The sequence below is a fragment of the Okeania sp. SIO2B3 genome, from assembly GCF_010672525.1.
Lineage (GTDB): Bacteria > Cyanobacteriota > Cyanobacteriia > Cyanobacteriales > Microcoleaceae > Okeania.
On record NZ_JAAHGH010000052.1, the window covers coordinates 1 to 47,747 of the forward strand.

Annotated in this window: 55 protein-coding genes and 1 tRNA gene; 27 read left to right on the top strand and 29 right to left on the bottom strand. The window is 39.3% G+C overall.

Going from position 1 to position 47,747, the window contains the following annotated elements:
* Positions 1–532: hypothetical protein (locus tag F6K15_RS24695; protein ID WP_293065670.1), on the top strand; the 532-nt coding region annotated here is incomplete at its 5' end.
* A gap of 819 nt (positions 533–1,351) precedes the next feature.
* Here the strand turns inward: F6K15_RS24695 and F6K15_RS24700 are convergent.
* From F6K15_RS24700 to F6K15_RS24710, 3 genes are all read right to left on the bottom strand, one after another.
* Positions 1,352–4,258 carry a cadherin-like domain-containing protein gene (locus F6K15_RS24700; RefSeq protein WP_293065673.1) on the bottom strand — a complete coding sequence of 969 codons (2,907 nt, stop codon included), beginning with the start codon at positions 4,256–4,258 and terminating at the stop codon, positions 1,352–1,354.
* Between the two features lie 308 nt (positions 4,259–4,566).
* Positions 4,567–8,454 (bottom strand): Ig-like domain-containing protein, encoded by a 3,888-nt coding sequence (locus tag F6K15_RS24705; RefSeq protein WP_293065676.1) that lies wholly within the window; start codon positions 8,452–8,454, stop codon positions 4,567–4,569.
* Positions 8,455–8,605: 151 nt separating this feature from the next.
* Positions 8,606–10,876 carry a recombinase family protein gene (locus F6K15_RS24710; protein WP_293065679.1) on the bottom strand — a complete coding sequence of 757 codons (2,271 nt, stop codon included), beginning with the start codon at positions 10,874–10,876 and terminating at the stop codon, positions 8,606–8,608.
* A 476-nt stretch (positions 10,877–11,352) separates the two neighbouring features.
* On the opposite strand from F6K15_RS24710, the gene F6K15_RS24715 reads away from it, so the two are divergent.
* From F6K15_RS24715 to F6K15_RS24745, 7 genes are all read left to right on the top strand, one after another.
* Positions 11,353–12,597 (top strand): transposase, encoded by a 1,245-nt coding sequence (locus F6K15_RS24715; protein WP_293065681.1) that lies wholly within the window; start codon positions 11,353–11,355, stop codon positions 12,595–12,597.
* Positions 12,598–12,757: 160 nt separating this feature from the next.
* Positions 12,758–13,093 (top strand): hypothetical protein, encoded by a 336-nt coding sequence (locus tag F6K15_RS24720; RefSeq protein ID WP_293065684.1) that lies wholly within the window; start codon positions 12,758–12,760, stop codon positions 13,091–13,093.
* A 71-nt stretch (positions 13,094–13,164) separates the two neighbouring features.
* On the top strand, positions 13,165–13,839 hold the full coding sequence (locus tag F6K15_RS24725) for a hypothetical protein (RefSeq protein ID WP_293065686.1): 675 nt from the start codon (positions 13,165–13,167) through the stop codon (positions 13,837–13,839).
* Positions 13,840–13,849: 10 nt separating this feature from the next.
* Positions 13,850–14,119, top strand: coding sequence for a hypothetical protein (locus F6K15_RS24730; RefSeq protein WP_293065689.1), 270 nt, complete (start codon positions 13,850–13,852; stop codon positions 14,117–14,119).
* Positions 14,120–14,183: 64 nt separating this feature from the next.
* A complete protein-coding gene (locus F6K15_RS24735; RefSeq protein WP_293065692.1) occupies positions 14,184–14,462 on the top strand; it encodes a hypothetical protein in 279 nt (92 codons plus the stop codon).
* A gap of 652 nt (positions 14,463–15,114) precedes the next feature.
* The gene (locus F6K15_RS24740; protein ID WP_293065695.1) at positions 15,115–15,453 is read left to right on the top strand and encodes a hypothetical protein; all 339 of its coding nucleotides are present in this window, start codon (positions 15,115–15,117) and stop codon (positions 15,451–15,453) included.
* Between the two features lie 76 nt (positions 15,454–15,529).
* On the top strand, positions 15,530–16,042 hold the full coding sequence (locus tag F6K15_RS24745; protein ID WP_293065697.1) for a L,D-transpeptidase family protein: 513 nt from the start codon (positions 15,530–15,532) through the stop codon (positions 16,040–16,042).
* 239 nt (positions 16,043–16,281) lie between these two features.
* On the opposite strand, the gene F6K15_RS24750 is transcribed toward F6K15_RS24745, so the two are convergent.
* From F6K15_RS24750 to F6K15_RS24845, 20 genes are all read right to left on the bottom strand, one after another.
* On the bottom strand, positions 16,282–16,839 hold the full coding sequence (locus F6K15_RS24750; RefSeq protein WP_293065698.1) for a hypothetical protein: 558 nt from the start codon (positions 16,837–16,839) through the stop codon (positions 16,282–16,284).
* Between the two features lie 78 nt (positions 16,840–16,917).
* Positions 16,918–17,355, bottom strand: coding sequence for a DUF5131 family protein (locus F6K15_RS24755; protein WP_293065701.1), 438 nt, complete (start codon positions 17,353–17,355; stop codon positions 16,918–16,920).
* 6 nt (positions 17,356–17,361) lie between these two features.
* Positions 17,362–17,877 (bottom strand): hypothetical protein, encoded by a 516-nt coding sequence (locus F6K15_RS24760; protein ID WP_293065704.1) that lies wholly within the window; start codon positions 17,875–17,877, stop codon positions 17,362–17,364.
* A 12-nt stretch (positions 17,878–17,889) separates the two neighbouring features.
* Entirely contained in the window at positions 17,890–19,353 is a 1,464-nt protein-coding gene (locus F6K15_RS24765) for a hypothetical protein (protein WP_293065707.1), read from the bottom strand.
* Positions 19,332–19,613 carry a hypothetical protein gene (locus F6K15_RS24770; RefSeq protein WP_293065709.1) on the bottom strand — a complete coding sequence of 94 codons (282 nt, stop codon included), beginning with the start codon at positions 19,611–19,613 and terminating at the stop codon, positions 19,332–19,334. The genes F6K15_RS24765 and F6K15_RS24770 overlap by 22 nt, the downstream gene beginning before the upstream one ends.
* Positions 19,614–19,680: 67 nt before the next feature.
* Positions 19,681–20,256 carry a hypothetical protein gene (locus F6K15_RS24775; RefSeq protein WP_293065712.1) on the bottom strand — a complete coding sequence of 192 codons (576 nt, stop codon included), beginning with the start codon at positions 20,254–20,256 and terminating at the stop codon, positions 19,681–19,683.
* A 14-nt stretch (positions 20,257–20,270) separates the two neighbouring features.
* Positions 20,271–20,423, bottom strand: coding sequence for a hypothetical protein (locus tag F6K15_RS24780; RefSeq protein WP_293065715.1), 153 nt, complete (start codon positions 20,421–20,423; stop codon positions 20,271–20,273).
* Positions 20,404–20,571, bottom strand: coding sequence for a hypothetical protein (locus F6K15_RS24785; RefSeq protein WP_293065718.1), 168 nt, complete (start codon positions 20,569–20,571; stop codon positions 20,404–20,406). The genes F6K15_RS24780 and F6K15_RS24785 overlap by 20 nt, the downstream gene beginning before the upstream one ends.
* A 2-nt stretch (positions 20,572–20,573) precedes the next feature.
* Complete coding sequence (locus F6K15_RS24790) at positions 20,574–20,810, bottom strand: hypothetical protein (protein ID WP_293065720.1); 237 nt, start codon at positions 20,808–20,810, stop codon at positions 20,574–20,576.
* Complete coding sequence (locus F6K15_RS24795) at positions 20,811–21,824, bottom strand: ParM/StbA family protein (protein ID WP_293065723.1); 1,014 nt, start codon at positions 21,822–21,824, stop codon at positions 20,811–20,813.
* A gap of 207 nt (positions 21,825–22,031) precedes the next feature.
* Entirely contained in the window at positions 22,032–22,241 is a 210-nt protein-coding gene (locus tag F6K15_RS24800) for a DNA-binding transcriptional regulator (protein WP_293065726.1), read from the bottom strand.
* 5 nt (positions 22,242–22,246) lie between these two features.
* On the bottom strand, positions 22,247–23,104 hold the full coding sequence (locus F6K15_RS24805; protein ID WP_293065729.1) for a hypothetical protein: 858 nt from the start codon (positions 23,102–23,104) through the stop codon (positions 22,247–22,249).
* A 5-nt stretch (positions 23,105–23,109) separates the two neighbouring features.
* On the bottom strand, positions 23,110–24,357 hold the full coding sequence (locus tag F6K15_RS24810) for a hypothetical protein (protein ID WP_293065731.1): 1,248 nt from the start codon (positions 24,355–24,357) through the stop codon (positions 23,110–23,112).
* A 224-nt stretch (positions 24,358–24,581) separates the two neighbouring features.
* On the bottom strand, positions 24,582–24,773 hold the full coding sequence (locus tag F6K15_RS24815; protein ID WP_293065734.1) for a hypothetical protein: 192 nt from the start codon (positions 24,771–24,773) through the stop codon (positions 24,582–24,584).
* Between the two features lie 114 nt (positions 24,774–24,887).
* Positions 24,888–25,349: a hypothetical protein gene (locus F6K15_RS24820; RefSeq protein WP_293065736.1), complete on the bottom strand. Its 462-nt coding sequence runs from the start codon at positions 25,347–25,349 to the stop codon at positions 24,888–24,890.
* A 150-nt stretch (positions 25,350–25,499) separates the two neighbouring features.
* Positions 25,500–25,724: a hypothetical protein gene (locus F6K15_RS24825; protein ID WP_293065739.1), complete on the bottom strand. Its 225-nt coding sequence runs from the start codon at positions 25,722–25,724 to the stop codon at positions 25,500–25,502.
* Between the two features lie 80 nt (positions 25,725–25,804).
* Positions 25,805–26,197, bottom strand: coding sequence for a hypothetical protein (locus tag F6K15_RS24830; RefSeq protein WP_293065741.1), 393 nt, complete (start codon positions 26,195–26,197; stop codon positions 25,805–25,807).
* 209 nt (positions 26,198–26,406) lie between these two features.
* A complete protein-coding gene (locus F6K15_RS24835) occupies positions 26,407–26,589 on the bottom strand; it encodes a hypothetical protein (protein WP_293065743.1) in 183 nt (60 codons plus the stop codon).
* A gap of 38 nt (positions 26,590–26,627) precedes the next feature.
* Positions 26,628–27,434 carry a hypothetical protein gene (locus tag F6K15_RS24840; RefSeq protein WP_293065746.1) on the bottom strand — a complete coding sequence of 269 codons (807 nt, stop codon included), beginning with the start codon at positions 27,432–27,434 and terminating at the stop codon, positions 26,628–26,630.
* 395 nt (positions 27,435–27,829) lie between these two features.
* A complete protein-coding gene (locus F6K15_RS24845) occupies positions 27,830–28,093 on the bottom strand; it encodes a hypothetical protein (protein WP_293065749.1) in 264 nt (87 codons plus the stop codon).
* Between the two features lie 361 nt (positions 28,094–28,454).
* On the opposite strand from F6K15_RS24845, the gene F6K15_RS24850 reads away from it, so the two are divergent.
* The 9 genes from F6K15_RS24850 (at position 28,455) to F6K15_RS24890 (ending at position 33,136) form a co-directional block, all read left to right on the top strand.
* Entirely contained in the window at positions 28,455–28,958 is a 504-nt protein-coding gene (locus tag F6K15_RS24850) for a hypothetical protein (RefSeq protein WP_293065752.1), read from the top strand.
* Between the two features lie 333 nt (positions 28,959–29,291).
* Complete coding sequence (locus F6K15_RS24855) at positions 29,292–29,735, top strand: hypothetical protein (protein ID WP_293065755.1); 444 nt, start codon at positions 29,292–29,294, stop codon at positions 29,733–29,735.
* A gap of 80 nt (positions 29,736–29,815) precedes the next feature.
* Positions 29,816–30,214, top strand: a complete 399-nt coding sequence (locus tag F6K15_RS24860) for a hypothetical protein (RefSeq protein ID WP_293065757.1) — start codon at positions 29,816–29,818, stop codon at positions 30,212–30,214.
* A 365-nt stretch (positions 30,215–30,579) separates the two neighbouring features.
* Entirely contained in the window at positions 30,580–30,945 is a 366-nt protein-coding gene (locus tag F6K15_RS24865) for a hypothetical protein (protein ID WP_293065760.1), read from the top strand.
* A gap of 29 nt (positions 30,946–30,974) precedes the next feature.
* Positions 30,975–31,505 carry a hypothetical protein gene (locus F6K15_RS24870; RefSeq protein WP_293065763.1) on the top strand — a complete coding sequence of 177 codons (531 nt, stop codon included), beginning with the start codon at positions 30,975–30,977 and terminating at the stop codon, positions 31,503–31,505.
* 76 nt (positions 31,506–31,581) lie between these two features.
* Positions 31,582–31,734, top strand: coding sequence for a hypothetical protein (locus tag F6K15_RS24875; RefSeq protein WP_293065766.1), 153 nt, complete (start codon positions 31,582–31,584; stop codon positions 31,732–31,734).
* Positions 31,735–31,760: 26 nt separating this feature from the next.
* On the top strand, positions 31,761–32,186 hold the full coding sequence (locus tag F6K15_RS24880) for an ASCH domain-containing protein (RefSeq protein WP_293065768.1): 426 nt from the start codon (positions 31,761–31,763) through the stop codon (positions 32,184–32,186).
* A 257-nt stretch (positions 32,187–32,443) separates the two neighbouring features.
* Positions 32,444–32,881 (top strand): hypothetical protein, encoded by a 438-nt coding sequence (locus F6K15_RS24885; protein WP_293065771.1) that lies wholly within the window; start codon positions 32,444–32,446, stop codon positions 32,879–32,881.
* A gap of 6 nt (positions 32,882–32,887) precedes the next feature.
* On the top strand, positions 32,888–33,136 hold the full coding sequence (locus F6K15_RS24890) for a hypothetical protein (RefSeq protein ID WP_293065774.1): 249 nt from the start codon (positions 32,888–32,890) through the stop codon (positions 33,134–33,136).
* A 593-nt stretch (positions 33,137–33,729) separates the two neighbouring features.
* Here F6K15_RS24890 and F6K15_RS24895 read toward each other — a convergent pair.
* Positions 33,730–34,305 carry a hypothetical protein gene (locus F6K15_RS24895; RefSeq protein WP_293065776.1) on the bottom strand — a complete coding sequence of 192 codons (576 nt, stop codon included), beginning with the start codon at positions 34,303–34,305 and terminating at the stop codon, positions 33,730–33,732.
* Between the two features lie 163 nt (positions 34,306–34,468).
* Here F6K15_RS24895 and F6K15_RS24900 point away from each other — a divergent pair, with 163 nt between their 5' ends.
* The gene (locus F6K15_RS24900; protein WP_293065778.1) at positions 34,469–37,993 is read left to right on the top strand and encodes a plasmid replication protein, CyRepA1 family; all 3,525 of its coding nucleotides are present in this window, start codon (positions 34,469–34,471) and stop codon (positions 37,991–37,993) included.
* Positions 37,994–38,215: 222 nt separating this feature from the next.
* Here F6K15_RS24900 and F6K15_RS24905 read toward each other — a convergent pair.
* Positions 38,216–38,302 (bottom strand) — tRNA-Leu (locus F6K15_RS24905).
* Positions 38,303–38,932: 630 nt separating this feature from the next.
* Between F6K15_RS24905 and ndhL the strand changes: the two genes are divergently transcribed.
* The 7 genes from ndhL (at position 38,933) to F6K15_RS24940 (ending at position 43,647) form a co-directional block, all read left to right on the top strand.
* A complete protein-coding gene (gene ndhL / locus F6K15_RS24910) occupies positions 38,933–39,169 on the top strand; it encodes an NAD(P)H-quinone oxidoreductase subunit L (protein WP_293065780.1) in 237 nt (78 codons plus the stop codon).
* Positions 39,169–39,489, top strand: coding sequence for a DUF3007 family protein (locus tag F6K15_RS24915; RefSeq protein WP_293065783.1), 321 nt, complete (start codon positions 39,169–39,171; stop codon positions 39,487–39,489). The genes ndhL and F6K15_RS24915 overlap by 1 nt, the downstream gene beginning before the upstream one ends.
* Positions 39,490–39,691: 202 nt before the next feature.
* Positions 39,692–40,495, top strand: coding sequence for a tryptophan synthase subunit alpha (gene trpA / locus F6K15_RS24920; protein WP_293065786.1), 804 nt, complete (start codon positions 39,692–39,694; stop codon positions 40,493–40,495).
* A gap of 856 nt (positions 40,496–41,351) precedes the next feature.
* Positions 41,352–42,287, top strand: coding sequence for a phosphoribulokinase (locus tag F6K15_RS24925; RefSeq protein ID WP_293065789.1), 936 nt, complete (start codon positions 41,352–41,354; stop codon positions 42,285–42,287).
* A 100-nt stretch (positions 42,288–42,387) separates the two neighbouring features.
* Positions 42,388–42,975 carry a class I SAM-dependent methyltransferase gene (locus F6K15_RS24930; RefSeq protein WP_293065792.1) on the top strand — a complete coding sequence of 196 codons (588 nt, stop codon included), beginning with the start codon at positions 42,388–42,390 and terminating at the stop codon, positions 42,973–42,975.
* Positions 42,976–43,066: 91 nt separating this feature from the next.
* Complete coding sequence (locus tag F6K15_RS24935) at positions 43,067–43,306, top strand: class I SAM-dependent methyltransferase (protein WP_293065795.1); 240 nt, start codon at positions 43,067–43,069, stop codon at positions 43,304–43,306.
* Between the two features lie 95 nt (positions 43,307–43,401).
* A complete protein-coding gene (locus tag F6K15_RS24940) occupies positions 43,402–43,647 on the top strand; it encodes a hypothetical protein (protein WP_293065797.1) in 246 nt (81 codons plus the stop codon).
* A gap of 81 nt (positions 43,648–43,728) precedes the next feature.
* Here F6K15_RS24940 and F6K15_RS38585 read toward each other — a convergent pair whose 3' ends face one another.
* From F6K15_RS38585 to F6K15_RS24955, 4 genes are all read right to left on the bottom strand, one after another.
* A complete protein-coding gene (locus F6K15_RS38585; RefSeq protein WP_363268650.1) occupies positions 43,729–44,103 on the bottom strand; it encodes a hypothetical protein in 375 nt (124 codons plus the stop codon).
* Positions 44,078–44,266: a helix-turn-helix domain-containing protein gene (locus F6K15_RS38590; protein WP_363268652.1), complete on the bottom strand. Its 189-nt coding sequence runs from the start codon at positions 44,264–44,266 to the stop codon at positions 44,078–44,080. The genes F6K15_RS38585 and F6K15_RS38590 overlap by 26 nt, the downstream gene beginning before the upstream one ends.
* A gap of 32 nt (positions 44,267–44,298) precedes the next feature.
* Complete coding sequence (locus tag F6K15_RS24950) at positions 44,299–44,454, bottom strand: hypothetical protein (RefSeq protein WP_293065800.1); 156 nt, start codon at positions 44,452–44,454, stop codon at positions 44,299–44,301.
* 169 nt (positions 44,455–44,623) lie between these two features.
* On the bottom strand, positions 44,624–45,604 hold the full coding sequence (locus F6K15_RS24955; protein ID WP_293065803.1) for an RluA family pseudouridine synthase: 981 nt from the start codon (positions 45,602–45,604) through the stop codon (positions 44,624–44,626).
* Between the two features lie 298 nt (positions 45,605–45,902).
* On the opposite strand from F6K15_RS24955, the gene ilvN reads away from it, so the two are divergent.
* Both ilvN and F6K15_RS24965 read left to right on the top strand, forming a co-directional pair.
* A complete protein-coding gene (ilvN, locus tag F6K15_RS24960) occupies positions 45,903–46,427 on the top strand; it encodes an acetolactate synthase small subunit (protein WP_293065806.1) in 525 nt (174 codons plus the stop codon).
* 659 nt (positions 46,428–47,086) lie between these two features.
* The coding region (locus F6K15_RS24965) for a CAP domain-containing protein (RefSeq protein WP_293065809.1) at positions 47,087–47,747 on the top strand (661 nt) is incomplete at its 3' end.

A 47,747-nucleotide genomic window follows, 5' to 3' on the forward strand; every position in this document is an offset into this window, starting at 1 on the left:
TTCTATTTCTACTATTTCTCTATTTGCTTGGTCTACACTTTTTCCCTTATCTATTCTATTTGGTGCTGGCGTTGGTGCTGGTGTTGGTGCTGGTGTTGGTGCTGGTGTTGGTGCTGGTGTTGGTGCTGGTGTTGGTGCTGGTGTTGGTGCTGGTGTTGGTGCTGGTGTTGGTGCTGGTGTTGGTGCTGGCGTTGGTGCTGGCGTTGGTGCTGGCGTTGGTGCTGGTGTTGGCGCTGGTGTTGGTGCTGGCGTTGGTGCTGGCGTTGGTGCTGGTGTTGGTGCTGGTGTTGGTGCTGGCGTTGGTGCTGGTGTTGGTGCTGGTGTTGGTGCTGGTGTTGGTGCTGGTGTTGGTGCTGGCGTTGGTGCTGGTGTTGGCGCTGGCGTTGGTGCTGGTGTTGGCGCTGGCGTTGGTGCTGGTGTTGGCGCTGGTGTTGGGGATGCTGTCGGTATTGGTTGTAATGGTACAAACTCACCAAAATCATCAATGAAACCTCTGATAGGAAAGCCATTGATTATCCTTGTAATTATTTGAGCACCGAAATTTGACGAACCCATTTTTATACCTCTTAAATAATAGATAATTTACATTAGCTAATATGAGACAAGCTCGATATTTTTTTGTCGTTTTAGTTCTTGATTATGTATTATTATTGTTGACTTTAATAAGCCATAATATTGCGATTTTCACAGGCAATTAATATTTTGAAAACATAACTATTTTAATTGACAGAAAATATATTAATTAGAGACTTTTCAAATTATAAAAAATCAACTATAATTAATTAGTTTTAACCATACATTTAAGAATTTTTTTGAAACTTTTTCATATTAACAATTTTTTTGTATTTTTGACAATCAGTGTTATATCATGTCCGGTAGAAAAGTTATAAATAAATGATGGAGTCCTCAGGAGTCAGTCCTCAGGAGTCAGTCCTCAGGAGTCAGGAGGAGAAAGAATTACAAAGATGAGCGTAGTTATGACGATTGAAGAATTTTTTTATGTCCAATTAAACGGATTTGATATTATTCAGTATTAAAGATAAATAATACCAATTTGAAAAAAGAATGTTACAAATAGTTTCAAACTTTAGATGTCGAATAATTTGCTGAAATTACTGAAGCATCAAAGTTTTGAGCTATAAAATCATAATGCATGACTGTCAGATGTGCGTCTTACATTCTGAGGAGACCTCGCCAATTAGCACTCGATGCATGACTTTTGACTTTTGAGTTCCGTGAAACGGTATTACTCCTATTTCTCGGGAACCTTAGCCAACGGATGTTTTTTCCACTCCAGGTATCCCCTACTCCCCTACGGGCGAATGCCATTCGCCCCTACGACCCTACTCCCTTAAATGAATTTAAAGTCTGAAGCATCAATAACAGTACTAATAGCATCAGAAACAAGAGGTATATTATTAAGGACTGCTAAATCAAAAGCAGGATTACCATCATCCTCAAGATTCGGGTCATATCCCAAGATAACTTCACTATTCAAACTATTATTTACATAGATAAAGAAAGCAGGACTTGTTCCCGAACCATTTTGATTATTCAGAATAGAATTAACTTGCTGCACATTTTCAAATCTATTCTCAAAAATAATTAGTTCTTGACCACTTATATCCTGACCTTGGGAACCCAAATTATCAAGAGAAATTATCACACTAGAAAATTCTGTAGCAGTACCAGGAGGATTAGTTAAATTACCAAAATTACTGGATCTAAACAAGAATACATCTACATTACTACCATTAAAATCAGTAATTACATCTACTCCTTCATTGGGAACTTCAAAAAAGAAAGCATCATCTCCCTCATCACCAGTTAACCTGTCCGCACCCAAACCACCACTCAATGTATCATCACCTATGTTACCATTAATACTGTCGTTACCTTCGTCACCACTGATAAAATCATTTCCTTCATTACCATCAAGAGTATCAACCCCTGCACCACCACTCAAAGAGTCATCACCGACCCCACCAACAGCACTATCGTTGCCCAACCCACCGAATAAACTATCGCTACCAGTTTGGCCAAGCAGGAGGTCATCATCAGCACCACCGTCTAGAGTATCATTACCAGAATTACCTCCTAGAGTATCATTTCCAGTATTACCAAATAGAGAGTCATTATCATCTTCACCAGATAGAGAGTCATTACCCGTACCTCCGTCTAGAGTATCGTTACCCTGTCCACCTGCGAGAGTATCTTGTTGTTCTGCTCCTAATAATAGATCGCTGCCATCTTCTCCTAACAAAGAGTCACTATCAGCACCACCATCTAGAGTATCGTTGCCTACTCCTCCTAATAATGTATCAGCTTGTTCTGCACCAAACAAAGAGTCATTTCCAGCTTCACCTAATATAGAATCTTCATCTGCTCCTCCATCCAAAACATCATCTCCAGCACGACCACTAATAGTATCCTCTCCAGCATTTCCGAGAATATAGTCACTTGCGGGAGTACCGTTAATAGTATTATCACCACCTGCACCTTCAGATACATTATCAACAACAGTAATACTAAAGGATGTAGTTGGAATTGTTCCATTATCCCCATCAGAAACAGAAAAGCTAAACGGAAACCTACCTGCTGTGTTACCAGGAGTATATAGAATTAAGTTGTTATTAATATCAGCTTGAGAAAAAGTATCGTCATCATTGATAGTATCATCAACTAATGTCAGATTACCTTGTATGGGTGTCGTAATAATATTGTAGGTAATTTCTTCTGCTGTGTTGTCGGGATCTGTAACTAAAAGATTAGTATTAAATATCGTTTGTCTTGCTCCACCCCTCTCAGCAATGATACCTCTGTTGTTAACTAACTGGGGTGAGTCATTGACTTTAATATTAACTTGGGCACTATCCGAACCACCATTACCATCACTAATACTGTAACTAAAACTGTCCTCTCCAAGGAACCCAGTATTGGGAGTATATATGTAGGTTGTACTATTTTCTTGTACTAATGAGCCATTTTGTGGTGTACCGATGGCAGAAATACTGAGAGAGTCTCCATCTGGGTCAGAGTCGTTTTCGAGTAGTTCTTGAACAGTAATAGTTAATGGTTCATTTTGATTTGTACTTAAGTTATCGTCCTCTGCTTCAGGAGGGTTGTTAGAAGGTTCTGGAGTTTCTGTAGGTGTTGGTTCTGGAGTTTCTGTAGGTGTTGGTTCTGGAGTTTCTGTAGGTGTTGGTTCTGGAGTTTCTGTGGGTGTTGGTTCTGGAGTTTCTGTGGGTGTTGGTTCTGGAGTTTCTGTAGGTGTTGGGGTTGGACTTGGTGAAGTTGTTGGTCCAGGAGGTGTTGGTGTAGGGAGTGATAATGTGACAAAGTCACTAGAGTCTATTGTGCTACTTTCAACTCCTTCTAACACTGCTAAAAAATCGCCATTCGTACCACCGACACTAATGATAGTGTTATCAGGGTTGTCTTCTGATGCAAAAATAGTTAGTTCTTCAAAGGTCAAACCATTGCTCAGACCGATTAAATCTTCGTTACTGAAGTCATTAATAAAATCTGCACTGCTAACTCCTGGACCTCCTGAGTCACGAGTAATATTAAAGGTATCTTGTCCCGTTCCTCCTGTCATTGTATCTGCACCAAGGTCTCCAGATAGGAAGTCTGCGCCAACACCTCCTGCTAGTGAGTCTGCATCTTGTCCACCAAAAAGTACATCATCTCCTGTATTACCTTCTAGAATATCTCTACCTGTTTCACCAAATAATGTATCTCCACCATCATTTCCTAATAAGCGGTCGTCACCCGCTCCACCAACTACTGTATCATTACCGATGTCCCCATCAGCAAAATCATCCCCCCGGTCGCCGAATAATAGATCGTCCTCTCCACCACCAACAATACTATCATTATCTTTACCTCCATAGATAGTATCGTTGCCTTCATTCCCTATGATAGTATCACTGTCGCGATCGCCAAATAAGATGTCACTACCACTACCTCCGAACAGAGAATCTAAATCTTTGCCACCTCGTAAACAATCATCTCCCGGACCTCCGTCTAGAAAATCATTTCCGGCATTTCCGTTCATTTGGTCTTGACCTTCATCTCCCAGGAGAGCGTCATTGTCATCTAGAGCAAAAACTGTATCATCTCCAGACAATGCTAAAATTGTATCTGCTACTGTACTCCCGATGATGGAGTCGCTCAAAGTACTTCCCTCTCCTAAACCTTGAATAAAAATTGGTGGTGGTACTTCGACTTGTTGTTTAACTCTTTCTGTTTGTGCCATTTTAATTTTTCCTGATAATTGCTATTAGATATTTCTAGAAAAAAGGGGGTAGGGACGTTGCATGCAACGTCCGTACGGAGTAGGGGAAATAATTGATAATTTCTGTGTAATAATTGATTTGATTTTTTATTATTGGAGATGTCTATTTTTTTATAGACAACGGAACAGAAGTAAGGATATTCAGTTAGACAATAGGGGAAAAAGGTTGAAATTTACTCCCCCACTCCCCTACTCCTGTAAGGGCGAATGCCATTCGCCCCTACTCCTGTAAGGGCGAATGCCATTCGCCCCTACTCCTTCTTCCTTCTTCAAATAAACTCAAAATCACCAGCATCAATAACGGTGGAAATTTGGTCTTCTTCAGGTTCAACAGACTGGAGAATACCCAACTCAAAAGCAGGAACACTGTCATCAGCAAGACTTGTGTCATAACCAAGGACATATTTTTCACGTTGACCATTTAGGTAAACAAAGAAAGCGGGGCGATCGCTAGAGCCATTTTGTACATTTAAGGCAGCGTTAACTGCTTGTGCATTATCAAACTTACCTTCAAAAATAATCAACTCTGCATCACCGATACTCTGACCTTCCGACCCTATATTCTCATCCTGGAGAATTACACTAGAAAAACCGTTATTAGTTAAACCGCCAAAGTTAGCAGATGTAAACAGGAATGTATCATCATCACCAGGGCGATCGAAATCTCTGACTGTATCAATACCTTGGTCTGCAACTTCATAGAAGAAGAAATCATTCCCGGCACCACCTGTCAGTCGGTCTGACCCAGAACCTCCAGCTATAGTATCATTACCAATACTGCCGTCAATTCCATCATTGTCATCACCACCTTGGATACTATCATCTCCTATATCACCCAAAATGATATCCTGACCAGGACCAGCGTCGATAGTATCATTACCATCATCACCAACCAGAGAGTCATCACCTTCTTCTCCAAATATTGAATCGTTTTCTGAACCACCTAAAACGGTATCTGCTCCTGCTCCACCACTAATAGTATCGTTGTCTGAACCACCATCTATTAGATCGCTACCGTCTCCACCTGTTACGGAGTCGTTGTCAGCTCCACTACGAATGGTATCGTTACCCGCATTACCAGCTATGGTATCGTCACCATCTGCTCCTAGAAGAGAGTCGTTCCCTTCTCCTCCAGTCATACTATCGCTGCCATCTCCTCCTAAGAGGTTGTCGTTACCAGCATCTCCAGAAAGACTATCGTTACCAGCATCTCCAGAAAGACTATCATTGCCATCACCACCAAATAAACTATCGGAACCATCTCCACCTCTGAGAGTATCTTGTTGACTAGCACCAAATAGACAGTCATCACCAGAGTTGCCAACCAGAGAGTCGTTTCCTTCACCACCATCTATATAGTCACTACTACTGAGACCATCAATACTATCATCTCCTGCCAACCCCAAAATATTATTACTTAGGGCAGTACCCGTGAAGTTATCCGCTTTATTTGTTAATGTTTTAGTATCATCTACAATACCAATACTAAATGAGTTTGGAGGAACCTGACCCCCTGAAATATCAGAGACTGTGTAGGTAAAAAAGTCATTACCTGCCGTATCATCTGGAGTAAATTGTAGTAAGTTATTGTTAATATCTTCTTGAGTGAAGGTATCTCCCTCCCGTAAACGAGAACTACCTCCTATTTTTAGGTCGCCTAAGTCGGGAGCATCAGTAATTGTGTATATTAACTCATCAGGAGAATTGTCAGCATCATCTGCTTGCAAATTATTGGAATTTATAAACCGTATACCCGAACCAGCTTCAACTACTATACCAGTATTGTTAACTAACTCTGGCGATCGGTTAACTGTGATTGTCACATCAGCACTATCGGTACCCCCGTTACCATCGCTGATAGTGTAGCTGAAACTTTCTGTACCAACAAAGCCATCATCTGGGGTATATTCAAATAACCCATTGCTTTTCTCCACTAACTCTCCATTGGAGACTGATGTAAAATCAGTGACTGTCAGAGGATCGCCGTCAGGATCGGAATCGTTTTCTAATACATTAAATTCTACTAATTTACCTTGGCTAGTTGCTACTTCGTCATCTTCTGCATTTGGTCTCCGGTTAGGAACAGGTGGAGGTGTGGGTGGAGGTGTTGGACCTGGTGTTTCTGTAGGTGCTGGCGTTTCTGTAGGTGCTGGCGTTTCTGTGGGTGCTGGTGTTTCTGTGGGGTCTGGCGTACCTGTGGGGTCTGGAGTACCTGTGGGGTCTGGAGTGCCTGTAGGGTCTGGCGTACCTGTAGGGTCTGGAGTGCCTGTGGGAGAAGGGGTAGGAAAAGGAAACCCACCAGAACCAATGAAATTACCCGCATTAATAGTATTACTGTCAACTCCCAATAGAATAGCCAAGAATGGACCATCGGAACCATTCTGAATAATGGTGTCACGGCCTTCCCCACTGGGACTTTGGTAAATAACTAAGTCGTTAAACCCAAGACCTCCTCCTAAACGAATTAGGTCGGCATTACCATTGAAGTCAGCAATAACATCTGCCTCAAAAATTTCCAGACCACCGTTTTCGGGACTAATGAAAAATGTATCGTTACCCTGATCCCCAATAAGAGTATCTGTGCCTAAACCCCCTATTAGACAGTCATTACCAATATTTCCTTGAATTTCGTCGTTATCATCTCCACCGTCTATCGTATCATTATCTCCATCACCACTGAGCAGGTCTGCTCCAGAACCTCCAAATATCGAGTCGTTCCCGAAACCGCCAGATACTTCGTCATTGCCTTCATCACCAAAAATAGTATCGCTGCCAGGGTCTCCAAATAGGCGATCGTTACCTAGACCGCCACTAACAAAGTCCTCGCCTGCGCCACCGCTAACAAAGTCGTTGCCCTCGCCACCAAGAACATTATCGTTACCATCTCCACCTAAGACAGCATCATCTCCTCTATCACCAAATACCTCATCATCTCCTGCATCACCAGAAACACTATCATTATCTCTACCACCATAAATAGTATCTCGACCATCCCCTCCACTAACTGTATCATTTCCGCGATCGCCAAATAATATATCATTACCCTCCTCTCCTAAAATTAGGTCGTCATCTTTACCACCACGGGCGTTATCATTACCTTGACTTCCTATAACTGTATCATTACCTCGACTACCATTGAGAGTATCGTTATTTTCACCTCCTCTGATTTCATCATTACCACCTTGACCAATAATAGTATCATCACCCACCTCTCCAAATATGACATCTACTTGGTCGCTACCAATTAAAAATTCATTATTGGGAGTACCTCGGAATACCCCCTCAACTCTGATAGGCGCTCCTTCACTAAGAACACTGATATTAACTGTTGCCAGAGAACTGCTAGTACCATTACTTACAGAATAACTAAAACTATCTGTTCCAATAAAAAATTGTCTGGGGGTATAAGTGAAAGTTCCTGTACCATTTTCTAGTAATGAACCATTGGTAGGTAAGCTAAAATTACTAACAAATATTGAATTGCCTGAAGGGTCAATGTCATTTTCGAGGACATTAAAACTAACGACTTGACTCTGGTTAGTTGTCACTTCGTCATCGACAGCTATTGGTTGTGGTGGTGGTACTGGCGTAGCAGTTGGTGCTGGTGTTGGTGCTGGTGTTGGTGTGGGTAATGCCTGAAACACACCGCCAATAATTAAACCAAGTAGCTCGCCATTATCACCTCTAACTTCGATAACTTCTGTTGGTGGTGGGGTTGGTGCTGGTGTTGGTGCTGGTGTTGGTGCTGGTGTTGGTGCTGGTGTTGGCGCTGGTGTTTCTGTTGGTGTTGGTGCTGGTGTTTCTGTGGGTGTGGGTGTTGGTGTTTCTGTCGGGGTTGGTGTGGGTGTTGGTGTTTCTGTGGGTGTGGGTGTTGGTGTTTCTGTGGGTGTGGGTGTTGGTGTTTCTGTTGGGGTTGGTGTGGGTGTTTCTGTTGGGGTTGGTGTGGGTGTTTCTGTTGGAGTTGGTGTGGGTGTTTCTGTCGGGGTTGGTGTTGGTGTGGGTGTTGGTGTTTCTGTCGGGGTTGGTGTTGGTGTTTCTGTTGGCTCTGGTATTGGCTGTAATGGTTGAAAGTTACCAAAATCATCAATAAAACCTCGTATAGGAAAGCCATTTATTATCATTGTAGTTATTTGAGCACCGAAATTTGACGATCCCATTATTTTTCTCCTTATAAATAGAAATTATCTTTAAATTAGTTTGCGGTCTTTATTGACAAATTATTTTTTTTATAGTATAAAATTCATTTATTTTTCATTAGTCCTCAAATTGGCCAAAAATTATCATAGCCATTCATTGTAAATTGTCCACCTAAACAGTATTAGATATAGAACTATAGACCAAGGGTAAAAGTGGCCCTGTTTGTTCCTGTCCATTAACAGCTAAATCGCTATGACAAAGATAAATCCGATATTCATTTGACTCATTAACTGAACTATTGTTGCCATAACCTACAGGAGAACCTACACGACTTAACAAATCTAACAAAATTTTTCGTAGTCTTTCCCGGTCGGATTTTTGCGTATCTTCAATAGTCCAACAATTCCCTAACTGACTCTGCAAAAATAATGGCGCTCCATAGAGAGTAGCAGAACCTCCACTTAACCATAGAGGAGAACCTATATCTAACCAAAACTGCCATCTATGACATCTACGACTAGCTCGGTATTGAAAAACTGTGGCCAAAGTAATTGCTGGGGGAGAGTAACCCATGGGTCTCACGGGAAAAGGATTTGCACTAACTACTCCTTTGCGTAAAAACTGGATAAATTTTTCTACTGTACTAGAGGATAAGTCTTCTTCCACCGAGTCATTAGCAGTAGAAGTTGTTACCGAAAATTGAGAACTTTTTTGCAGTCTGCGCTCTACTTCCCAATAGTGGGTAGCAGTTTCCATCAACTCTCGTAGTGCTGCTAACTCAGCAAAAGAAAGATAGCTAGACATAAAAAAATTCTGAATTGCTCTGTCTAACAAAAATATTGGGTTAGGAAGTTGACGTTGTTCTTGTTGCGATCGCTGTTCTTCTATCCATTCCAAAATTTGATGATAAACACGAGTTGCTTGATACCCGACTCTATCCCATCGAGAAAAAGCTTGTATTGGCAGCAGGTGTGGATGTGTAATATCTGGATAAAAGCAATGATCTGCTAACAAACCTGCGCGCACTGGATCTATATGATTAGTTTTCTGTAAACTTTCTTGACCATCCGTTTGTTTTTCAGCTTTGCCAATAGACCTTTGACTTAATACAACCAGCATTTCTGCCACTGCATCGCGGTTTACTAAACGTCCCAACCCTGGATAAACCAAAGTTAAAAGACTCAATAATGCTCGGACTGTGGGATAGCTAATGAGAGGGCGTTGGTCTTTGAGTGACTCTACCGCAATTCCATGATGATTGAGAATTGAAGTCAAACTATAACGAGCAATGGCATCTAAACCAGGAGCTATTATTGCCACTTCTTGAGGCTCTACTATACCCAATTTTATATCTTTAGCGATCGCCTCTGCTGTCTCTCGTAACAAAGCTGCCCGCGATCTAGTCTGAATTAATTGTAAAAAAGCCGGAAGTTGAAAAATAGAAGAATTAAGGCTATAAGTATCCAGAACTAACTCAACAATAGGTTCTCCTATTTCTTTAGCTAAATTTTCCTCTGTGTCTAATACTTCAATTTCACACCGTTTCTGCAGTTGTGCTAAATATTCGGGGTCAGCTCCCAGACCTAATCTAATACCACCATCAGGATTATAAGTAAAAACGCCTAAAGTTCCATTATCTAACAGAAAATTGCATAAATGACTAGCGATCGCTGGATATTCATCCACATCATCTGCCAACAAAAATGGATAACGGTCAATTAGATATTGCTGATAATTAGGGTTTGGTAGTAGATACCGCCAGTACAACTCTGTGATCATACCATAAGTTAGCAAGCATCTTTGTAAACACCAAGATCGCCACTGTTGCAGTAATTCTACTATATTCTCATAGAATTCCCCTGAATCTACCTGCTCAAATCCCTGTTGTAAAATCATTGCGGTCTCTTCTATAGGCGTGCAACTGAAAGCAGCCAATTGAAATAAGTCGAGAATGCGGCGTATCATCCGCTCTCTAGTTACCCCTGGCTGTTGCAATAATCCTTTCTCTATGTGAGGACGCCAAACTCTGCCAGCAAGTTCCTGTTCTGTTTCGGGCCGTAGTCGTAATGGAAACTGTGCCTTTAAGTCCAAGGATTCGATTAGCAATGGCCAGAATAAGTTGACTTCATCTTCAAAAAAACCTAATGGAGTAGTTGAATGATAAGGGTATTGTTCTGATGTCGCCTCTGAAATTCTGTCCATCAAGTCAAGTCGATTATTTGCATTAGCCGCCAATATTAGTATCTTGGGCGAAGTATGCAGAAAGTCTCCTATTTGTGGGCGATCATCTAAAATATTTTCGGCATTTTCTAGCCTCACTGGCCTAACAATTTCATTTAGGGGAGACTTCAGATTTTGGCCTCTTATACAAAATTGTTCTATTAAGCAACTTGTCTTACCGCTAAGAGTTGGCCCTGTAATCCAAAGAGAGCGATCAGGCATTGTTGGCTGTCCTTTGTTTTGTTGGCAAACTAGACTATATTATCGAAATTATCGAAAAATTGAGTTTAATGCCTTAGCATAGCAGAGGGTTCAAAATTGGCCTCTGACCGAAAGGAATAGCAGACTTTCTCTGGGCCTTATACGAAAGTACAGCCTTCAATGGGGATAGAGATTAATTAATAGAACTATAAAATAGTCTCAAATATATACAGGGAGATAGTTTTACGTCAAAAAGGTATAATTCCTTCACCAGCACGGGTTCCAGATTTACAAAACTGATACAGAGGGTAACATAACTTTACAATATGATATTTACTTCCTGCTTTCTCTGAGACCATCGGCGGTTACTTATCCACAGGCATTCATGGTCGAGCCGACCGCATCTCTTGAGTGCGTAATTCTAAAATTTCCTCAGAATATAGGTAAAGTTATATGGCCATATAGCCCTAAACCTGTAAAATGTTTCAGTAGTACCAGTGGACCGGATTTATCAAAATATCCCTGAATTTAGGGTACAAACACGGGATGGCAGAAAAAAGGACAATAATGGTAATCCAATAACAAAGAAAGGGGATAAGCATCCGAATATAGTTAATGGCTATGTTTTGTGGGAGACTGTTCAACTAGCAAACTTAGGACAAACCAAACAGCTATTCCCTGAATACAAGTCCATGCACTCTCAGGTTTTACAAGATGTTATCCAAAGAGTACAAACTACTATGGATAATTTTATCAAGCCGGATAAAAACGGTAAAACCAGCGGTAGACCTAAATTTAAAGGTAAACATTACTATAATTCTTTTAGTTATCCCCAGTTATCAAACACTAATATTGTCAAAAATGCTAACGGTCGGTATTGTATCAATTTACCGAAAATAGGCTTAGTCCCTTTTGTCTTCAATCGCCCAATACCAGAAGGATTCAAAGTTAAGGCAGGTACTGTGATACGCGCGGCAGATGGTCTGTATATCAGCTTAACGATAGAAGATCAGACTGTACCTTTGAGGCGTGCAGAAATTCAACCCACTGAAGATAACTCAATAGGTATTGATTTAGGATTGCTGCACTATATTGTTACATCTGATGGTGAGTTTATAGAAGTTCCTAGGTTTTTCAGAAAATCTGAACATCGCTTGTCTAAACTACAGGTAAGATTAGCTAAAAAACAAAAACATTCAAAAACTTGGAAAGTTCTCAAACGTAAAATAGCTAAACTGCATCAACTAATAGCTAGGCAACGACTGGACTGGCAGTTCAAACTGGCTTATCATTTATTTAGTGACTATCAAGTGATATTTTTAGAAGACCTACAGATAGCAAATTTAGTGAGGCGTTGCAGAGCTAAATTAGGTGACAATGGTCAATTCTTACCCAATGGTCAGTCAGCGAAGTCAGGATTAAATAAGTCTTTGCAAGATGCAGCATTTGGCCAGTTTGTTCAAGTCTTAGAGTATGTAGTCTGGAAATTAGGCAAGAGAATTATCAAAGTAGACCCAAAAGGTACGTCTCAAAATTGTTGGGAATGTTTGAATAAAGTCTCTAAAAGCTTATCAGAGCGTTGGCATTCTTGCTCTAGATGTGGTCAAGAATTAGATAGAGACTATAACTCAGCCCTTCTGATACAAAAAATCGGATTATTGTCAACACAGGGGGAGGACATCACCTCTGTTAAAACAGCGGTCAGGGTTTCCCAGGCTGAAGAATCCCGCGTTGTCCCGTAAGGGCAACGTCGGGAGTATGTCAACAAAAGTTTATTTAGGCTTGGTGAACGTTTAAACCTTGAATGATGACTAAACTATACTAAAATACGCTTGTGTTGCTTGTCGGTATTGATTTCTTGCGCTACTATTTTAGTGTTGTGATACTAAAGGAGAAGAACATATGCCATCACCACATAAGGTAGAGATTGCTGATTTTAGGGCAGCAATTTCTTCCGCGGGACTTGGAGTGACGATAGGAGCTGTGTACGAAGATACAGACGATGCTTTGCTATTGATGTTTAAGCTAAACCAAGCTTTTGCTGTTGCGCAGCAGCTGCAAAATGACGCGGTTGAAGCTGGAGAAAGAGTAGCTGCGATGCAAATCAGTCGTGGAGCTGTTCAAACAACAACTTTTCCTCCGGGTACTGGCGAAACTAAACAGTCTAGGTGCTTTTCGTGCTTGCTTCAAGGAAGCGCAGTAGAAGACGTCATCTCTACAATTCCTAACCTGATATAGAATTTTGGCTTGATTGAGTCAGCAAATTTGACACTAGGTTTAATACAAGTTTTGCAAGAAGGAGAAAAAAAATGGCAGCGACCAACCCTTATGGCGACAAAGACCTTAGATATGTTGTCTTTTCTCATCCAAGTTCAGCTTCCTTGAAGCTCGCGTATATGTTCGCGACTAACACAAACTTTTCTGAGGTCAGTATATTAGGACAACAGCAGATTACAGGATCTTTGCCAGAATTAACTTCAACCCCTTTTATAACCAAAACCAGATCTCCTCGTCCAAGAGTGATGAGGCACAAAGTAAAGAAAATCAGTGGGTTTTGTTCGAGTGAAAATTATGAAGCTGCTTATGCTGCTGGCTGGAGAACTATAGAGCGCCTTTTGTTTACAGGCCAGCAGGCGCAGCCTAGTTTAAGCAGCGCCACAAATACCGCAAAAGGATCTATTATCGCTACGGTAAAATGCCCGAGCGTAGGAGGAGATATTCAGTGGGGCTGGAGACCTCTTTTGAGGCAGTTAGCTAGAATAAAAAATGACTTAGTAGCGCTGGGTGTAACTTTCCCTGAAACAGCGAACGATTGGAGAGAGGTCGTTCTTGAAGCAAACAGACCCCGCCCCCCGCAGGCAGTCAAACCTTTAACAGGGGAAGCTGCAACAGGAAAAGTGGACAACGTTTCCTGTTACTACGAGTTCGGGAAAGCGCTTCCGGCAGGATGGAGGAGTACAAGTCCACTTTTGGAATTTGAGTAGAGACTAAGGAATGCAATTAATACTTCCGGGTCATCCTCAATATCAAAGTACTTTGGACAATGCTCCATTGTATTGGTGGCAGCAAAAACAAAAGTATGTTTGCGACCCCATCCACTTAATAGAGACTCCTGATGGACTGAGGCGTGAAGCTAGTTCAAAAGAATTACTGGATTACGTTTTTGGAGGGGAGCTAGAAGAGCACATTCTCATAGAAGAAAAGCGTCTAGAAGATGAAAGACTTTTCGCTGAAATACTAGAGGCAATGAGGCAAAGTGCCTAGTTTTCAACCCATAGGCATGATCAAACCCGACTTTACCTGGAAAAGAACGACGGTTCAGATCGGCATGACTGATCTGATCAGGCTGACATGGCTAGCTCCTTCTAGCACGGTAAGAAGTCAATTATTGATTAGAAAGGCTTGGACAGACTTTGTTGGCGAGGCTAAATTTGTTTATCCAGACCTTTCCTCGCCTTTGGTGATTGTTTTGCCAGTTTCTTTTGAAGAAAAAATACCTCCGGTTATTGAGATAAAGAAGTATATTCCTAGCTGGAGATTCAAAAGATTTGGGATGATTACCGAGGACGATTATTCAGTAATTGTCGAAGCATATACAGATTTATGACAGAAGGTTGACATCCTCTCCGGCCTAAAGGCACGAAGATTCCTACTGAGCCGTAGCTCTTCGGCGGGTTGACGCTTCTTAGGCTGCTGCTACTTTGACAGTAGTCTTATGCTTGCCTCCACGTCCGTTTAGAGTTTCCGAGTGCCCCCGGCAACTGTTAGTACTGTAGCATATATTCAATTTACTTGCAAATAAAAAGTCGCCCGCTTATGGGCGAGGCTTTAAACCCAATTTTTCGGTAAAGCCTTAAAGGTAGGACGGTTTAAGATTAGAGTATAATTGCAGAAGCAAGAATATTTCTAGGGTTTAAATAAATTGATATGATGAATTTTTGGTGTCTTATTCTAATTTCAGTTCTCTTGCTATTTCTCGCTGTTGTATTTATTTCAGAAAGAGTAAGAAAAAGTTTAAAGCCTGTCGGTTTTTTATTTCTATCTATCGCTGCAGACTATTTATAACAAGTGGAAAATTCCTATCAACATATCTTAATTTTATCTGTAGCAACAAAAATTTTAATAATTGGATGGGCTTTTTTTGTCTTGTATTTTGAAGTCAGAACAAAAAATTTAATCTCAAGCAAATAAATGTTATTGGAAGCAAACTTTGTTTTTTTTTAGTTCAGCAGGTAAAATTTAACAACGAATTTTATCAGTTGATATCAATAATAGTAGGAGCAATTGTTACTATTGCAACAATTGCTCTACCCATTGTATTATCCCAAAGAAAAGAAAGCTTTAAAAATTTAAAGTCCAAAGTATCTCGCCTAGAAGAAGATAGTAATAAATTGAAAGTTTTAGAAAGCAAGTTGGGGAAAATAGACACTATTTGCGAGACTGCGATAGGAGCTAGCGGCTTTACAGAAAACTCCGCTAATTATTACATAAAAGTGGTAAATGATATTCAAGAAACCATTCGTCAAATAGATTCAGGTAAATCAACGCAATTAAAAGTAAAGAGAAAGCATTTAGGAAATTCTGGGCACAATAAATGAAAAAAGAATAAAAGCCTATGACTATCATGGATGCAGCAAAAAAAGGAAAAACAATTAAGGACTATAAAGAGAAACAATGTCTAAGAATTTTTTATTTTTATTTAATACCGAGAAAAAAGATTATACTGGCTGCAATATTCTGAATCTGCAATATATCAGAGAAGACTTCAGTGACATTGAAGTGATTGACAGTATTCCTTGCTGCTCCGGCTCTCCTGGAAGGCAGAATTTTAGAGTTGGGCTGGATTCTTGGGCTGGTTCATTAGAACCCTTGCCAGAAGGGAAATGGTATGTCCACGATATTGAATGGGCAGCAGGAATTGACAATTACGAAGGTGATGTATGGTCTACTGGAATTGGTCCAGTGACAGTGCCCTTGGACTATATCGAACCTAATAGTACTGAAAGAAGCGCAATTGAGATTCATATTGACTGGAACCAAGGTTACTCTCCGGGAACCGCTGGCTGTATAGGTCTTTATTCGGTAGAGCACATGGAACGACTTGTTGAATGGTTGAGAGATACAGACCCTCGTTATCTGTACGTTGACTGGGGATTGGGAACTTGTCCGGCTTTTGTGGAAAACTAAAGCAATGAGAGCGTTTAATGCAAGACAACTACTTGAAGAGTTGATTCGGAAGCTTAAATATCTATCGAATTGCGATCGCAGGAAAGATCAAAAATGTGAAATTTGCCCTAGATGCAAATCTTTAAATATTACCACAGGTCATGTTAATTGTTATTGCCAGGACTGTAATCATATTTGGCCAAGGCTTTGACATCCTCCCCGGCCTAAAGGCGCGGGGATTCCTACTAAGCTGTAGCTCCTTAGCGGGGTAAGTCGCTTTCATCTGGCTTGAATCCAAAGAACTCTAAAGGAAAAGACTGGGCAATTGGCATAATGCAAATAGTCCCATCTTCGTCAAGTTCTAGGTTGCTGTAAAAATCGACATCAAAACTATCAGGGAAAAGCTGTGGAAAATCTTTCCTTGCTCTATCTTCAGCCTCTTTGCTCGAAAAGCATTCGCTATAATTAGGGTTGGCAATAGCTTCATACCATCCAGCCTCTTGATAGGCTTTAGTCTGTTCTTCTGGACTACAAGGAAAGTAAACCTCCAAGCAGGAGCAATCTTCACTGCTTTCCTTCTCGTAAAAAGAATAAGGAATACGCCAAGCTTCTGCCCATCCGCATTTTTCCAAATCTTCAAGAGTGTTTTCAGGGTATCCACAGATAAAAACCACTAACTTGTCTGGAAATACTTCATAAGGTAAGGGCAATGCTTCGCTTAACTGACAGCATCTATAGTGATTAACGCAATAACTAATGCCATCAATAACGTTGTCAGGAAAAAAATTGCAATCAAATCCTATCGGACATTTTTTCATTAATCAAATCCTATTTTACTACTTTTTTAGTGGACTTTGTCTCATGATCTCTTTTTCATTTGCAGTAGAAAAAAAATATTATTCAGGAGTTATTATATGTTTCCTTTTCGAGACTTTTAAAACATGGTTTTTCATTCCACTCTTTTTAGAATACCATTCTAATTGAGGAGCTAATACTGCTAGCCTCTCGGCCCTTTTGGTCAAAATTTGACAAACATGATGAGGAGTCTGAGCAATTATATCAAATACTTGCTGGATATATTCTAGAGGTATTTTTTCGTGGAATAAATCGCTCATTGATTTAACAAAAATCTCACAAGGATCTTTGAGTTTAAGCGGCTGTTTAAGGCGTTCCGGGTGTAGTTTTACCTCTGAGAACCCATTGGGATAGAATCTTTTCAGCCTGGTATTAGCGAGCCTCTCAGCATAGCAATGTGCGCAGCCAGGGCTAACCTTGTCACATCCTGTTACTGGATTCCATGTAACGGTTGTCCATTCAATTTCAGAGTTGTTCATAATTTTTTATTTTTTGAATTGATTCAATAACAAAAGCCCTAAAAATACACCGCCAACAAATATTATGTTTCCCATCATATTTTTGCTAATTTCTATGTCTAGAATCTTCCAAGCTTGCTGCTTGACTCCTGCTTTTGCTGCCTGGCTTTGTTCAGCTCTCACTACTTTTGATTTTGGTTGATAAGCTTGAGCCAGGACGCAATTTATTCCACCACCATTAAGCAAGCAATTATACTCAATAGTAGTTATATTTTTTAGATGTAATTCAGACTTTTGATTGTGGAATCTGAGAATTACTTCATTATCCTTTTCCCCTATGACAATTGTGTAAGGCGCTGGAGATAGTATACTCTTATTTTGCTCTACTTTTTCCTCAGCTTTCTCCAGAGATTTAGTATTAATTAATGGGTAAATTGCTAGTCCGGCGATCGCCACAACTCCGCAGCTGATACTAAGAGGCTTTAATAGCTTAATATACCTCTTTAAAATAAGTAGATTTGATTTGGTTGAGTTGATAGTCATTTTATTCATTCCTTAGCTAGTTTGAGATTTAACTTCGTCGTACCAATATGAGGCAGCCTTCCAGGATTTAGACTTGCCAGATTTAGAACAGCCAAAAACTAATTTAATCGTCTCCTCTTTAGGGGTATTAATATTAATTAAACTCACCATCACGCCCCTCACCTCAGCATCTAAACTATCCACTTTAGGACTGACTGGAGACCAATTATCAGGAATGAGTGCTAGGGGTGATAGGTCACTGCATCCTTTACTAAGTATGTCTTCTAGCTCTTGTGCTTTAGGGTGAGGGGTGGGTGAGGTCTCACTCTCATCCTCACCCTCATCTTCATCACTAACACTCTCTTTATTTAGGTCGAATCTGCCAGTCTCTGTGTGAATAATGTTATTACCATTACTGTCGTTATTTTGCTCTACATTACTAATATAATTTTTGGCAAAAGGTATAGTTACAATATTCCAATTTTTAGGTTTACTTACGTTCTCTGGTGTTTTTCCTTTCTTGGCAAAAGTAGTATGATTTCCGTGAGTAGGATGGTCTGCTATTGTCGTAGATTGATAGCCCGTAATTAGGCAACAATAAGGTCTGTTTTTATCAGTTAAATAGGTATATTGTTGATCGGATAATTTCTTTTTGTTTTGACTTGCTGTTTCTCTAGCAGCACCATTCAATAGAATGATCATTGATTGCCTTCTAATAGCTCCTGACAATCCTATATCCTCACACAAATGCGACTGCATCATGCCAATAATTAAAATGTCAAATTTACGGCAATTCAGCAATGTTTGGAGGATGAGTTGAGCATTACTCAACCTCTTAGTTTTGTTTTGTTTGTCGTATCTTTCCAAGTAACTCCACATATCATTAATTTCATCAAATATACAGATGATTAAATGATGATTTTCTTCACTATTACGACGACGTTCTCTCTCTTCATCTAGCCACAACAAACACTCGTAAATTTGCTCATAATCATTAATTACTCTGTGATAACCTATACCTTGCCAGTCGTTCTTTTTAGCATGAGAATCTAACACTATAATTTCTGAGGAGTACGCTTGAGAAATTTTGGGTACAATATAACCCGCTGCAACTGAAGTTTTTGCACTTCCTGGTTCACCACCAATAAGTAAGCAGTTCTCATCTACTATTTGCTCCCAGTTGTACTTATCTGTATTTTCAGGAATAGTCTCAGTAGCTTGTACGTCAATAATTTCAGCTTGTGTTTCTTCTGGCAGTAGTGCAGCTAATTCCGCTTGTGCTGCTAGTTCAAACTTGCTAATTTCTGTATTACGTAGGATGACATTAACCTCATCATCAATGAACCTTTCAGATGCTTTGCTCATGGCTGTTTGAGCTAATATTACACCACCTAGACTAGCTGCCATTGCTCCTGTAGGTGACTGCTTGCCGTGAAGTGCTATCAGCAAACAGCCAGCACTCCCTATTAAACATATTAAAGGACTTGATTTATCCATGTCCCCGCTCCTCCAACTAAAGCACCTATTAATAAGCAAAAAAGAATCATAATAAACTCGCCCTCATCTATTCCTAGTGAGTCAGCGAACGCCTGCCTAAATCCTTCACTGAACTGGGACTTAAAGAACCAGCCGATAGCTATTACTAATAGAATATAGACAATTCGTAGAGCTGAAAATTGTATTGCTAGATAGCTAACAAAAACTGTTAAATTAGCAGAAAGTACGGTTAAGGAACCGTACCAAATTAATTTGTTCATATTACTTTTAGTTAGTTATTAAAGTCTAAGGGTACTCGGGTTACGAGTACCCTCTATTTTTAGATAATTAAACTGTTGCTTTCTTGCGTCTAGGACTACGTTTTGAATTACGGAGCTGCTTTTCTAGTTGTTTCTGTAACTTTTCATGCTTAATGTCAAGCTGTTGTCTTCTAACTTGGGCAGTAGCTCTAAGATTTGCGATCGCGAAATCGTAAGTAGTTCTGATGTTGCTGTATTTATCATTCCGTCGTTCTGTGGTTAAGTCATATCCGGCCTGTGTTTTGTCCATTGTGGTATATTGTCGTGCCACAGAATCAAATCTTTTTTGATTATTAGTACCAATTCTGCTAAATACTTTAGAATGAGTGGAAACAATCTTAGTATTTGCATCACTTAGACTAATTATTTTCTCACCAGCTTCTACTACTTTTTCAGCAATTTCTACTCTTTCGTCAGCTTTTGCCGTGATTTTTTCTAGCTGTTCATCAGTGACAACACCACCATTAAAAATAATTTCCAGAAACAAATCATTGTCGTCGCTAAAAATGTCTCTTAAATCTTTATAGCCATAGTTATTTGGGGTAATAGTGCCATGATTACTATTCGGCATCTTGGCTTTTTTATTGCCTTTAAAATTAAACACAATTAATCCTCCTGTTATTCTGATTTTTCTGTTTTTTGAGGCTTAGTTTTGTCCAGTTTAGACAGTAGTTCATCTGTTAGCTTCATCCCCTCTTGATATTTTTGAGTGCATTTATCAAGCAACAAGTCAAGTTGTTTTAGCTGTTCCTCAAACTCTCCTGTTTCCATAATTTTCTCCTTGATTCAGCTTCTGCTCTAGTAATTGAGATTTGATTTTTATTCTGGTTTGATAGAGAGAATAAAGGATTAATTCTTGCTGCTTAATTTGTAATTGAATCTGCTGATAAAGTTGTTGAAAATCTTGTTCCGTTGACATGGTTAATCCTCCAAATCTAAACTACCAAAAGCATTATCTAGGTTTACTGCTGGCAACGCTTGTTCTATATGTGTAGGTGTTGGCACAGCTGAAGAAGATAGCCTATGTTTTTTATACTCATTTATCACATAATCAACGGCATCAGAAATAGAAGGAAATTCCATTTCATCAGCTATCTGCCTTAGAAATGACAGTTGATGGGGACGGATAGAAGCTTTCCTTGACTGCCAATTATTCATTTATTTGCTGCCTCCTAATTTGTTTTTTGCTAATGCTAAGAGACCTTCAGCGTTGAGAGTGTGGGCATTAGGGAGAACTTGGAAACCTTTAGACTGAAGATGTCTATCAACCATTGGTAAGCAAGCACCACCGCCAACAGCAAACATACAATCAGCAGAATCAATTTGATCTTTGAGGTCGGACAAAGTAGTTCTCAAATTTTCATTTGCCCAAACTTGTAGACAATTACGGTAAATTTCAGCAAAGCTAAAAGGTTGATATTTTCCATATTGGAAAGACTTAGATTCAATACCTTCACGGATTATGAATGAGTCACCTTCACGACCGTTTTTGGCTTTCATCATGTCGGAATGTTTGGCGATCGCTGTGTATAAATCTCTTACACCAAAATTCATCACATTCCTGTCGATCTGCTTTCCAAACTGGTACACGGTCGAGATGCTCGTGCCATACCCCAAATCCAAAAGTAATAGCTTATGGTTTTGGCTAACACGACCATCGGCTAGCAAGCTAGCCAGCGTTCCCATTCCCTCATTAACGACTAACATTTTGTTGACAGTTATGTTGTAATTTCTACTGCCCAACTCTACTGTGTGACAACCTTTTAGTGCTTTGACCAGGTCTTCTCTGAAACTCTTGGCATGATGGATTGATATACAGAGATTCACTTCTAAATTATCGGATTCAATACCCATACAGCCAATAGCACCTAAAAACAGTTGCAGCGCGTAATCAACCTTGCCTCTAGCTAACTGAGCAACTTCTAATTTCCCTTGAGGACTAGCACTGTAAGCAGGTGAACCTATCAACCATTGTTGATTCCCTAACTCTCCATAACGAGGGCCGGAAACATATACCACAGAGCATCCTTCGTTGGCAACTATGTTACTTTCGGTTTCAGCTTTGGGGTTATAGATATAGCTAGGTATCTTAGTACTATGACCCATATCGGAAAAGGCTTTGAGGAATCCATTGCCACTGTCAATACCTATATTTAGATAGGCTGTTCTCATTTGTTCTAGCTTAGTATTATTTGCGCTTTTGGTCGTTGCTATCATACAAAATCCTTGTTTTGAAGGTGTTTATTTGTTCTCATTTGTTCATATTAATATCATTGCAGAACTACTCAATGGGAGCAACGTACATTGTCAAAAAAATATTTCTCTCATAAAAAAAAAGACCCCATTTTTTGAGTGAGGCCATGACGTCATTGGACATATTCATGCTGTTATTGATTGCGATCGCCACTGAGATAAAATCATTGCTGCTAGCTTCTTCACAGGGATAGCAGGCCGACGTCGTCCTTCTTGCCAAGAGTATATTGTGTTCTGCGACACTCCTAATAGCTCGGCTAGCTCATGCCGATCAATAGGTTGATAGGGGTTGTAAAGCAAGTCCAGTGGGTTGATTTCTGGTATTTTCGTTAGCATTACCTTTATTGGTTGTCAATCATTCTTAATGCGATTCTTATTGCTTCTCTTAGGCTGGAGGCAGTCTCGCGAGGTGCTAGACTGAAGTTGGTCAAGGCCGATATGTAATATTCCTGCTCGCGCCAACGCTTGAGGTAGCAGTACTGTTTGACATTTTTCTGGATTCGGCATTGGCTTTGACAGTCGGTACTTACCATGTAAGCTTTATAGCCATCTGGCAAGTAACTCGCTACCTTACTACCTAAACTGATTTCTTTTGGATGACGAAATATTTCTTTTGATTTAATTTCTTTCCAGATGGCGTCAAAGTAGGGTTTTAGATAGTCTGGGTTGTGTAACCAGTTGGACTGGTAAATCTGATGGCGATATACTAATTCAATATAGTCGCCGTGATAGTCATTGCGGTGATAGCCGAAATAATGTCCGTTGATGCACCCATCATTGGGATACAAGTCTTTTGACCACTGAATGCTAAGATGTAGGTCTGGCCTGTTTTTGGGATGTAAGATGTGCTTGGGTTTGATGAGCTGGTAGCTGATGGACGACGCTGTCATGAAGGCTTCCAAATCTAAATCATACTTTGCCAGTTCATTTACTAGGCTAGGAGTGATACTCAAGTACGTACCGTGATGGTAACAAGAGCCGATTTCTGTACCCCACTGCCAAACCTTCATAATTATCTCGTCATGGCCAATTTTGAACCCTTCTAATTTCTCAATCTCAGCTTGTATTAGTTTGTACCAGGTAGGTTCATCGAAGTCATAAAGTGCTGCATACTCCAAATATTCGGGATTGCAGGTGTAGCCATTGTCTCTCGCTTTCCATTCCGCAGCGGGAAGGGTGTCAGAAACCTTCCCAAACAATGGCTTTATGCCTTTTTTGGTTGCTGCTCATAGACCGCTTCTCCTGACTCAAATGCAGCGTCTATTTCTTCTTTGGTAAAACCATGAAAAGTAAGTTTATTACTCCCTACTACATAAACATCGCCGCCACTGTCTTCAAAGCAGGCTACCTCAGAGTCTCCATGAACGATGCCAAGGTAAATTGAATCTTTGACCTGTTCGTACTCGAAAATCAGATCGCTTTGGGGCTGATAGAATTTCAATTTAGAGGCTATCGCCTCCAACGCTGGAGTAGGAGCTGCTTTGACCTTTTTAAGCTCCGGCGTTGGTTTAGCATAAAGGTTTAGCTTTATTTGCGTTTCTGCGTTTGGCTTTGAAAGTATCGAGTCTGGCTTTTTTCCAATCTTTGAACCATTTTTTGGCTTTGGGGATGGTGTGGCTCCTGTAAATAAATTAGTTGCGACTGCCTCTGTTGTTGGCTCATCATCTTGCATTCGTGGTTTGATGAGGAAGCGCTGTAGCTGCTCAAGTTCGCACGAGGATGGAGGCTCCTGGCCTTTTGCGGAGTAAGTTTTCAGTGCAGATTTTTTAACTACTATTGGTTTTAGCGCTCCAAAAATCAAGATTGAACGCTCACTATCTTTGAGAGGCTCGCCATAAAGGTAGTGCCCAATAAGATGTGCTGTATGCTTGTTTTTCTTATCGTCAGTGTACTGGAATAAGCAGCCTGTAGTTGCAGGTGCTTTAGTGGGACTATAAGACAAGCTGATTGATTTAATGTAGTTGCGTTCTAAAATGTCTAGTTCTTCCCATAGCTCAAATTCTTTCTGTACTCCGATTTCTGCTTTGAATGTTTCTAGCTGTTGCTGGCATTTGCACGCTAGCATCCTATCTTTAAGTGAGTCGTCCTCGATTTCAATCTCTAGTATCGGCCAATCTGAATCATCTTCTGTCTCGACTATTTCTGGAGTTTGAGATACTGGTAAAGCTTGAGCTTGTTCAACAATCAAAGCTTTTGCTTCTTCTGCTGAAGCTGTTACGATCGCTCCGACGGAACAGGGTTCTATCGCTTTACCTTCTATCTCTGCGATGGCAGATTCAAGATTATAGATAATATAGCCAAGAAGACGGTTATAGTAGAATCTAAATTCTCCTACAGAGTTAGTAATGGACTTAGTTGTGGGTGACAATAAACCGAGGTAGATCCTAGGTAAAGCTTCCTCTTGGCTCAAAAAGCCTATTAAATTGGTAACGGGACTGATAAAGGAAAACATTTATTGGTCTCCTGATATTTTAGTTTTACGAAGTGAAACGGGTAATTAATACGCTAGCCAACACAAGTGCTTGCTAGTTTTTTTATAAATTTAAAACTCACAAGGCAGTAGTTGTCGCTCCTAAGTATTATGATAGGGGGCATTTCATCAATTTAAGAAGCAGATGAAGTTAATTGCTGTTAGCCAGAGAGCAGTGGCAATAAAACAGAAAATCAAAGAATTAGTCATTGTTTCAATGCCTCCGAAGCTATAGCTTGTGCTTTCTGCATTTGTTCAGGGGTAAGAGTACCATCGTCTGATAATCCTGGCTCATCACTATTACTAAGAATGCGCCATCCTGCATCTTCTTTAATTCTTGGATGAGTAGCTGATTGCATTTTAGCTGCTTGCTTTTTGATATAGTTATTGTCTGGCATTTTTTATTCCTTATAGTTACTGATTGAGTTATGTGACTAAAGCTTGAGTTTGCTTGGTGGCCCGTTTTTTGCTACAGAATAGAAAATTCTGTAGCAAAAAACGGGCGCAAAAATCTACTTATTCAGGCTGTTAATTTTTTCAGCTAAAATTTTCCCCGATCGAGATTCTTTGAACTCATCAGACTCCCACTCAATATGGAATTTGGCATCCGTGCAATCAAGTTGGTTGATGTCTATACAGAGAAATGCTAAAACCTGGTCTTCTCCGCTCAAAATGGTAATTCTGAAGGGAATGCTTGTTAAATCAATTTCTTTCAGGATTACAAAGCATGATAATGAAAAATCAATCTCTGACGTTATCCTTGACAGTTCATTTAATAGAGTCAAAGGTAAGGATGATAGGCTGTAATCACCTTTTTTTTCGAGATTTTCTTCCTCTAATGCTATAGAGTCAAGGGCTAGGTGCAGCACTCCAAGTTGCTTTTCTAGGGATTTTACTTGGAGTTTCAAGCTGTCTTTCTGAACACTCAAGCGGAACTTGGCTAATTCGTTTTTTGTTTCGTTAGCAGAAGTCATCTTTAATGATTTTAGGGGTGTAAGCAAAAACTTTTTCTTTGTCAGGAAATTTCATGTCTAATGAACTTACCTCAAGCATTCTGAGCATCAGGAATGAATTTAAACCTAACGACTCAAACGGTCATGTCTAATTTTCCATTGAAAAATCTATTAATAAATTCCTTCGGTTGAGAAAGATGGGCTTTCATTTACAACCCATTTGGCGATCGCCTTTTTGTCTCTTTCAGTCATATTTTTCATCTGAGGATATTCTTCTTCAAGGGACTGAAAAAACCTCTGCGCAATATCCGAAGCAACTATTGGTGGCTTCCCGTCAGGATCTAAATTATGAGCAACTTGTTTGCTTGCCCCGTAGTATCCTAGTGGTTTTGTCATTTTCTATTTGGGTTGTCAAAGTACTGTTTGCTAAATGCTTGCAGCTCCAAGGGACTACCGGAAGGGAGTTCGCTTCTCTTTCATTCATAAGCAATGTTAGTAAAGATTTTGGTTCCATGAAATACCGTAAATCTTTTGAAAGAATCACTAGGGTCGTCACAATTACCTATCTCCTCAGAGCTGTAATGATGCTTGCCTGATACAAGGCCGGCAAACTGCACCACATAAATTCTGTCTAAATGGTTGAAGTTCTTAAACTTGTTCGTGCCATCCATGTGTACCATTTCAATGTCCAAATCCCCATAGAAAGCTTCAAAAACTTCGTACAGTGGGGCTGTTCGAGCTGAAACTATCGGAATAGGTACATTTTCATCTTCTAAAAAGTCCCTTACTGACACTTCTTCAACAGATAATGTCCATCCATCTTCAAGCTTCTCAATAGGAAGCTCGTTGAACGCGAGATATGTTGTCATTTGAAAACTCCGTTTTTAAGGAAGCAGGGTTTGAGCACCCTGCATTGCAACTGATAGATAGCGATTCGAGAAATATAAAGGTTTTAAATTTAGTAGTTGATACACCTCCTTTTTCTTTTAGTATTTGAAGCTATCAACTGATAGCCTCACCAAGCGACTCTTCAACTGGAGAGAAAAGTAGCTTGGTGAAGCTACCAGTGGAAGCCGTCTTACTCTTTGTTGGCATCAGAGAATATGTTTGATGCTATGACCGAATAATCAGCAGCAGCTTTCAATTCCCTGACCATTGCTTGCGGTTCTAAATTTTTCAATTTTTCTCCACGAGTTTCGCGCAAATAAATCTCAATCGCTAGCTCTTTATAGATTTGAGCTGATACAAGTACTTCAGCCATTAGTTTTTCACAAACAAGAAGTCTTTCATCTAGTCTTGCTATCGGAACATCAAAGCCAATGTGTTATTTCTTAATCCTTCCTGTAGGCATTGAATATTGCCCTTGGCAATGTCGCTAGGTCTAAGAATAATAATTCTTTTAGGAAGTGCCCTAGCAAGGTCTTTGTCGCGATCGCTCTCGATTATTTCAATTACTCGGTCTTTATGGCGAAATAACACTTGATAATGGCATTCTCTCGAATCAAAAGAATAGATGTGTTTTCCTTGAGAATAGATGAATTCACAGTCAAAATTATATTGGCGACCATAAAAACTATGAATCACGTTACGCACAAATTCCCTAAGCTGTATCCATTGATGCTGACTGTCAGAATTCCTGTCTATATGAGATGGTGTAAGAGCAAGGCAATTTTCTAGCCTCTGAATTTGAAAATCTTTATCCATAGGATTAAAACTCTGCGTAGCTGGCAAAGGAAATAGCTTTAGGTGTGGAAGTTTGCGAGTACTGGGTCGTGAGGGAATAGTTGAGTTAGTTTCCTTCTGTGCTATCTCTAACTGTTCTTGGTTGTCAGGGATGGTAGCTGTCACATCAACTTGTTCACCAAGCATAATATTAATGTCTTCGTTGCTAAATTGCAGGTCTTTCAGTTCTTGTATGCGCATACGCTTAATATTTTCCCTGTCTGCATAGGCTTTTTGCCAAGTATCTAAGCAACGCAAATCGCTGTTACCGTATTTTCTGATTTTGCTGCTTAAGCTTGGGTCTGAGGAAAGGAAGTGCGCGAAAAATTCTTTAAATTCTGAAATTCTGGCTGGTTTTTTGGTGTCCCAATATCCTTTTTGCATATTCCGAATGTCCTTTTGGTGAATTTTTTATTAGTGTTGAGGGGGAAAGATGTGGGGAAATAGAACATGACGTAAAATTTCTTGGTCTGTCATTAAAAGTTGTTTCCGCCATTCTTTCTGGGCTTGGAGTACAGCTTTTTCAAGGTTTGATAATTTTGTTGATTTACGGCCTGAGTCACGATCGCTATAATTAATCTAGTTCAAGCTGATTATATTCCGTCGCCTCAGACTTTTTCTTCCTTTTGCTATCAAATATGGTTGCTGCTCTGAACGAAAATTCAACAGCAGATTTCAAGCAATCGTCTGACGAAAAATCAGGATTAGAGCGGGATTTATAAATTGAGATGGCTAGTTCTTTGTAAATTGAAGCTGCCAGGAAGATACCTAAGAGCTTATCAATTTCTATTCCTATCTTTAGCGGGATTTTTGCTAAGATCCTTACTAAGCTGTTCATATTTTTTGCTTTCATTATTATTCCGACGCAAAACAGATAACATCTGACGCAAAAATTCTTGGTCTGTCATTAAAAGTTGCTCCCACCACTTTTTTTGTGCTTGGAGTACAGCTTTTTCAAGGTTTAATAATTTTGCTGATTTACGGCCTGAGCCACGGTAGTTTTGTATTCTCAGGTCTAGTTCAAGTTGAACGTATTCTGGCATTTTTGGCGTTTCAAGGAAGCAGGGTGGTTAAACCCTGCAAGTAGAGAATTAAAAAGTAATAGTTATCAATCAATTAGATTTATGGACGCTTCACAAGATCGCTATAGTCACCTCCTTGTTATGGGACATTTGGGGCTACCTATTAGAAGTCCCGCTTATGGCTTCTCAACTAAGTAGAAAAGCCTAATTTTTCTGGATTTTTCCGAGCATTTAACTGTTTAAGCAAATTAGGTACTAGCTGTGGTTTCCGGCATTCGCGCTTTCTCCTACGTTCCCTTTCTTTGCTTATGTCGCTATAGTAGCAAAACATATATATAATGTCAACATAGTAGGAAAACGTTTTTTCGGAGGATGATATATCATGGTAGGAAAACAGGAGGCCAAACACAGTAATGCCGAAAGTAGCAAACAAATATCATGGAGTAGCAAAGAAAAAAATTTCTATTGCCCTGACACCAATGGTTTTGGATTACATAGAGAAATATCAGACGGAGATGGGAGGGAAGATAAGCCGTTCAGAAGCACTAGAGCAGATACTGAGGGGACAGATAGAGACAGAATCTTCTGGGACATTTTCCCAAGAGGAGAATCTGACCAAGCAGCGTTGCTTAGGTATATTAAAAAATTAGTAGGCCGTCTGGAACTTCTTGAGGCAGAAAGTATTTCTCTCGCAGAGGAACAATCTCGCTTCATAAACGATCACCGAGACAGGTTATTGAAACGGCTAGGAGAAAATGAAGAGTTCGCCCGCAGGAGTGAAGAAACACGCCAAAAATTAGCTCAAGGCAGAAGTGCATTAAGGCAAGAGATAGTAGAGCTTACGCGGGTTCTGGGTGCATCAGAATTAGAATCAACAACTGAATAACATAAAGTCCGGCGATCGCGTTTTAGATTGTCGGGCTTTTGTTGTGTTGGAGTTAAATAATAGCTTCACCTCCTTTGCTATTGGTGTTATGGGACATTTGGGGCTACCTATTAGCAGTCCCGCTGATGGCTTCTCAACTAAGTAGAAAAGCCTAATTTTTCTGGATTTTTCCGAGCGTTTAACTGTTTAAGCAAATTAGGTACTAGCTGTGGTTTCCGGCATTCGCGCTTTCTCCTACGTTCTCTTTCTTTGCTTATGTTGACATATTACTACTATTTTAGATAAAATGTTAATATAGTAGTAAGATATTTTTTTTATTTGGTAGTAAAATACATGAAAGAACAACTAGGGGACTCAAATAAAAATGGCTCACAAAACGAATCACAAGAGATATGGGGAGAGGAAAATCAAAACTTCAATAGCATTGACTATGAAAGCCATGAATTATGTGGACGAGGTAAGAGAAGAGAAACAACTCAGCCGAAGCGAATATTTGGAACAAATGGTAAGGATAGACATGGAATCAACTTCAGAGGGCAAGCCTTTGACCAGCAAACAATACTGCAATTCCTTAAAAAATTAGTTCGCCGCCTGGAAATCTTAGAAGAAAAACATACTAAGTATGCAGCCGAACACCGAAGCAGGCTAATAGCGACATTAAAAGAGAATGAAGATTTCGCCCTCGAAGTTCAGCCAGAGATTGATGCCTTAAAAGAGGACATAGCTGAACTACTGGGGGTCTTGGGTGCATCAGAATTAGAGCCAACAACTGAATAACATAAAGTCCGGCGATCGCGTTTTAGATTGTCGGGCTTTTGTTGTGTTGGAGTAAATTTATTTTTAGATTAGGAGCAGAAATGGACGACAAAACAGATAAATTCAAGAAAACCAGCCAAGATAACATCCCGGAGATAACAGTAGAAAAAGCTTGCAACCTGCTTATGGCTTGCCCTCAAATTTTCCTAACAAGTGCTAAAATGCCTCCCCTTAAAGTGTGGAGACGATGCCTGCTTTTAAGTGACATACTCAGAAATATCATTGTTTTACATGGCCGTAACCTCTTATCCTCTAAGCCTGGCAGCCTTATGGAAAAGTATGTACTCCCAAAAAATTTGCAGATAGAAGCAAGTGATATTAATTGGCTGAATTCTGTTTTAAATGAAAATCCAGTATACATCTTTCGGGCAGGAGTGTCTTTATTAGGAGATGATTCTTTTTGGTGGAAGCCCATCGAAGAGGAAAATATTGATGAGTAAGTTCGGCGATCGCGTTTTAGGTTGTCGGGCTTTTGTTGTGTTGGAGTAAATTTATCCTTCAAGAAGGGAGAAGCGAATGGAAAATATAATCCTACTGTTTGAACTTTGGAATCAACTGCTATTTGATGACACCTACAATTTTTGGTACAAATACAACATATTCTGGGACAATATGAATTTAAATCATACTTGCTATGACAAAGAATTAAAAAAAATAATATTTGCTCATAGAAAAGGATTGCATATTTACAACAGAGGGTACGAAATTGATAAAAAAAATGTGCCAAATGTTGTCATTCGAATAATCAAAACGTTGCGTCAATTCTAAGTGTATTAACAAAAATCATATATTTAAAGAGGAAACCATGAAAGATCCACAAGAGACATCTTTAGCTAAAGTTGGCGAACAAACATTTATTCGCTTCGACTTCATTCTTTGTTCGGCAAACGTCGTTCGTCTCATACCTCTCAAAGAAATTGCCTCTGTATCCATGCAGGAAAAAAATCCAGGCTCCCAGGATGACGACCATGAATTCATTAGCATTTTCTTCTGCAAGTCTGATTACATCAACTATCTTATATTTGACGACGAGCTAGATGATGTAGAAGCAGAAGCTATTTCCAGTGCTTATAGAACAGAGGAGATAGGAGTTAGTTTTTCATTGAAGTCTCGTTGCGGTCAGGCTTTGAAGCAGATATTTTTTGGCAATAAAATTAAGCTACTTAAGTAGGGAGTAGGGGGAGCATAAGGAGGACAATAATGGAGTTCACAGATATCTTAAAATTAATTCCTCAACAGCTATATGGGGTTGGGGAAGCAAAAACATTGGAACAACTAAAAACAGAGTTTGACAACGGAGAATCTGCTTTTAGAATTCTCAACGGAAATATTTGCCGTGAAACTTGGATATGCAGAATCTACGCATATTCCACAAAAGGCAAATTGTATGAAACTCATCAAATCACCCCCGATAGTCCCAAGGAAAGGGGATACGGCTATATTTCAGAAAAATTACTTTCCTATGAAGTAGAAGCAGGAATGAGGAGTAATTTTTACCATGAACATTATTACCTGTGGCGCATCTTAAGTGAAAAATTGCAAATAGACAAAGACGATGTAAATCGATTCGTGTTTTTAGCGCAAACTTGCGAAAAGAAAACATCAGATTCTTATCCAGGAATCCTATGCACATACAACCTTTTAGAATGGAGAATATCTATTGCTAATCCACAGGAACAGTATGCGAAAGAGGCTGAAAATGGCGCTAAAATCTTTTTTCATTGGGATTAAATTAATGCTTGCAAAAACTTCTAGCAGAGGAATGAAAGTAAAAAACAAAATCAACGAAATAGCCAGAGAAATGTATATGCTCGCAGGCTACTCAGTTAGAGCAGGATACGACTTTTTTGAAACAACACATCCAGACGAACAGAGAGCATTAAAGCAAGCATTAATCGCCTGGGAAATGCTACTTGGAGATTCACCCAATCTAGAGGCTACTTGGGTCGATTGGTACTAATAAATCACTTGGAATGAGGCCAAAATATGAATACGTCCTTGATAGACACAACAAGCAAAACCATTAAATGTTTAACTCTCAAGCAGCCTTGGGCTTGGGCTATTTTTAATTTAGGCAAAGACATTGAAAACAGAATTTGGAGAACTGCCTACCGAGGCTTGCTGTATATCCACGCAGGGAAACAATTTGACGACCTTGGTAAGCTTTGGATTCTACAGAGATTTAATGCTGTGATTCCTGACAATTTAGAAACTGGCTGCATTCTTGGAAGCGTTGAGATTACTGACATCAGTCGTGATTCATTCGGAAGCCGGTGGTCAATGTCAGATCAATGGCACTGGAAATTGCGAAATCCCTTGCTATTAAATAATCCAATTGAAACGAAGGGGCATCTAAGTTTGTGGGACTTTAAAGTTCCAGAAGATTTATTAATTTGCCGTAAAGAAGGTTGAAAACTAGAAAAAATTATGACTCCACAGTCGAAACAACATCAAAAATTACCCAAAAGTTTCTTGGTAACTTTATCCATACTTAAAGACAGTAAAGACTCATTGTCTAGAGAAGAGGTATTTTCAAAGGTAAAACGACTACATGAATACAAGTCAAATACTATCTACTATGCATTATGCATATTGCATAAGAGAGGCTTGATAGAAAAAAGGAAGATAAAGAGCAAAACCTATTACTACACAGTATAAAGAAGGAGAAAATGATTTTCAACAAAGAAAATCCCAAAATAATTCATTTGGGAAATATAATTTTTTGGCATGAAGAAATTCTGGATTTTATTAGTCAGGAATGTGGTGTATCTGCTTCAAAAGAAGAAGGGTACACAAGCATCGGATTTAAGCCTGACTTCTATAGTTTTCATCTTGCAGAAATAGACAAAATTAGACATAAGATATTTGCTTTTACGATTCTTCATCCATTAGAAAATAGTGAAAAAATACATACAGCAATTATGTTTTTAAACAAAAGCTCTAGTTCCGAAAGCCAAATAATCATAGGAAAAACCATTGTAGACTACATCAATGAGTGTATAGCAAAAGTCCTTAATTCACAAGAAGAAGTATTTGGTCAAACTCTTTTAGGGATAAGACTTCTTGACATCAGACGGGAATTTATCAACAGTATTATTCAGGAGTAATTAACCTTGCTTAAATCCGAAAACAATCAGCCTCTTGGAGTAAGCGGTACAATTTTCAATCATTTCTGGGTCTCAAGTTTGCAGGATAATTTTACAGAAAAATATCTTGGTTCAACTGAGACAAAAAGGCCAAAGCTGTATGTAGTTTGCGGAAAGCCAAACCATACAGTCACCGTAGCAATGATGAGTACAGAGAAACAAGCCGAGCAACTAGCAGAGGATTTGAATAACAGAATGAAAAATCTTTCTTATTAACAGTAATAACTTAGGAGCAATCATTATTAGCTCACGCGATCGCCTAAACCATCAATTTCTTTTTACATCAAAACTAACTATAATCAACTTCAATCATGGAAAAATTGTGCCCAATCAATCTAAATTGTAGCGACCATCCTGATGACGAAATTACACCTGAGCACTGTAGTAACAAATACTACTGCGGGGTAATAGGGCGTGCCTTACCTTTGCCATATACAATCAGTCACGGGTGTATCAAGGTAGAAATTCCGCGAATATCTAGCGAATATCAAGAACGCATTAGAAGAGACATAGAGAGTACATATCTTGAAGAGCTAGAGGAACATGGGTGGGCGGAGCCAGAAACGCTCCCGTTTTCTTACGCGGAAAACTCTGGACTGCCTTTCCCAGTACTTATAGTAAACATTACTTTCAAGTATACTTCCAAAACCTTGAGGGAAGTTGAAAATTGTGGATGGGCAGAAGCCGAATACATACCCGATTTTCAAAGCCCAAGAGCAAGCTATGTACTTGATCATAACTATTCTAGTGGCAATCACATCCCCTATTGATTCTCGTCAATACAATCATCATTGACTCACACGATCGCTTTAAAGGTTGAGTTTTTCAGCCTTCCATAAAAGTTGATTCCCAGACTTACCCACGCTAATAAATAACCATCCCCCAATCTGACATAAATCACTGCCTTTCCTGGTGGGTTTGCGTCCTGTAATTGCCTGGACATCTTTAGATGTCAACAACCAACCATTCTCAGCCGCTTGCTGAAGTTGCTGGTGCCTCTTAATAACAGGACTCACTGGCTGAATAGTAGTAGCGATCGCTCCTACCAGTTTTTCCAGTAATTCAATTGAACTGGTCTGTCGTCTCTGTTCACTAGACAGCTCACTGCATCCACTGTACTGTTCAACGGAATATTCATTGCTAGATCTGCTATCCACCGGGCTTACCGAAATTACATGAGCATCATGTACTGGAGAGTAATTCGACAACCTCCCTCCACCTTGCAAATGGCCATGGAGGTCATCTAGCATATCTACCTGCTCCTTGCTTGCAAAAGCCCTGTCATTCTCATCCTTAGCAAACTCTATCCCCAAAGCTTTGCGCCGGTTGTAGAGTGCAGCACGAGACTTAAGTTCATACCTAGCGAGTAACTCAGAAATTTTCATTTGTTCAGTACGCTGTTTACTACACCGTTCATTTACGCCCACTATAACACAGCACTATCTAGTGGGCTGTCTAGCTGTCACAAAACATCTTACAAACAGGCTACAACAGTCAGGTCAATTCAGAGAAGAAGCGACAAGAAAAAATATAAAACAAAGAACTATTATGTTTACTCACTACGACTTAGAAGATGGGTACATCCGCCCAGAAGGTGAAAATTTCCGCCTACAGCCCCCAACAAAAAATCAACATAATTACAGTAAAATTTACCATAACAATCGTCCTGGTCAGTGGATAAGATACAACAGTTTTAGCACCCCTTGCCCAGTCTGTTCTGGCGAACGTCGTGACTGCCGAAGTAAAGACGAGCTATACTTTTGCCGTACCGACAATCCCTCAAAAGATTTCAAGTACAAGGGAACAGACGAGATAGGCTTTGGCATGTATGTGAGCCTCAGTGATCGCCTACCGCATCCCCCATCACAAGACATTAATTATAGTCAAAAGCACCAAAAATACTCTCCCATTTCTGATATCGATCGGACCAAAGGGTTCAAAAAAGTAGTCAAACAATTAGGACTATCAACTCCTCATAGGAAACAGCTAGAGAAACGAGGTCTAACACCAGAACTAATAGAGAAATATCAATTCAAGTCAGTTGATAATGCTACAAAATTAATTAATCTTGTAGCCAGTGGAATGCCATTAAAATATGGCAGAAAATTCAACGCAAAAGATAGCTCTATCTTCATACCAGTCTGGCAAGGTAATCAGATATTAGGAGCACAGTTACGTCCTAAAAATACGTCTGAAATGAAATACTACTGGCTCAAAGCTGGTCAAGCAACTTCACATTTAGAGTCAGGAGAAATTCCTTTAGCGTGCATCATTCCTGAAGAAATAAATCAAGTTGGTGTAGGGTTATGTGAGTCAGTTGGCTTCAAACCTATCATTGCTGCGGAGAAATTAAAAAGAGTAATGATAGGAGCTGCTGGCGGTAATTTTACAGGCGGTCGTAAACAACTATTACAACTACTAAATAGCAATCATCCAGATAAGTCAATCCCCATAATACTATACCCTGATGCTGGTGCGAATGAAAACAGAAATGTTTTGTCTCAATATACAAACTTAAAGCATTTTTTAGGACAAAATGGATACACTTTAGAAGTTGCTTGGTGGGAACAGTGGCAGAAGGAAAGAGACCTAGATATAGACGATTATTTAGTAAGTGGTGGCGATGAAATAAAGATTATTAACTGGAAGCAATATACACGGAATCAGAGGATAGCAAAAGGTCTTTATAAACGATCAAGAAGGTATAAGCCTAACATTGAAATTAATGAGCGTTTTTTGCCCAATAATATTATTAGCAAATACCTAAAACCAAAATCAATTATTGCTGTTAATTCAGCAATGGGAACAGGTAAAACTGAAGCATTAAAATCAGTGTTAGAAGAGCACTGCAAAGACCATGGGCTACTAATGCTTGGCACTAGAAATGCACTGCTGATGCAATCATGTGGACGCTTAAATATTTATCATTTAAGAGACGATAATGCCAGCTTGTTTATGAATGACAGATTGAGCGAAATTGCGAACTGTTTTGATTCCCTGCCAAAATGGGATGACGAAAATTTAAAAGACAGAGTTATTGTCATTGATGAAATTAGTAGTGCTATACCACATTTACTAGCAGGTGCAACTTGCAGAAGACATCGTTCTCTTATACAAAAAAAATTAGAAATAACACTCAAGTATGCTCATGCGATTATTTTACTAGACGCAAACCTTAAAGACCGAGAAGTTCAGTACATACAAAGAATTTCAGAATTTAATAATGTCATCAAAATCAAGAATAATTACAGCCCCGTCAGTAGAAGTGTTGAGTTCATCTGTGGTAGTGAAACTATCAACGACACCCTCGACAATAATGTACCAAGACTAACTAAAAACAACAACGAATATCAACCATTGATATCAGAATTGGCAGCCAATAAAAATCCCTATGTTGTTGCAATTGACGGACTAAAAAAAGCACAACAATTAGAAGCTCAATTAATCAACTTAGGAGTAAATCCTGATGACATCTTGAGGATAGATTCTACTACTATAGATGGAGCAGAAGCTAAATCATTTATGCGTAGTCCTAACAGCTACATAGGACAAATACGCCCACGTATAATCATTTATACTCCCACAATAGATGCGGGGGTTAGTATCGACATAAAAGACTACTTTACTGATATTTACGCGTTCAGGTTTCACTTAGGGACAGATGAATTTATGCAAATGTTAGGACGCGTTCGCGACCCTAAATGCAAGTGGCATATTTACAGCAGGGAATTTGTCATAAATGATGCAGATGGTTTTAGTTCACCATTCAAAAAGAGAGTAGAAAAAACTTTAACTAATGCAATTACTGAAGATGCTCATATGAATCTCAGTATAGATAAAAAACTAAATAGATTAATTCCCAAGTTTAAAGAGTTATTGACTAGCGCTCAAGACAAACATTTCCAAGCTTTTTGTGAACTAAAATCAGCACGCAATTATGAGAAATTAAACTTGAGAGAAACACTCAGGGATAGATTAATTGTAGATGGTCACAACGTTACTGATATTTATTTAGAATCTGACAAAACCTTAAATCAACAGTGGAAAAAGACCAATAGAGAAGTCATTGCAGATAATGTTGAAAGATTCTTAAAGTCTGAAAATATTTCTCTTGGAGATGCTGATGACATTTTATCTAAATGGAGTTCTTCCTATGAAGATAGATTGAAAGCTGAAAAATCTATCCTCACAAATCGCACTTTGCCTGGCATTAGACATACCTCATTGTGGGGGGAAGAACTGCTGACCAAAATACTCTATACAGACAAGCAGCTAATATCACGCCTTGAATTAAGGTGGCATTTTCAAAACATGGATAAAAGTTCAACAATTCAGAAGAATTATTGGTTAAAAAAAATAAAAAATTCCGAAGTTTATTTGCCAGATTGGCGATCGCCTCACTTCGTGGCCTCTAAATTATTAGATACTGGACTAAGAAAAATTTTAGAAAATCCCGACCGCGAATGGACAGGAGACGACAAAGAGTTGGAGGCCATTGTTAAATCGGCCAATCATTGGCGGCGACGAAACTACCTTCCTAAAAGAGGCAAAGCATCAACTATCCAGTATATAAATCGCGTACTTGAAAAAATCGGCTACACGCTTATCGTGTCGCGACGAAATGGCAAACGATATTACAAGCTTTTTGACATCTATCTTGCAATCTCTATCAACGGAAAACTTGAGGCATTGTCTCAGCCACTTATGCAGATTCTTGGTCAAAAACTAGACTCTAAAGCTGAACACTGCCAAACCCAAGTATGGGGAGATTTAGAGGCAATGACACCTAGCGATAATAATATATATAAATCGGAGGAGGTGGTAGAGGCTAAAACCTCTTCACCTGGAACGCTAGAAAAGGAAAAATCAACAGGTGTGAAAATAGGAGATTTAGTTGACGTTACAACTCCTGATAAAGAGTATGGGATGTGCGAAGTCTTAGAATCTAATGGAAATACTCTTAAGGTTAAATGGGGGATTGTAAACTCCAAAATACTTAACTTTAGTATTGATTTAGTGACAAAAATTTGGAGATATGGACCTGATGGGCTAAAACTAATTTGGTCTGTGTAGTCCACAGATTAGCGACTTGTTTCTTGGCAGTATAATTTTTTATTCTCCCCAGCCATTTATACTGGCTGGGTTAGAATTTGAGTGTAGATAATTGGTATAACCATACAGTATAAGCGATTAGCATAACAATACAAAATTTAAACGTACCTAAAAATGTGCCAAGGAAATAAGCTAAAATAGTCCGTGGCAGTTATAGGCTTAAAAAAGCTAAAACCCATAATATGGTGGGGGTGGTGGGACTTGAACCCACACGACTGTTAAGGTCAACGGATTTTAAGTCCGTAGCGTCTACCATTCCGCCACACCCCCGTTTTGATGTCGAGTTTTGAACTCACTGCTTTTGCAGAAAAAGCTCATTCTTTTATTTAATCACAATGTTCAAATTTTTGGCAACTATTTTGAAAAAAAAATTGAGACTTCTTGTAGAAGTGGGGAATAGGAGTTGCTCAACAAGGGAGGAAAAAAAGTATTTAGGGCTTGCGGATTGACACTCGCCGTCCTTCTAGGGCGGGGTCAATTTATTGTCACTAGAGAAAAATTGATAGGGAGATGGCCAAATGTGGATAGCCAGGAAGGGAGATGGCCAGATGGAGAGATTCTTAAATAAACGATATCTCATTAAGAGATGGTTTGATCCTCAGACTTTTACTTCATTTCAGAAATTTTGTTCCAAAAAACTGAGTCCTTCCAAAATATGCAATAATAATGCTAGCTTAAATCTCGCTATGGTCGGCAGTCTATCCGTGTCAGCTTTTGGACTGGACAGGCGCCGACGTTGCCAGAATGAAGCAGGAATAGAACAGGTTATTTATAGAAAATCATAGATTTATATAGAAAATCATAAGTTTCTAAGAACTGTTAATGGGAAATAGGCATTCAGCCAATAATATATTAGACAGAATACGATTAACTATTGCAATTTCTAAATAAATATTGTTTATGAACTTAGATCTAGACGCGAATCTGGTAATCCTAATTATTTATGCAGTCCTAGCAGGAGCCTACCTTCTGGTAATGCCAGCTATAGTTTATGCTTACTTGAATATCCGTTGGTATCTTGCTAGTTCCTTTGAACGTGGCTTTATGTATTTCTTGATGTTCTTCTTCTTCCCTGGTATGTTAGTATTGTCCCCATTTTTGAACTTTCGCCCCAGACGGCGACAAATTGAAGGTTAATGCGACGAATTGAGGCCATTGGAATAAGTGTCGGTATTTTTGCTGCTGGTGGTATCCTCTACTTTATATTTCAGGTAGTAGGAGTAAATGGTATTGAGGCTGGTATCTGGACACAAGCTGTATTGGTCGGTGGCTTGGTTGGCTGGCTACTGACCTATTTGTTTCGGGTTACTAATAGCAATATGACCTATAACCAACAGTTAAAAGATTATGAGGACGCAGTGATTCAAAAGCGTCTGGAAGAAATGACTCCAGAGGAATTGGCTCAGTTGCAGGCAGAAGTTGAACAAGAAAGGGTAGCTCAGAATAAGCAGGATTAACGAAGTCAGAAGTCAGAAGTCAGTAGGGTGGAATGGCCATTAGCCCGTACAGAAGTTAACCCACCCCCGCCCCTCCCAGGAGGTGAGCCAGGAGGGGAAGTAGGGGATTTGAGCAAGGCTCCAAAAAGATTTGGCCTTAAAAGGCGGGGTTGCGCGACCCAATTATTTTGATCAATTCTCTATCCAATATTGAAAATTAAAAATGATTTCAGTTTCTCATCGCTTTGAATCTCTACGCAATTCGGAAAATGGTCGCCAGTGTGCTTTTATTCCTTTTATTACGGCAGGCGATCCAGATTTGGAAACTACGGCCAAAGCTTTGGAGGTATTGGATAAGAGTGGGGCAGATCTGATTGAGTTGGGTGTGCCCTATTCCGATCCTTTGGCTGACGGTCCAGTAATTCAGGCTGCTGCGACTCGCTCTTTGGCGCGGGGGACTACTTTGGAGTCGGTGTTAGAGGTGGTTCAGACGACGAGCAAAAGGTTGCGATCGCCGATTATTTTGTTTACTTACTATAATCCGATTTTGTCTCGAGGGGTGGAGAGCTTCCTGAAAAAAATTTATGATGCTGGTGCTAGGGGTTTGGTTGTGCCGGATCTGCCGTTGGAAGAGGCGGATATTTTGTTAAAACCTGCTCGGGATATTGGGATTGAATTGACCTTGTTGGTGGCTCCTACTAGCCCAAAAGAGAGAATAGAGGCGATCGCTCGTCAGTCTCAAGGGTTTATTTATTTGGTGAGTGTGACTGGGGTAACGGGAATGCGTAATCAAGTACAGACGCGGGTTGAAGATTTGTTGGTACAAATGCGAGGGGTGACAGATAAACCTATTGGTGTTGGTTTTGGTATTTCTCAACCGGAACACGCTTTGCAAGTAAAAAAGTGGGGGAGTGATGCGGTTATTGTCGGTAGTGCGGTGGTTAAGCGTTTGGCAGAGGGAAGGCCAGACGAGGGTTTGGAGGCGATCGGGCAGTTTTGTCGAAGTTTGAAGACTGCTATTAGTTGATGGGTATTATGCTTTGAAGAAGTAGTTAGTAGTAGGGGCTTTAGGGTCAGCTCTGGGTTAATAAATGGCCATTCGCTCCGATGTTCAATAATTTATAATTACCTCTCCTTAAAAGAAGAAGATTGACAAAAAGGATTTTGGCGTTGGTGATTTGAGGTATGATATCTTGTCCGGACAACAGCGCAAACAAAAAACTTTCTCCCTCTACTACTCTTTCTTCTTCTTTCCTTCCTCCTGACTCGGTCGTTCCTCTCCTGGGAGGGGTTAGGTGTGGGTTGACTCCTAAATAATTAGGGTTTGTGCTTCACTAGTCTTATGGGTGAGGGTAGGAGACAGCTATACTGGAGACAGGAGACAGGAGAAAATGGTCGGGAGCGAGGAGGTAGGAGCGGGCGTTTTGTCCCAATAATTGTTCTGCCCAACTATGCGCCTAAAATACGCTCCTAGCATGAGCATCAATAGCTGAAAACCAGGCACTTTTTCAATGCCCCAAAAAGGCTAAAATCTTTATCTGTAAATACTTTTAGATTTAATCAGCAAGCCGTAATTAAGATTAATATCATACACGCGCTTCAACAACGCCAGGATTTTTTTTCTTTAAATTGGTCAGAATAGTTGTTGATAAAATTTTTTAGACAAAGATTTTGTCCTATAACTTCAGTAGAGCGATCGCTCTACTTTAACTCTCAGAGTCTCGCGCTGTATTTGATAGCATCAGCGATGGTATGTCTGAAAACCTAATCCCTCTCTCAAAAATCTTGCCCCAGTGTCAAATAGATTGTAAAATTAAGAAATACTTAGAAATTTCTGGTTGTTTTATGTAAGCTGTTGTTCGGTAGTAGGGAGAAATAAAATTATGAATTATCGTCCAATCATTCTAGGAATTGTAGGTGATAGCGCTGCGGGTAAAACTACTCTGACTAGAGGAATTGCTCAAGTCTTAGGGCCAGAAAATGTGACTACGATCTGTACAGATGACTACCATCGCTATGACCGAAAACAAAGGGCGGAAATAGGTATTACAGCCCTACACCCAGATTGTAACCATCTTGATATAATGCAGCAACATTTGACTCTGCTGCGTACTGGACAACCAATTCTTAAGCCCATTTATAATCACTCAACGGGAAAATTTGACCCGCCAGAATATATTAAGCCTAGCAAGTTTGTGATTGTTGAAGGACTATTGGGTTATTCAACTAGGGGGGCGAGAGATTCTTACGATGTGAAGGTGTACCTAGCACCACCAGAAGATTTAAGGGCGAAATGGAAAGTAAAACGAGATACAATGAAGAGGGGATATAGTGAAGAACAGGTCCTCAAAGAAATGGAAAAACGGGAACCAGACTCGGAGGCTTTTATCCGTCCCCAACGTAAGTGGGCAGATGTAGTTGTCACTTTCTATCCTCCTTCAGATGATGAAAATAGCTCTCAACTTCATGTACGTTTGGTGCTTAGACCAACTATTCCTCACCCAGATTTTCTAGAGATTATTGGCCAAGGTAGCCCTAGTTTTCAGCCAGCAGTTCGCTTGGGGTTAGACCGAGATATGGGTAAACCAGTGGATGTTTTGGAAATTGATAGTCATGCTACTAAGGAACAGGTAAATGAATTAGAGATGATTTTATGTCAAGATACGCCTTACTTAAAGGATTTTTGTTCGCCGAAAGGAGACCCAGATCTTGGTAAGTTAGTTGGTACGACTGGGGAGCTGCTTCAAAGTTATCCTTTGGCTTTGACTCAGTTACTTGTTGCTTATCATATGATTAAGGCTACTAATATTTTTCAGTAATATTTAGTTTTCAACTATTGTATTCTTGTCATATTTTTTCTGACAATAAAGTTGGGTTTGATCGGTAGATTAAGTATAAGTAAATATTGAAGTAGGAACTATGCTTGACAAAATTTCCGCCGAAGAATTTTATGATAATTATGCTATCAAATATGATGATGTTGTGTTTAAGGGTAAGTGTAATGCACAGCATTTGAATGAGGCGGTCAAAATCTTCCATCAACACAATTATCATCAAGGTATGATTTTAGATATAGGTTGTGGAACAGGTTTTCTAAGTGGATTATTGCAGGGAAATTTTGAATATACAGGAATTGATATTTCAGCTAAGATGCTGGATATTGCAGCTAAAAGAGGTTATAAAACCATCCATAAACCGATAGAAACTGCTTTAGCTGAGATTGATTCCCAGTCCTATGATTTTGTTTTTTGTTTAGGTTCATTGTATTTTGTTGAAGACGCTCAAACTGCGATTGAACATATTTATCGGATTTCCCGCAAAGCTATTATAATCAGTATTGATGAATTGACAGAGGAATATATTAAAAACTTTGTTGTTCCGGTTTATGACCATTCAAAAATTGTGCTTGAAGATGCCATAGAAGATTATTTTATTATAGGCTGGACTTCTTCAAGCCAAGGTATTCATATCCGAACTCGCATGATTTATATTGAGCAAAAAAACTAAGGTAATGGTTTAATAACATTTAACGTTTAATGTTGCAGATTAATTAGACCATAAGGGATGAAAAATCTAAGTCAATTTTGAACTATAAATTATGGTAAATAAAATTTCTGCTGAAGAATTTTATGATGATTATGCTGCAAAATATGATGATGTGGCAAAGAGAAAGTCTAATGCAAATCTGCATAATGAGATGTTGAAAATCTTCCAAAAATACAATCATCATCAAGGTAGTATTTTAGATATTGCTTGTGGAACTGGACTTTTAAGTGAATTATTACAAGGAAATTTTGAATATACAGGGGTTGATATTTCAGGTAAGATGCTGGATTAGCTAAAAGAGGTTATAAAACCATTCACAAACCTATTAAAACTGCTTTAGCTGAAATTGATTCTCAGTCTTACGATCTTGTTTTTTGTTTAAGTTCATTGCATTTTGTTGAAGATGCTAAAACAGCAATTGAGCATATATATCGAATTGCCCGTCAAGCTATTATTATCAGTCTTGATGAGATGACAGAGGAATATATTAAAAACTTTGTTGTTCCGGTTTATGATCATTCAAAAATTGTGCTTGAAGATGCCATAGAAGATTATTTTATTATAGGTTGGACTTCTTCAAGCCAAGGTGTTGATATTCGAACTCGCATGATTTATATTGAACAGAAAAACTAAGCCTAACTATAGATTAAGTAGTGATTTTTTAGTTTACCTCCTGACAATTAAAAGGATGTACTGAAGTGACATACTCCCACACTAAGCTGACGCTATAATGTGGGCTTCTCGTTTCGTAGCTCCGGTATCCCGCTTCGGTAAAGGTCGATGTTGAATCAACTTTATATTGCCTATTTTTGGCAAGTTGATCTTGTTTTCTTGAATGCAGTCTTGCTTGATTTGAGGATAAGTAAAACTACGATAACGACCTTTTCCCTTAAACCTTGGTTTCCCTAGTTTCTGTCCATTTTTGTCTGCTTTAAACCATCTATCAAAGGCAAGTTTTACTCGTTTTATGCAATCTTGTAATACTTGAGAATGAATTAGCTTGTAGTCAGGAAATTTGTCTTTGGTATTGACCAAATCTCGTTTTTGAGAGTAATAGTCTGGGTTATCTCTTAGTTGAGGAATTGGCATGCACCTTGGGGCAGGCGTTAACGGGACAACGGTTTTCTGACCACCACGAGAACCGCTCGTCTAACCTATAGTTGTACTGCCGACGCAACAATTCTAACCACAATTCTATTGTGGCTATTTGTTCTTTGTTTGGCCTTAATTTATATTGGTAGGCAGTGCGCATGGTGGAAATTTTCCGGAGTTATAGCAAAATAATCATACAAGTTTTTCAACCAGGGGCAATATTGAAGTGGGGGCAGGTATCATTTCACTACCTCTCAAATCTAATAGTTGTACTATAATTAGATAGGCGATCGCCAAAGCTATAGAAATAGCTCCAGTAATAATAGCCACAATTTTTCCACGATCCATAATTTTCTACTCCTGAACTTGATGATAATTAAAAAAATTAGCTTTTTGTTGGTTGGGTATCGGAACGATATTCGTAGCTTATCTGTAGGATAAACTCAACAAACTCGTTTTGTCTGTTGGGTTGCGCTACCGCTTAACCCAACCTACAGTATTATAACTGAATCCTGAGTTATGACTCCTGACTCTTCGCTCTTAACCCAGAACGTCTACGCAAAACCTCAACCAAAGTGAGAAAATCTTCTGGCAAAGGAGCGATCGCTGAAATTAACTCTCCAGAAATAGGATGTTGTAACTCTAGTCGCCAAGCATGAAGTGCTTGACCAGTTAAATTCACTCCTACGGAACGACCTTTTCCATAAATAGTATCCCCCACAATAGGATACCCTATTTTAGCACTGTGAACCCGAATTTGATGAGTCCTGCCAGTCTCTAACCGAAACAACATCATAGAAAAATTTCCCAAACGTTCCTTAACTTCCCAATGAGTAACAGCAATTTTTCCTCCTCTTTCCACTGGTGTCACCGCCATTTTTTTGCGGTCTATCCGATGACGACCAATAGGTAAGTCTATTTTACCACTATCTGTTTTCGGACTACCATAAACCACTCCTAAATATTCCCGCCTCGCCGTTTTTGCCTGCAACTGTGCTTGCAAATGTTGATAAGCTTGGTCTGTTTTCGCGACCATTATTGCTCCGGTCGTATCCTTATCTAAACGATGCACAATACCCGGTCGTTGCACTCCACCAATACCTGCCAAAGAATCACAATGAGCTAAAAGTGCATTCACCAAAGTACCATCAGAATGTCCGGGAGCTGGATGTACGACTAAACCTGCTGGTTTGTTAATAATTAATAAAGCATCATCTTCGTAGAGAATGTCCAGAGGAATATCATTAGCTTCTATTTCTAAAGGTACTGGTGGAGGAATAGTTAAAACAATCCGATCGCCATGCTGTACTATTACTTTTTTAGAAGTGCAGAGTTGGTCGTTTATTTTCACATTACCTTGGGATATTAACTTTTGAATATGCGATCGCGATAGGTCAGGTATTTGCTCAGATATCCAGATATCCAAACGCTGATTTATTTGCTTGACAAATTCACCCTTACTCTTTACCTCTAAAATTATTGAACCTTCATCAGCCATAAGTTGTAAAAATTGTTAGTGGTATAAAAACCCGATTAAACCTAAACTTAAGTATAAAATAACAAAATATTAAATATAGCACTACGCAAATAGGGAGCGGACATTTATAAATGCTCAAAGTTAGTCAAGGATTACTTGTGACTTCTGTACGGGCGTTTTGCTCCGCAACATCTAAAGCGTCAGCTTTGCGGAGCGCAAATGGCCATTCGCCCGTACTAACTTCTGTACGTCGCCAATCCGACTGCTCCCCTATGCGCGTAGCGCTATAGGTTGGCCAAGATAGCTACTGATTTAGAGAATGAAACATACTCTTTCTGTTTTAGTTGAAGACGAAGCGGGAGTTTTGACCCGCATTGCTGGTTTGTTTGCCCGTCGTGGTTTTAATATTGAAAGCCTGGCGGTTGGCCCAGCAGAACAATCAGGTGTTTCTAGAATTACAATGGTGGTGCCTGGGGACGACCATGTTATTGAGCAGTTGACCAAACAACTATATAAGTTGATTAATGTTTTGAAAGTACAAGATATTACTGCTATTCCCTGTGTGGAACGAGAGTTAATGTTACTCAAGATTAATGCTACTACAAATATGCGATCGGAAGTGGTTGAGATTGCAAATATTTTTCGGGCGCGGGTAGTAGACTTAGGTGAGGACTCATTAACTATTGAAGTAGTAGGAGACCCAGGAAAAATGGTTGCTATTGTCCAAATGCTTGCTAAATATGGTATCCGCGAAATTGCTAGAACAGGTAAAATTGCTTTAACTCGTGAGTCTGGAGTTAATACTGAGTTCCTAAAATTGAGAGCTTTGGAAGTAAAAATGTAAGTCTTTTCTAGGATGTGAATGAGGAAAGGGTTAATCCGATAGGAGAGGGAATGGTAATTTAAGCTTTTCTCTCAGTTTCAAGAATACTACTTGTCTCTTTCAAGACCTAATTTTCCTTGATATTTTACTGATTTAATTTTTATCCTAGTCCTAGTTATTTTCAATTAAATATTCAATCTTAAGTAATTACTCCTTTTTTGAGTCCCACCTCATTAGAAGTAATTACTTTTTTTTTATTAAAAATTATTTTTTTTGTTCATTAAATAGATCGACTAACAATTTCCTTAATGATATCCCAGGGTAAGACCGCTCACAATACGATTTTTAGCTTAAAAAAATCAAGATAAGTGTTTTGAATTAAGACAAATATACTAACTTTTTGATCTGGCAAAATTACTCCCGGAACTCTACAAAGTTCCATGTAGTGATAGATAGTAAATTAAATAATCACTTGTTCTTAAAACACAAAACAAATAGTTAAATTATTTCAATTAATTCTGAATTTTAACTACATAATTTGGCTGATTTTTCGAGCAATATTTAATTACTAAAAACTGGAGTTGACAAGGGAAATCATCCCGATTTTTCAATTACTGTCCTTTAAATTTACAACAAAACAAACTATGGCTACTACACTTCCTTCCGCCCAAGACCAATATATGCTCGAATTGATCAACAGAGGTCGCCAAGACCCTGCTGCAGAAGCAGATCACTATAATATTGATCTAAATGAAGGACTCGCACAAGATACAATCTCCACTGATGCCAAACAACCTCTAGCATTTAATCTCAACCTCAATACTGCTGCTAACGAACACAGTCAATGGATGCTAGATAACAACGAATTTAGCCACACAGGAGAAAATGGTACACAATTCTGGGAACGTATGACGAATGCGGGGTACCAATGGTTTGGTGCTGGGGAAAATATCAGTTTTGATTCACCACTAGCTTCCGGTATTTCCGACTTCACCGGTCTTGTGGAGGAAAACCACAAAGATCTATTCATAAGTCCAGGTCATCGTGAAAATCTTATGAATGCTAGCTTTGAGGCAATCGGAGTTTCTTCATTACAAGCAACGACGTATACTTGGAACGGGACAACTTACACTGATGTAGTGATGACTACCCAAAAGTTTGGCCGTAATAACGATGGTCCATTTATCACAGGTGTTGCCTACACTGATGCAGTTACTGATGACGATTTCTATACAGTTGGTGAAGGAATAGGCGGAATAACAGTTACAGCGGTTGATACAGAAAATAGTGCTAATACTTTCACAACTACTACTTGGGATGCAGGTGGTTATAGTTTAGATG

Excerpts from the sequence above, each read along its gene's own strand:
- F6K15_RS24900 (WP_293065778.1), top strand. The coding sequence starts at position 34,469 with ATGTTTACTCACTACGACTTAGAAGATGGGTACATCCGCCCAGAAGGT.
- F6K15_RS24930 (WP_293065792.1), top strand. The coding sequence starts at position 42,388 with ATGCTTGACAAAATTTCCGCCGAAGAATTTTATGATAATTATGCTATC.
- F6K15_RS24915 (WP_293065783.1), top strand. The coding sequence starts at position 39,169 with ATGCGACGAATTGAGGCCATTGGAATAAGTGTCGGTATTTTTGCTGCT.
- F6K15_RS24735 (WP_293065692.1), top strand. The coding sequence starts at position 14,184 with ATGACTGATCTGATCAGGCTGACATGGCTAGCTCCTTCTAGCACGGTA.
- ndhL (WP_293065780.1), top strand. The coding sequence starts at position 38,933 with ATGAACTTAGATCTAGACGCGAATCTGGTAATCCTAATTATTTATGCA.
- F6K15_RS24850 (WP_293065752.1), top strand. The coding sequence starts at position 28,455 with ATGGTAGGAAAACAGGAGGCCAAACACAGTAATGCCGAAAGTAGCAAA.
- F6K15_RS24795 (WP_293065723.1), bottom strand. The coding sequence starts at position 21,824 with ATGAGAACAGCCTATCTAAATATAGGTATTGACAGTGGCAATGGATTC.
- ilvN (WP_293065806.1), top strand. The coding sequence starts at position 45,903 with ATGAAACATACTCTTTCTGTTTTAGTTGAAGACGAAGCGGGAGTTTTG.
- F6K15_RS24880 (WP_293065768.1), top strand. The coding sequence starts at position 31,761 with ATGAATACGTCCTTGATAGACACAACAAGCAAAACCATTAAATGTTTA.
- F6K15_RS24895 (WP_293065776.1), bottom strand. The coding sequence starts at position 34,305 with ATGAAAATTTCTGAGTTACTCGCTAGGTATGAACTTAAGTCTCGTGCT.
- F6K15_RS24835 (WP_293065743.1), bottom strand. The coding sequence starts at position 26,589 with ATGGCTGAAGTACTTGTATCAGCTCAAATCTATAAAGAGCTAGCGATT.
- F6K15_RS24825 (WP_293065739.1), bottom strand. The coding sequence starts at position 25,724 with ATGACAAAACCACTAGGATACTACGGGGCAAGCAAACAAGTTGCTCAT.
- F6K15_RS24865 (WP_293065760.1), top strand. The coding sequence starts at position 30,580 with ATGAAAGATCCACAAGAGACATCTTTAGCTAAAGTTGGCGAACAAACA.
- F6K15_RS24755 (WP_293065701.1), bottom strand. The coding sequence starts at position 17,355 with ATGAACAACTCTGAAATTGAATGGACAACCGTTACATGGAATCCAGTA.
- F6K15_RS24820 (WP_293065736.1), bottom strand. The coding sequence starts at position 25,349 with ATGACTTCTGCTAACGAAACAAAAAACGAATTAGCCAAGTTCCGCTTG.
- F6K15_RS24950 (WP_293065800.1), bottom strand. The coding sequence starts at position 44,454 with ATGGATCGTGGAAAAATTGTGGCTATTATTACTGGAGCTATTTCTATA.
- F6K15_RS24705 (WP_293065676.1), bottom strand. The coding sequence starts at position 8,454 with ATGGGATCGTCAAATTTCGGTGCTCAAATAACTACAATGATAATAAAT.
- F6K15_RS24750 (WP_293065698.1), bottom strand. The coding sequence starts at position 16,839 with ATGAAAAAATGTCCGATAGGATTTGATTGCAATTTTTTTCCTGACAAC.
- F6K15_RS24885 (WP_293065771.1), top strand. The coding sequence starts at position 32,444 with ATGATTTTCAACAAAGAAAATCCCAAAATAATTCATTTGGGAAATATA.
- F6K15_RS24790 (WP_293065720.1), bottom strand. The coding sequence starts at position 20,810 with ATGAATAATTGGCAGTCAAGGAAAGCTTCTATCCGTCCCCATCAACTG.
- F6K15_RS24770 (WP_293065709.1), bottom strand. The coding sequence starts at position 19,613 with ATGAACAAATTAATTTGGTACGGTTCCTTAACCGTACTTTCTGCTAAT.
- F6K15_RS24855 (WP_293065755.1), top strand. The coding sequence starts at position 29,292 with ATGAAAGAACAACTAGGGGACTCAAATAAAAATGGCTCACAAAACGAA.
- F6K15_RS24760 (WP_293065704.1), bottom strand. The coding sequence starts at position 17,877 with ATGACTATCAACTCAACCAAATCAAATCTACTTATTTTAAAGAGGTAT.
- F6K15_RS24810 (WP_293065731.1), bottom strand. The coding sequence starts at position 24,357 with ATGTTTTCCTTTATCAGTCCCGTTACCAATTTAATAGGCTTTTTGAGC.
- F6K15_RS24745 (WP_293065697.1), top strand. The coding sequence starts at position 15,530 with ATGTCTAAGAATTTTTTATTTTTATTTAATACCGAGAAAAAAGATTAT.
- F6K15_RS24935 (WP_293065795.1), top strand. The coding sequence starts at position 43,067 with ATGGTAAATAAAATTTCTGCTGAAGAATTTTATGATGATTATGCTGCA.
- F6K15_RS24765 (WP_293065707.1), bottom strand. The coding sequence starts at position 19,353 with ATGGATAAATCAAGTCCTTTAATATGTTTAATAGGGAGTGCTGGCTGT.
- F6K15_RS24700 (WP_293065673.1), bottom strand. The coding sequence starts at position 4,258 with ATGGCACAAACAGAAAGAGTTAAACAACAAGTCGAAGTACCACCACCA.
- F6K15_RS24830 (WP_293065741.1), bottom strand. The coding sequence starts at position 26,197 with ATGACAACATATCTCGCGTTCAACGAGCTTCCTATTGAGAAGCTTGAA.
- F6K15_RS38585 (WP_363268650.1), bottom strand. The coding sequence starts at position 44,103 with ATGCCAATTCCTCAACTAAGAGATAACCCAGACTATTACTCTCAAAAA.
- F6K15_RS24710 (WP_293065679.1), bottom strand. The coding sequence starts at position 10,876 with ATGCCTGATCGCTCTCTTTGGATTACAGGGCCAACTCTTAGCGGTAAG.
- F6K15_RS24875 (WP_293065766.1), top strand. The coding sequence starts at position 31,582 with ATGCTCGCAGGCTACTCAGTTAGAGCAGGATACGACTTTTTTGAAACA.
- F6K15_RS24730 (WP_293065689.1), top strand. The coding sequence starts at position 13,850 with ATGCAATTAATACTTCCGGGTCATCCTCAATATCAAAGTACTTTGGAC.
- F6K15_RS24840 (WP_293065746.1), bottom strand. The coding sequence starts at position 27,434 with ATGCAAAAAGGATATTGGGACACCAAAAAACCAGCCAGAATTTCAGAA.
- F6K15_RS38590 (WP_363268652.1), bottom strand. The coding sequence starts at position 44,266 with ATGCGCACTGCCTACCAATATAAATTAAGGCCAAACAAAGAACAAATA.
- F6K15_RS24725 (WP_293065686.1), top strand. The coding sequence starts at position 13,165 with ATGGCAGCGACCAACCCTTATGGCGACAAAGACCTTAGATATGTTGTC.
- trpA (WP_293065786.1), top strand. The coding sequence starts at position 39,692 with ATGATTTCAGTTTCTCATCGCTTTGAATCTCTACGCAATTCGGAAAAT.
- F6K15_RS24870 (WP_293065763.1), top strand. The coding sequence starts at position 30,975 with ATGGAGTTCACAGATATCTTAAAATTAATTCCTCAACAGCTATATGGG.
- F6K15_RS24845 (WP_293065749.1), bottom strand. The coding sequence starts at position 28,093 with ATGCCAGAATACGTTCAACTTGAACTAGACCTGAGAATACAAAACTAC.
- F6K15_RS24785 (WP_293065718.1), bottom strand. The coding sequence starts at position 20,571 with ATGTCAACGGAACAAGATTTTCAACAACTTTATCAGCAGATTCAATTA.
- F6K15_RS24720 (WP_293065684.1), top strand. The coding sequence starts at position 12,758 with ATGCCATCACCACATAAGGTAGAGATTGCTGATTTTAGGGCAGCAATT.
- F6K15_RS24800 (WP_293065726.1), bottom strand. The coding sequence starts at position 22,241 with ATGCTAACGAAAATACCAGAAATCAACCCACTGGACTTGCTTTACAAC.
- F6K15_RS24860 (WP_293065757.1), top strand. The coding sequence starts at position 29,816 with ATGGACGACAAAACAGATAAATTCAAGAAAACCAGCCAAGATAACATC.
- F6K15_RS24955 (WP_293065803.1), bottom strand. The coding sequence starts at position 45,604 with ATGGCTGATGAAGGTTCAATAATTTTAGAGGTAAAGAGTAAGGGTGAA.
- F6K15_RS24925 (WP_293065789.1), top strand. The coding sequence starts at position 41,352 with ATGAATTATCGTCCAATCATTCTAGGAATTGTAGGTGATAGCGCTGCG.
- F6K15_RS24815 (WP_293065734.1), bottom strand. The coding sequence starts at position 24,773 with ATGCCAGACAATAACTATATCAAAAAGCAAGCAGCTAAAATGCAATCA.
- F6K15_RS24780 (WP_293065715.1), bottom strand. The coding sequence starts at position 20,423 with ATGGAAACAGGAGAGTTTGAGGAACAGCTAAAACAACTTGACTTGTTG.